The organism is Rhodoplanes sp. (genome assembly GCF_013377085.1).
GTDB lineage: Bacteria > Pseudomonadota > Alphaproteobacteria > Rhizobiales > Xanthobacteraceae > Rhodoplanes.
Window position 1 is genome coordinate 1 of record NZ_JACAAX010000032.1, and the last position, 55,470, is coordinate 55,470.

The 55,470-nt window shown below is 68.7% G+C and carries 50 protein-coding genes and 1 pseudogene; 27 read left to right on the forward strand and 24 right to left on the reverse strand.

Features of this window, described 5'->3' with window-relative positions; genetic code table 11:
• Nucleotides 1-50: 50 nt before the first annotated feature.
• From HXX10_RS20160 to HXX10_RS20170, 3 genes are all read right to left on the reverse strand, one after another.
• Nucleotides 51-1,760: a methyl-accepting chemotaxis protein gene (locus HXX10_RS20160; RefSeq protein WP_296524641.1), complete on the reverse strand. Its 1,710-nt coding sequence runs from the start codon at nt 1,758-1,760 to the stop codon at nt 51-53.
• Nucleotides 1,761-1,869: 109 nt separating this feature from the next.
• Nucleotides 1,870-2,334 carry a cache domain-containing protein gene (locus tag HXX10_RS20165; protein WP_296524642.1) on the reverse strand — a complete coding sequence of 155 codons (465 nt, stop codon included), beginning with the start codon at nt 2,332-2,334 and terminating at the stop codon, nt 1,870-1,872.
• A gap of 413 nt (nt 2,335-2,747) precedes the next feature.
• Entirely contained in the window at nt 2,748-3,854 is a 1,107-nt protein-coding gene (locus HXX10_RS20170; RefSeq protein ID WP_296524643.1) for a polysaccharide deacetylase family protein, read from the reverse strand.
• Nucleotides 3,855-4,127: 273 nt separating this feature from the next.
• On the opposite strand from HXX10_RS20170, the gene HXX10_RS20175 reads away from it, so the two are divergent.
• On the forward strand, nt 4,128-4,940 hold the full coding sequence (locus HXX10_RS20175) for an enoyl-CoA hydratase-related protein (RefSeq protein ID WP_296524644.1): 813 nt from the start codon (nt 4,128-4,130) through the stop codon (nt 4,938-4,940).
• On the opposite strand, the gene HXX10_RS20180 is transcribed toward HXX10_RS20175, so the two are convergent.
• On the reverse strand, nt 4,931-5,944 hold the full coding sequence (locus HXX10_RS20180) for a P1 family peptidase (protein ID WP_296524645.1): 1,014 nt from the start codon (nt 5,942-5,944) through the stop codon (nt 4,931-4,933). The two genes, HXX10_RS20175 and HXX10_RS20180, sit on opposite strands and share 10 nt — an antisense overlap.
• Nucleotides 5,941-6,555, reverse strand: a complete 615-nt coding sequence (locus HXX10_RS20185; protein WP_296524646.1) for a hypothetical protein — start codon at nt 6,553-6,555, stop codon at nt 5,941-5,943. The genes HXX10_RS20180 and HXX10_RS20185 overlap by 4 nt, the downstream gene beginning before the upstream one ends.
• 174 nt (nt 6,556-6,729) lie before the next feature.
• Here HXX10_RS20185 and HXX10_RS20190 point away from each other — a divergent pair, with 174 nt between their 5' ends.
• The 4 genes from HXX10_RS20190 to HXX10_RS20205 all read left to right on the forward strand — a co-directional run bounded on the left by HXX10_RS20190 (nt 6,730) and on the right by HXX10_RS20205 (nt 9,122).
• Nucleotides 6,730-7,458: a cytochrome c biogenesis CcdA family protein gene (locus HXX10_RS20190; protein WP_296524647.1), complete on the forward strand. Its 729-nt coding sequence runs from the start codon at nt 6,730-6,732 to the stop codon at nt 7,456-7,458.
• A 984-nt stretch (nt 7,459-8,442) separates the two neighbouring features.
• Nucleotides 8,443-8,589, forward strand: coding sequence for a light-harvesting antenna LH1, beta subunit (gene pufB, locus HXX10_RS20195; RefSeq protein ID WP_111420673.1), 147 nt, complete (start codon nt 8,443-8,445; stop codon nt 8,587-8,589).
• A 15-nt stretch (nt 8,590-8,604) separates the two neighbouring features.
• Nucleotides 8,605-8,784 (forward strand): light-harvesting antenna LH1, alpha subunit, encoded by a 180-nt coding sequence (gene pufA, locus HXX10_RS20200; RefSeq protein ID WP_111420664.1) that lies wholly within the window; start codon nt 8,605-8,607, stop codon nt 8,782-8,784.
• Nucleotides 8,785-8,906: 122 nt separating this feature from the next.
• Nucleotides 8,907-9,122 (forward strand): hypothetical protein, encoded by a 216-nt coding sequence (locus HXX10_RS20205; protein WP_296524648.1) that lies wholly within the window; start codon nt 8,907-8,909, stop codon nt 9,120-9,122.
• A 140-nt stretch (nt 9,123-9,262) separates the two neighbouring features.
• Here HXX10_RS20205 and HXX10_RS20210 read toward each other — a convergent pair whose 3' ends face one another.
• The 6 genes from HXX10_RS20210 to HXX10_RS20235 form a co-directional block, all read right to left on the reverse strand.
• Nucleotides 9,263-10,429, reverse strand: a complete 1,167-nt coding sequence (locus HXX10_RS20210; protein WP_296524649.1) for a branched-chain amino acid ABC transporter substrate-binding protein — start codon at nt 10,427-10,429, stop codon at nt 9,263-9,265.
• Nucleotides 10,430-10,589: 160 nt separating this feature from the next.
• Entirely contained in the window at nt 10,590-10,919 is a 330-nt protein-coding gene (locus tag HXX10_RS20215) for a DUF6867 family protein (RefSeq protein ID WP_296524734.1), read from the reverse strand.
• Nucleotides 10,920-11,075: 156 nt separating this feature from the next.
• Nucleotides 11,076-11,822 carry an ABC transporter ATP-binding protein gene (locus HXX10_RS20220; RefSeq protein ID WP_296524650.1) on the reverse strand — a complete coding sequence of 249 codons (747 nt, stop codon included), beginning with the start codon at nt 11,820-11,822 and terminating at the stop codon, nt 11,076-11,078.
• Nucleotides 11,823-12,011: 189 nt separating this feature from the next.
• A complete protein-coding gene (locus HXX10_RS20225) occupies nt 12,012-12,917 on the reverse strand; it encodes an ABC transporter ATP-binding protein (RefSeq protein ID WP_296524651.1) in 906 nt (301 codons plus the stop codon).
• Nucleotides 12,917-14,287 carry a high-affinity branched-chain amino acid ABC transporter permease LivM gene (gene livM / locus HXX10_RS20230; RefSeq protein ID WP_296524652.1) on the reverse strand — a complete coding sequence of 457 codons (1,371 nt, stop codon included), beginning with the start codon at nt 14,285-14,287 and terminating at the stop codon, nt 12,917-12,919. Before livM ends, HXX10_RS20225 begins: the two co-directional genes overlap by 1 nt.
• A gap of 148 nt (nt 14,288-14,435) precedes the next feature.
• Nucleotides 14,436-15,353: a branched-chain amino acid ABC transporter permease LivH gene (locus HXX10_RS20235; RefSeq protein WP_296524653.1), complete on the reverse strand. Its 918-nt coding sequence runs from the start codon at nt 15,351-15,353 to the stop codon at nt 14,436-14,438.
• Nucleotides 15,354-15,942: 589 nt separating this feature from the next.
• Between HXX10_RS20235 and HXX10_RS20240 the strand changes: the two genes are divergently transcribed.
• A complete protein-coding gene (locus HXX10_RS20240; RefSeq protein WP_296524654.1) occupies nt 15,943-16,194 on the forward strand; it encodes a hypothetical protein in 252 nt (83 codons plus the stop codon).
• 145 nt (nt 16,195-16,339) lie between these two features.
• Nucleotides 16,340-17,248 (forward strand): helix-turn-helix domain-containing protein, encoded by a 909-nt coding sequence (locus tag HXX10_RS20245; protein WP_296524655.1) that lies wholly within the window; start codon nt 16,340-16,342, stop codon nt 17,246-17,248.
• A 71-nt stretch (nt 17,249-17,319) separates the two neighbouring features.
• Here HXX10_RS20245 and HXX10_RS20250 read toward each other — a convergent pair whose 3' ends face one another.
• The 4 genes from HXX10_RS20250 to HXX10_RS20265 form a co-directional block, all read right to left on the reverse strand.
• The gene (locus HXX10_RS20250) at nt 17,320-17,598 is read right to left on the reverse strand and encodes a hypothetical protein (protein ID WP_296524656.1); all 279 of its coding nucleotides are present in this window, start codon (nt 17,596-17,598) and stop codon (nt 17,320-17,322) included.
• 142 nt (nt 17,599-17,740) lie between these two features.
• Nucleotides 17,741-18,214, reverse strand: coding sequence for a BLUF domain-containing protein (locus HXX10_RS20255; RefSeq protein ID WP_296524657.1), 474 nt, complete (start codon nt 18,212-18,214; stop codon nt 17,741-17,743).
• A gap of 179 nt (nt 18,215-18,393) precedes the next feature.
• Nucleotides 18,394-19,173 carry a 3-oxoadipate enol-lactonase gene (gene pcaD / locus HXX10_RS20260; RefSeq protein WP_296524658.1) on the reverse strand — a complete coding sequence of 260 codons (780 nt, stop codon included), beginning with the start codon at nt 19,171-19,173 and terminating at the stop codon, nt 18,394-18,396.
• A 38-nt stretch (nt 19,174-19,211) separates the two neighbouring features.
• On the reverse strand, nt 19,212-19,661 hold the full coding sequence (locus HXX10_RS20265; protein ID WP_296524659.1) for a carbon monoxide dehydrogenase subunit G: 450 nt from the start codon (nt 19,659-19,661) through the stop codon (nt 19,212-19,214).
• Between the two features lie 301 nt (nt 19,662-19,962).
• Here HXX10_RS20265 and HXX10_RS20270 point away from each other — a divergent pair, with 301 nt between their 5' ends.
• Nucleotides 19,963-20,208, forward strand: coding sequence for a hypothetical protein (locus HXX10_RS20270; protein WP_296524660.1), 246 nt, complete (start codon nt 19,963-19,965; stop codon nt 20,206-20,208).
• Between the two features lie 229 nt (nt 20,209-20,437).
• Nucleotides 20,438-21,703, forward strand: coding sequence for an alpha/beta hydrolase (locus HXX10_RS20275; RefSeq protein WP_296524661.1), 1,266 nt, complete (start codon nt 20,438-20,440; stop codon nt 21,701-21,703).
• A 142-nt stretch (nt 21,704-21,845) separates the two neighbouring features.
• Here HXX10_RS20275 and HXX10_RS20280 read toward each other — a convergent pair whose 3' ends face one another.
• On the reverse strand, nt 21,846-22,790 hold the full coding sequence (locus HXX10_RS20280; RefSeq protein ID WP_296524662.1) for an MBL fold metallo-hydrolase: 945 nt from the start codon (nt 22,788-22,790) through the stop codon (nt 21,846-21,848).
• 230 nt (nt 22,791-23,020) lie between these two features.
• On the opposite strand from HXX10_RS20280, the gene HXX10_RS20285 reads away from it, so the two are divergent.
• From HXX10_RS20285 to HXX10_RS20330, 10 genes are all read left to right on the forward strand, one after another.
• Complete coding sequence (locus HXX10_RS20285; RefSeq protein ID WP_296524663.1) at nt 23,021-24,451, forward strand: amidase; 1,431 nt, start codon at nt 23,021-23,023, stop codon at nt 24,449-24,451.
• Entirely contained in the window at nt 24,452-25,657 is a 1,206-nt protein-coding gene (locus HXX10_RS20290; protein WP_296524664.1) for an amidase, read from the forward strand.
• Nucleotides 25,658-25,688: 31 nt separating this feature from the next.
• A complete protein-coding gene (locus HXX10_RS20295) occupies nt 25,689-26,582 on the forward strand; it encodes a LysR family transcriptional regulator (RefSeq protein WP_296524665.1) in 894 nt (297 codons plus the stop codon).
• Nucleotides 26,583-26,860: 278 nt separating this feature from the next.
• Nucleotides 26,861-29,122: a hydantoinase/oxoprolinase family protein gene (locus HXX10_RS20300; RefSeq protein ID WP_296524666.1), complete on the forward strand. Its 2,262-nt coding sequence runs from the start codon at nt 26,861-26,863 to the stop codon at nt 29,120-29,122.
• Complete coding sequence (locus HXX10_RS20305) at nt 29,122-31,008, forward strand: hydantoinase B/oxoprolinase family protein (RefSeq protein WP_296524667.1); 1,887 nt, start codon at nt 29,122-29,124, stop codon at nt 31,006-31,008. The genes HXX10_RS20300 and HXX10_RS20305 overlap by 1 nt, the downstream gene beginning before the upstream one ends.
• 18 nt (nt 31,009-31,026) lie before the next feature.
• A complete protein-coding gene (locus HXX10_RS20310; protein WP_296524668.1) occupies nt 31,027-32,121 on the forward strand; it encodes a ring-opening amidohydrolase in 1,095 nt (364 codons plus the stop codon).
• A gap of 123 nt (nt 32,122-32,244) precedes the next feature.
• Nucleotides 32,245-33,222 (forward strand): ABC transporter substrate-binding protein, encoded by a 978-nt coding sequence (locus HXX10_RS20315; protein ID WP_296524670.1) that lies wholly within the window; start codon nt 32,245-32,247, stop codon nt 33,220-33,222.
• A 43-nt stretch (nt 33,223-33,265) separates the two neighbouring features.
• Complete coding sequence (locus HXX10_RS20320) at nt 33,266-34,072, forward strand: ABC transporter ATP-binding protein (protein WP_296524735.1); 807 nt, start codon at nt 33,266-33,268, stop codon at nt 34,070-34,072.
• Nucleotides 34,069-34,830: an ABC transporter permease gene (locus tag HXX10_RS20325; protein ID WP_296524672.1), complete on the forward strand. Its 762-nt coding sequence runs from the start codon at nt 34,069-34,071 to the stop codon at nt 34,828-34,830. The genes HXX10_RS20320 and HXX10_RS20325 overlap by 4 nt, the downstream gene beginning before the upstream one ends.
• Before the next feature lie 319 nt (nt 34,831-35,149).
• On the forward strand, nt 35,150-36,373 hold the full coding sequence (locus HXX10_RS20330) for a Xaa-Pro peptidase family protein (RefSeq protein WP_296524673.1): 1,224 nt from the start codon (nt 35,150-35,152) through the stop codon (nt 36,371-36,373).
• A 189-nt stretch (nt 36,374-36,562) separates the two neighbouring features.
• On the opposite strand, the gene HXX10_RS20335 is transcribed toward HXX10_RS20330, so the two are convergent.
• The 6 genes and pseudogenes from HXX10_RS20335 to HXX10_RS20360 form a co-directional block, all read right to left on the reverse strand.
• The gene (locus HXX10_RS20335; RefSeq protein ID WP_296524674.1) at nt 36,563-37,912 is read right to left on the reverse strand and encodes an esterase-like activity of phytase family protein; all 1,350 of its coding nucleotides are present in this window, start codon (nt 37,910-37,912) and stop codon (nt 36,563-36,565) included.
• 209 nt (nt 37,913-38,121) lie between these two features.
• Entirely contained in the window at nt 38,122-39,573 is a 1,452-nt protein-coding gene (locus HXX10_RS20340) for an aldehyde dehydrogenase (protein WP_296524737.1), read from the reverse strand.
• Between the two features lie 288 nt (nt 39,574-39,861).
• Nucleotides 39,862-40,338 (reverse strand): annotated as a pseudogene (locus HXX10_RS20345) (ABC transporter ATP-binding protein); the annotation flags it as partial.
• Complete coding sequence (locus tag HXX10_RS20350; RefSeq protein ID WP_296524676.1) at nt 40,325-42,106, reverse strand: branched-chain amino acid ABC transporter ATP-binding protein/permease; 1,782 nt, start codon at nt 42,104-42,106, stop codon at nt 40,325-40,327. The gene HXX10_RS20350 and the pseudogene HXX10_RS20345, both read right to left, overlap by 14 nt.
• On the reverse strand, nt 42,103-42,978 hold the full coding sequence (locus tag HXX10_RS20355) for a branched-chain amino acid ABC transporter permease (protein ID WP_296524739.1): 876 nt from the start codon (nt 42,976-42,978) through the stop codon (nt 42,103-42,105). Before HXX10_RS20355 ends, HXX10_RS20350 begins: the two co-directional genes overlap by 4 nt.
• A 129-nt stretch (nt 42,979-43,107) precedes the next feature.
• Complete coding sequence (locus tag HXX10_RS20360) at nt 43,108-44,316, reverse strand: amino acid ABC transporter substrate-binding protein (RefSeq protein WP_296524678.1); 1,209 nt, start codon at nt 44,314-44,316, stop codon at nt 43,108-43,110.
• Nucleotides 44,317-44,643: 327 nt separating this feature from the next.
• Between HXX10_RS20360 and HXX10_RS20365 the strand changes: the two genes are divergently transcribed.
• Nucleotides 44,644-45,591: a helix-turn-helix domain-containing protein gene (locus HXX10_RS20365; protein ID WP_296524680.1), complete on the forward strand. Its 948-nt coding sequence runs from the start codon at nt 44,644-44,646 to the stop codon at nt 45,589-45,591.
• Between the two features lie 17 nt (nt 45,592-45,608).
• On the opposite strand, the gene HXX10_RS20370 is transcribed toward HXX10_RS20365, so the two are convergent.
• Both HXX10_RS20370 and HXX10_RS20375 read right to left on the reverse strand, forming a co-directional pair.
• Nucleotides 45,609-45,980 (reverse strand): Crp/Fnr family transcriptional regulator, encoded by a 372-nt coding sequence (locus tag HXX10_RS20370; RefSeq protein WP_296524681.1) that lies wholly within the window; start codon nt 45,978-45,980, stop codon nt 45,609-45,611.
• Nucleotides 45,981-46,176: 196 nt separating this feature from the next.
• Nucleotides 46,177-47,103: a LysR family transcriptional regulator gene (locus tag HXX10_RS20375; RefSeq protein WP_296524682.1), complete on the reverse strand. Its 927-nt coding sequence runs from the start codon at nt 47,101-47,103 to the stop codon at nt 46,177-46,179.
• 108 nt (nt 47,104-47,211) lie between these two features.
• Here HXX10_RS20375 and HXX10_RS20380 point away from each other — a divergent pair, with 108 nt between their 5' ends.
• The 7 genes from HXX10_RS20380 (at nt 47,212) to HXX10_RS20410 (ending at nt 55,451) form a co-directional block, all read left to right on the forward strand.
• Entirely contained in the window at nt 47,212-48,708 is a 1,497-nt protein-coding gene (locus HXX10_RS20380) for a form I ribulose bisphosphate carboxylase large subunit (RefSeq protein ID WP_296524684.1), read from the forward strand.
• Between the two features lie 154 nt (nt 48,709-48,862).
• Complete coding sequence (locus HXX10_RS20385; protein ID WP_296524686.1) at nt 48,863-49,252, forward strand: ribulose bisphosphate carboxylase small subunit; 390 nt, start codon at nt 48,863-48,865, stop codon at nt 49,250-49,252.
• A gap of 133 nt (nt 49,253-49,385) precedes the next feature.
• Nucleotides 49,386-50,315 (forward strand): CbbX protein, encoded by a 930-nt coding sequence (gene cbbX, locus HXX10_RS20390; RefSeq protein ID WP_296524688.1) that lies wholly within the window; start codon nt 49,386-49,388, stop codon nt 50,313-50,315.
• 68 nt (nt 50,316-50,383) lie between these two features.
• Entirely contained in the window at nt 50,384-51,427 is a 1,044-nt protein-coding gene (locus tag HXX10_RS20395; protein ID WP_296524689.1) for a class 1 fructose-bisphosphatase, read from the forward strand.
• 164 nt (nt 51,428-51,591) lie between these two features.
• Nucleotides 51,592-52,470: a phosphoribulokinase gene (locus HXX10_RS20400; RefSeq protein WP_296524690.1), complete on the forward strand. Its 879-nt coding sequence runs from the start codon at nt 51,592-51,594 to the stop codon at nt 52,468-52,470.
• Between the two features lie 159 nt (nt 52,471-52,629).
• Nucleotides 52,630-54,648 carry a transketolase gene (gene tkt, locus HXX10_RS20405; RefSeq protein WP_296524741.1) on the forward strand — a complete coding sequence of 673 codons (2,019 nt, stop codon included), beginning with the start codon at nt 52,630-52,632 and terminating at the stop codon, nt 54,646-54,648.
• Between the two features lie 125 nt (nt 54,649-54,773).
• Entirely contained in the window at nt 54,774-55,451 is a 678-nt protein-coding gene (locus HXX10_RS20410) for an HAD family hydrolase (protein WP_296524692.1), read from the forward strand.
• The last annotated feature ends 19 nt before the right edge of the window (nt 55,452-55,470 follow it).

Sequence of the window (55,470 nt, forward strand, 5' to 3'; positions counted from 1 at the left end):
GACGGAATCACAGCCCCCCGAAATCACTCACTCAATTTTCGGTCAGGCTCTCAGGCCGCTCTCACATCGGTCAGGAACTGGTTCATCCTGACGCTCAGCCGCTCGGCCTGCTGCGCCAGCTCGGCCGCGGCGCCCAGCACCTGGCCGGCCGCCGAGCCGGTCTCGACGGCCGACTCCTTCACGCCCGCGATGTTATGGGTGACGCTCTCGGTGCCGGTCGCGGCCTGCTCGGCGCTCATCGCGATCTGCTCGGTCGCCGCGCCCTGCTGATGGATCGCCGACGCGATCGCCGTTGAGATCTCCTTGATCTCGGAGATGATGCGGCCGAAACCCTGCACGGCGTCGACGACCTCACGGGTCGAGGACTGGATGTCGCCGATCTGGGTGGCGATCTCGGCGGTCGCCTTGGCGGTCTGGTTGGCGAGCGACTTGACCTCGGTGGCCACCACGCCGAAGCCCTTGCCGGCCTCGCCGGCGCGGGCCGCCTCGATGGTCGCGTTAAGGGCGAGCAGGTTGGTCTGCCCGGCGATCTCCTGGATCAGGTCGACGACATCGCCGATCCGCTGCGCCCCGGTGGCGAGCTTCCTGACCACGCTGTCGGTCCGTTCGTTCTCGGTCACGGCCGTATCGGCGATCCGGGCGGATTGCGCCACCTGATTGCCGATTTCCGAGATCGAGGCGGAGAGCTGCTGGGCCGCGGCCGCGACGGTCTGGACGCCGGCGCTCGCCTGCTCGGCGGCGGCCGACACCGCGATCGACTGACGATCGGCCTGGGACGCCAGCGTGTTCATCGATTGCGCGGTGGATTCCATCTCGGCGGCGGCCGCCGACACGGCGCTGACCAGATGGCCGGCCTCGGTGTCGAATTTCCCGGTGAGGAGCTCCAGCCGCTGGGCGCGCTGCTCGCGGGCCTTGCGCTCGTCGTCCTGCGCATGGGCGAGCCGCTCGGCCTCGATCATGTTGGTCTTGAACACCGCGACGGCCGCCGCCATGCGGCCGATCTCGTCGCCCCGATCGGTGCCCGGAATCACAACCGACTTGTCGCCGCCCGCGAGGGCCGTCATCGCCTGGGTCATCCCGGTGATCGGCCGCGAGATCATCCGCGCCACGACGACCGTCACGCCGGCCGCGAGAACCAGGGCCGTGCCGAGCAGCACGAGCAGCAGCAGGCTGGCCCGCCGCTCTGTCTCGAACGCCGCCGCGCTCGTCTCCTGGACCTGCCGGGCCTGCAGGGCGCGCATCGCATCGAGCCGCGATGCCATCTCCTCGAACGGTTTTTCCGCCGCGAGAATGAAGATGAAGGCGGTGGTCGAATCCGACTCGGCCATATCGAGCACGTTGACGGCGGCTTCCGTATACTTGTCGACGGCGGTCTGTACGGCGGCGATCTGGGCGGTCTCGGCGGCACTAGCGGTCCATCGCGTCGTGAACTCGCCGCCGATCTTCTTGGCCTCGGCCAGGAAGGTGCGGGCTTTCTTGGTGCTCTCCTCGAACTTCTGCTTGTCGTCGCTGTTGGCGGCCCAGTTGACGCTCCGGTACAACTCGACATGCGCCAGTACGGCGGCGTCCGACAGTCGATCGATCGCCGCTGCCTTCGGCATCGCGTCCTTCACGATGGCGGTGAGCGCCGCGCCCTGCTGAGAGGAGGCCCAGTGCGCGCCGCCCGCGATCGCCAGCATGAACGCGATGACGAGAACCGGGGCGACAAAGACCTTGATGGACAGCGGGGCATTGCGGAAACGACCGACGACGTCGACCATGGGAGACTCGCTTGCGCGCTCTGGTTTTCGCGGGGGACTTCACCAGGGTTGAAAGGGGGCTGGTCCGGACGGGGCCGGGCGGGTCACGCCCGGCCCGCGCGATCGGCCTTTAGTTGTAGACGCCAGCGCCGATGACGACGTCGCCGACCTTGACGATGTAGCTGCGCTTTGACGCGATCTTCTTGGTGGCGGGGTTCGGCCACTTGTAGTCGACCCAGGCGGTGTCGCCCTTGGCGATCGCGGCCGCCATCTCCTGATTGAAGGCCTTGCCCTCGGCGTCCTTCATGTCGATCTGCGGCTTGCCGATCAGGCCCTTGTTGGCGCCATGCGCCAGCATGGTGAGCTTGCCGTCGGCGGCGTCCATGGCGAACACATAGAGGTCGCCCTCGACGAACTCGCCCTTGGGATCGCTGAACACGGCCAGCGCCTTCTCCTTGCCGGCGGTCTTGTAATAGGCGACGGCCTTCTCGACGAAGGCCTTGGCCTGTTCGGGCGTCGAACCCTCCGCCCGCGGGGAGGACGTGAAGACGAGCAGCCCGGCAAGGGCGACGAGCACGGTCAGGAAGCGGTGCATGGACAGGTCTCCAGAATGGCGTGGAATGCAGAAGGCCGCGGGACCGGACACCGGGTCCGCGCGCGGAACTAGACACGCTGGGAGCATCTGCCCGGAGCTGCTAAAGATGTATTTAAAGGCTCCTTTAGAAATGAATTTCAGGTATAAATACATAGAGATGATCGCGGAGAACGTACACGTCACCTAATAAATATTTATAGTATTCAGCAATTACAGACTAATACATTGCGTTGTTCGATATGGCAGGGCCGCGGCGCCGGCGACGCTGGAGGCCGCTCCGTCTTTCGAGACGTCGCGATGGCCGCCTCCCCGCGATCCGCGCCTCGGTGGCCGGTGGAGCCGTGCCGAAAGCGAAAGCCCCGCCGTGGCGGGGCTTTCGAGCTGGAGGCTGACCTCGTGTCGAACCCCGGGGCTCACTCGACGGTGCGCACCACGCTGTTGATCGGGCGGCCAGCGCCGGCGGTCGGCAACTTCTCGGTCTTGGCGACCATGGCGTCGTATTGGGGCTGCGAGTCGAGCCCGGTGCGGGCGACCATGTGGACGACCTTGTAGCCGCCCTGCTTGAGCTCGGCGAGGAGCTGCGGCACGGCCAGCGAGGTGCCGTGCTGGAAGTCGTGCATCAGGACGATTCCCTTGCCGTACTTCTTCAGCTTTTCCATCACCTTTGCAACGATCTGCTCGGGCTTCCGGATCTTGAAGTCGAAGGAGTCGAGATCGGTCGAGAAGATCGCGATGTTGCGGTCGCCCAGATAGGCGACGGCCTCGGCCGGATGCTTGAGCTGCGGGAAGCGGAAGAATGGCACGATCGGATGGCCGATGGCGGCCTTCACGGCGCTGATGCCCTTCTCGATCTCTTCCTTCTGCTCGTCGGGCTTCTTCTTCGACAGGTCGACGTGAGACCAAGTGTGCGAGCCGACCGAGTGGCCGCCCTCGTAAACCTGCCGGAGGATGTCCGGATAGTAGGTCGCGTGCTTGCCGATCGAGAAGAACACCGCCTTCACGCATTCCTGCTCGAGCGCCTTGAGCACGGCCGGCGTGTTGCCGAGCCAGGGCCCGTCGTCGAAGGTCAGCACCACCTCGCCGGGCTTGAGGAAGTCGAACTGCTTGAAGTGCTCGAAGCCGAAGCCGGGGCCGCCCGTGGTGTCGATCTCGACCACACGCGACACGCCGAGCGCGTTCGGATTGGTGCAGGCCGGACCCTTGGCCACGCTGGCGGGCGGCATCGGCGGGCCGGACGGCGCGGGTGCCGCGGCCGGCGCGGGTGCCGGAGCGCTGGCCCGGGGCATGCCACCGGCCTGTGCGACGACGATCGCGTCGGAGACCGGCGAAGCCGGCCGCACCACCTGCCGCGGTTCGGCCGTGGCGGTCGTGGTGGGTGCAGGAGCGGCCGCCGGCGGCGGCGCCGCAGCCTGCGACGAGGCCCCGGCCGGCCAGGGCAAGCCCTTTTGGGCGAAGACGATTCCGATCGAGCCGACGACCCCCAACACGACGAGACCGGCAGCTACTGTACGTGCGCGCATGGTCTGTTTCCCTCTAGCTCGCTCGCCGATAGCCGGATCGAACTGTTACGCGTTCCGTCGCTGCGCGACTCAGTCGGTCGAGTGCCACCTACGGTTCATCGTAGTCGAATTCGTTTACCAAATTCACTCCAATGCAGGCAAAAGCACGGCCTGGGCAGCGAGTTTTCGTTGCCTGCGGGGGATCTGCAACACTGGTCCGGCCCGGCGCTCGGCGCGGCGCCGGGCGCCGAGGCGGGAGCCCTCGGAGCACGTTCAGTCTTCAAGGAGAGCGGCATGCCGGACTACGAGGACATCACCCTGACCATCCGCAACGGAGTGGCCCGCATCGCGATCGAGCGGCCCGACAAGTACAACGCCTTCCGGGCCGAGACCTGCGAGGAGCTGATCGCCGCGTTCACGGCGGCCGGGTGGGACCGCGCCGTCGGGGTGATCGTGCTCACCGGTGCCGGCGACAAGGCGTTCTGCACGGGCGGCGACCAGTCGTCGCACGCGGGCGGCTATGGCGGGCGCGGCACCATCGGACTGCCGCTCGAGGAGCTGCATACCGTCATCCGCGACGTGCCGAAGCCGGTGATCGCCCGGGTCAACGGCTTCGCCATCGGCGGCGGCAATGTGCTGGTGACCTGCTGCGATCTCGCCATCGCCTCGGACCGCGCCGTGTTCGGGCAGGTCGGCCCAAAGGTCGGCTCGGTCGACCCCGGCTTCGGCACGGCGTTCCTGGCCCGGGTGGTCGGCGAGAAGAAGGCGCGAGAAATCTGGTTCCTGTGCCGCCGCTACACGGCCGAGCAGGCGCTCGGCATGGGGCTCGTCAACGCCGTGGTGCCGCATGCCGAGCTCGACGCCGAGGTCGATCGCTGGTGCGCCGAGATCCTGGCGCTCAGTCCGACCGCGCTGGCGCTGGCCAAGCGGGCCTTCAATGCCGACACCGAATCGATCCGCGGAATCTCGGCGCTCGGCATGCAGGCCGTCGGGCTGTTCTACGAGACCGCCGAGGCCAAGGAGGGCGTCGCCGCCTTCCGCGACAAGCGCAAGCCGCGGTTCCGTCCGGAGGACCCGGCAGACCCGGTGTCCGACGGTCAGGCGTAGCGGTCGCGCCAGGACGGCAGCGCCCCCGAGAAGGGCAGGGCGGTCGCCTCGTGGACGCCGCGCGCGATGGCGCGGGCGACCACATGGGCCGCAACGGCGCCGAGCCGGGTCAGGCCCATCACCGGGTCGCCGATGATTCGCTGGCCGGTCGCGACCGCGAACACGATGTCGCCGTCGAGCGGCGTGTGGACCGGGTAGAGGGCGCGGGCGAGGCCGTCCTGCGCCATGGTGGCGAGGCGCTTGGCGTGGGTGCGGCCGAGTGCGGCGTCGGTCGCCACCACGACCAGCGTCGTGCTGGTGCGGTGCATGCCCTTGGTGTTGGTGAGCAGTGCATCCCCTGGCATCTTGCCTGGGAAGCCCTGGCCGCCGAACTCGCCGTTCTGCTCGAACGGCCCGGCCCAGAAACACGGCCCGTCGCCCACCGTGGCGCTGCCGGCCGCATTGACGGCGGCGAGCGCCGCGACCGTGAGGCCGTCCTCGGTGACGGCCGAGGCCGAGCCGAGCCCGCCCTTGAGATTGACCGTGGTGGCGCCGAGCCCTGCCCCGACGCTGCCGAGCGCGAAGTCGCCCGGCTTGGCGGCGGCCGCCGCCGCGTAGCCGAGCTCGCGATAGGGCGGGAAGCGGTCCCACGTCTTGTCGCCGCCGTTGAGTAGGTCGAACAGGATCGCACCCGGCACGATCGGCACCCGCACGTCGCGCACCGCGAAGCCGCGGTCCTGCTCGCGCAGATAGGCCTGCACGCCGGCGCAGGCGTCGAGCCCGAAGGCGGAGCCGCCGGCGAGCGCGATGGCGTCGACCTTCTCGACCGTGCGGCCGGTGTCGAGCAGGTCGGTCTCGCGCGTGCCCGGGCCGCCCCCGCGCACGTCGCAGGCGGCGATCACGGCCTCGTCGAACAGGATGCAGGTGACGCCCGAGGCGAGCCGCGCGTCCGCGGCGTGGCCGACCGAAATGCCGGGAATGTCGGTGAGGAGGTTGCGTCGCGTCGTCGTCGGGGTCGTCGTCATGGCGGACATTCCGGAAGCGTGAAGCCGTCGCGCCGCAGAATGCGGACGAGGTGAGGGGTCGCGTCCACCGCCGTCTCGAACCGGCAGAAGGCGGTGCGGACATCGTCGGGAAACGCGTTCGGCGGGCCGACCAGCACGGTGCGGCGCTCGGACGGCGGACGGTCCTGCTCGCCGCGGAAGCGCTCCGCGATGGCGAGCTCGTTGCGGGTGCCGGCCGAGCCGGGCAGCGCCACCAGGGCGTCGGCCGAGAAGACGTTGACGTGGTTGCGCGAGGGATGGTCGAGCCAATCCTCGACCCGCGGCGGCAGCGCCGTGAACACCGCGATCTCGACATGGGTGTTCGGATAGAGCGTGCCGTCGGGCGTGTGGTTCGGCGTGTCGATCGCGCCGTTCGCATCGCGCGGCACCATGCCGAGCGACAGGCCGCGCCGTCCCGGCGTCGCCACGAACGCCTCGGCCGCGGCCTCCATGACGCCGAAGCCGGCACCGGTCAGGAGATGGGCGCCGAGCCGCGCCACCATGCCGCCGACCGACCGCGCCAGCGCCGCCCGTTCCGGCGGAAGAGGCGAGCCGCTGCCGAGCACGGCGACGACGGGAAGCTTGTGGCGCATGACGTGGCCGCAATCAGCAATCAATTATGTATCACCGGATACGGATTCGTCTGACCCGTCAACCGGACCGCGCAAGCCCCGGGTGATCGGGCCGGCGGGCTGCGGCGTCGAAGTCGGCTTGCGCGGCTGGGCGGCCGAGCGCATCTAGGGGCTTCCTCGATCCCTGAAGGCGCCATGACCGACGTTTCGTTCCTGTGGGCGCTGATCGCCGGCGTGGTCAGCTTCCTGAGCCCTTGCGTGCTGCCGCTCGTGCCGCCCTATCTGGTGTATCTGGCCGGCGCCTCGATCGAGCGGGTCGCCGGGGAGGGCGCGCGCCGCGACCGCAAGGCGACCGTCTTCGCAGCGCTTCTCTTCGTCGCCGGCTTCTCCACCGTGTTCGTCGCGCTCGGCGCCAGTGCCAGCGCCATCGGGGCGCTGCTGCGGGCCTATGCGGACGTGCTGTCGATCGTCGCCGGCATCCTCATCATCGGCATGGGTCTGCACTTCCTCGGCCTCACCCGGGTCGGCGCGCTGATGCGCGAGAAGCGCCTGCCGATGCCACGCCCGGTCGGCCTGTGGGGCGCCTATGTGATGGGGCTCGCCTTCGCGTTCGGCTGGACGCCCTGCATCGGCCCGATCCTCGCGACGATCCTGGCGGTCGCCGCCGCCAAGGAGACGGTGGTCAAGGGGGCGGTGCTGCTCGCCGTCTATTCGGCCGGGCTCGGCCTGCCGTTCCTGGCGGCGGCCTTCGCGGTCGAGCCCTTTGCCGCCTTCCTGGGCCGCTTCAAGCGGCATCTCGGCCTGGTCGAGAAGGGCATGGGGGCGCTCCTCGTGCTCACCGGCCTCGCCTTCCTGTTCGGCCTCGTCAACCAGGTGAGCTTCCTGCTGCTCGAGTGGTTTCCGGTGCTCGGGACCATCGGCTGAGCGGGAGACTCGTTGTGCGCCGCCGATCTGCGGAGCGGTCTCGGCCGTGCTGACAACCGCCGCGTGACCGCGATTCGCCTGCCAGCCGGTCCGTCACGCTAGCCCGCCCGGATAGGTGGTGCGGGCGCGCCGCCACGCCTCCATCGGTTCGATGATCACGCAGGCGCGCGGTTTTGCCGCGGATTAGTCCGGCCGCGCATGTCTGCTTGTCCATAGTGCCGAGAGCCATGCCCGCTAGCCGCGGGAAGTTACGTATTGGTCCTCGTTGACACCCCCAGATGTAAAGGTAGCATTACACTCGACATCAAGACAAAAGACGTGAGGCGGCTGACAGCAGACTGAAGCGACCGGATCCACAGGAGCTCGACCGGAACTTGTTGCGAAGCGGAAGGCCGTCGCGAGGCGTGTCGACCAATTTGCGGGCGTTCAATCTCCGGCATGGGCAGGGCCCATCCCTCGGTGTCCCTCGGTTGGTTTCCCATCGGACCGGTTTCTCGAGCCATCGATCGCGCCGGTGACCTCACCGGCGACGGCCCGGCAGGCGACGGAGGGACATTGCGGAAGCCGCAAGTCCAGCATGGCGCGCCGGAAAAGGTTGGAGCCGCGGATCGGCCTGGGTGATGGGCCGTCGCCGCGCAGACAGAAACGAAAGAGTCCGTCGCCGACCGGTTGAGTGCGGCGGGTAAACACAGCGGGCGCCCGGGTGTGGCGGATGCGGCATGCGACAGGCCGGCCAACCGGTCGTCGATAGGGACTCTGATGAAAGGCTTCAAGTTCAACGAGGACGTCGTCGGCTGGGCCAGGCCATTGGCGCGTTGGCTCAACGATGTCGACTGGAAGGCGAGCTGGCGCTCGTTCTCGATCGAGTATTCCCCCGATGCTATCGGGCGGAAAGACGGTCGTGGCGATTTCCGCCACGGCAAAACCCGAGCCGCGGGGCGTTTGCAGCGACGTCCCAAGGCTACCTCAATGGAGGGTATACAGATGGCTGAACCAAATCGGAGCCTGTCCGGCTTGACCGAGGAGGAGGCGCTCGAGTTCCACGCCCAGTTCAAGACCACCTTCACGGCGTTCATGGTGATCTGCGTCCTCGCCCACGTTCTCGTGTGGGCCTGGAAGCCCTGGTACTGAGCGGAGGATTTGAGCATGTCGAACCCGCAAGACGACTACAAGATCTGGCTGGTCCTCAATCCGTCGACCTGGCTGCCCGTGATCTGGATCGCCGCCCTCGTCGTCGCGATCGCGATCCATGCGTTCGTGCTGAACAATCCGCGGTACAACTACATGGACATCAAGACCGCGGCCGAGAAGGTGCAGACGAAGTAGCCTGCGCAACTTCGGCGCTTCTCCTCTTTTCGAGGAGCGCGCGCAGGCGGGCGGTCGAGGCCTCGTGCCTCTGTTCGCCCGCATCGTCGGGAGGGCTTTTTGCCGTCACGACGAGATGACGCGTGACGCATCTGTTTCACGCGTCGTCCCTGCGCCGCCAAGCCGGCTTCGGCCGGACCTGGAAGCACCGGCTGATTGGTGGGGATATAAGTTTCATGTTTTTCACGGGTGCCGAAGCACGCTTCGGCACCCGTATATTTTTTTGGCGAGCCGTATTTGGGCGTGCCGAGGCGTGCGGCATGTCGCTCACGAAGCTCGCACCGAGCGGTGGTCAGTGAGCGGTCGTGCGCGGGCGGCCTGCACCCGTAGAGGCCTTAAAATTAAAGAGATACCGTGAGGCCCGGCTGTGCCGGGCCCTCGGGAGGTGTGCCGCGGCCGGCCGGCCGCGGCACTCTGCTGCGAAGCTACGGCTTTGCGGTCACTCGCCGTCCTCGAAATAGGACAGCTTGCCGTCCGGTCCCTTCTTCCAGGTGTAGAGGACGTAGCGGTCCTTCTTCTTGCCGTCGACCAGATAGCCGTCGTTGGAGACGTCGCCCTTCTTGTCGAGCGAGAGCGTGCCGAGCACGGTGTCGAACGGCTTGCCGGTGGCGATCACGGCCGCGACCTTCTTGGGGTCGGTCGACTTCGCCTCCTCGATGGCGGCCTTGATGATCTGCACGGCGGCGTAGCTGTACAGCGTGTAGGCCTGCGGCTCGAACCCGCGCTTGCGGAACACCGCGACGATGTCCTTGTTCTTCGGGTTGGTGCGCGGATCGGGCGAGAAGGTCATCAGGGTGCCGTCGGCACCGGGGCCGGCGATCGAGGCGAACTCGTCGTCGGCCATGCCGTCGCCGCCCATCATCGGCGCCCGCAAACCCTGGTCGCGCATCTGCCGCAGGATCAGGCCGCCGGTGTCGTGCAGGCCGCCCCAGTAGACGAGGTCCGGATTGGCCGCCTTGAGCTTGGAGACCAGCGCCGTGAAATCCTTGTCGTCCTTGTTGACGCCTTCGTAGAGCACCTCCTTGATGCCCTTGGCGTTGATCACCTTGCGGGTCTCGTCGGCGAGGCCCTGGCCGTAGGTGGTCTTGTCGTGCACCACGGCGATGCGCTTGCCCTTGAACTTCTCGGCGATGATGGCGCCGGCCATGCCGCCCTGCTGGTCGTCGCGGCCGCACACCCGGAAGATGTTCCACATGCCGCGTTCGGTGATCTTCGGATTGGTGGCCGCCGGCGTGATCTCCAGCATGCCGTTGTCCTGGTAGACCTCCGAGGCCGGCATGGTGACGCCGGAGTTGAAGTGGCCGACCACGAACTTGACGCCGTCTGCCGCGAACTTGTTGGCGACCGAGACGCCGTCCTTCGGGTCGCCGCGGTCGTCGCCGGCGAACAGCTCGAGCTTTTGGCCGAGAATGCCACCCGCCGCGTTGATGTCCTCGACGGCCTGCTCGACGCCCTGCTTGAGCTGCGCCCCGAAGGCGGCGCTGCCGCCCGTGATCGGGCCGCCGACGCCGATCTTGATCTGCGCCTGCGCGGGTCCGGCCGCGAGCGCCGCGCCGAGCGCCAATCCGAGGCCGAGCGCGAGGACCTGAGTCCTGCCGTGGATCATCGATCTTCCTCCTGCAACGTCGTGGCGCGACTGCGCCGTCCCGTTTCCGTATCGAGGCCCGGATGGTGCCGGACCGGCTGGCGAAAGTCATCCGGTATCGCGGTTGCGAAAGGCGGTCCCGGCCGCGGCGCGGTGCCGCGCCGGCCGAGCGCCGCCGCCCTCACGGCGCTCCACCCGGGGCGATCAGAAAGCCGTACTGGCGCGCCATCTGGCGCTGCCGCGTGGTGCGGAAACCGAGGAGCCCGACGGTGATCAGGATCGCGGTGTCGACCGCATAATACCAGGGCGACAGCAGGGTGCCTTCGAACAGCGCGAAGTGCACGAAGCGCACCGCCAGCCCGAGCACCAGCATGTAGAGCACGACCGTCCACCGCGGCCGCCAGGTCCGCGCGATGGCGCGGCCGGACACCCAGGCGCCGGCGCCGCCGAGCAACGCCGTCACCAGCAGGAACACGCCGAAGGACTCTTCCTGATAGAGCAGGCCCTGCATGTCAGTGTCCCGGTTCATTGCTGGTCATTCCGGGACGCGAACCGAAGGTTCGCGGACCCGGAATCCAGCCACGACTGCGGCATTCTTGGTTGGAGTCCGGGTTCGCCGCTGCGCGGCGCCCCGGAATGACGGTGAAACCATCACGCTCGTCACGGCTCAGTGCCCCGTCGCGGCGGGCTCTCGCCGCCCGCCCTCGAGATAGGCGGCCCGCACCTCCGGCCGCTCCAGGAGGTCGCGCCCCCGGCCCGTCATCGTGATGGTGCCGTTGACCATCACATAGGCGCGGTGTGCGAGCTTGAGGGCGTGGAAGGCATTCTGCTCGACCAGGAACACGGTGAGGCCGCGGCTACGGTTCAGCTCGCGGACGATGTCGAAGATCTGCTGGGCGATAAGCGGCGCGAGGCCGAGCGAAGGCTCGTCGAGCAGCAGCAGGCGCGGCCGGCTCATCAGGGCGCGGGCGATCGCCAGCATCTGCTGCTCGCCGCCCGAGAGCGTGCCGCCGCGCTGGGCGAGCCGTTCGGCGAGCCGCGGGAAGAAGGCGAGCACCCGGTCGAGCTCGGCCGGGTCGGCGTCGCGGCCGGCCGCCACCATGCCCATCTGCAGGTTCTCCAGCACGGTCATGCGGGCGAAGATACGCCGCCCCTCGGGCGACTGGGCGATGCGCAGGCGGGCGATCTCGTGGGTGGCGAGCTCGGTGATGTCGCGCCCGTCGAACAGGATGCGGCCCTCGCGGGCGCGCGGATTGCCGCAGATGGTCATCATCAGGGTCGACTTGCCGGCCCCGTTGGCGCCGATCAGCGTGACGATCTCGCCCTCGTGCACCTCGAGGTCGACGCCGCGCAGCGCCAAGATGCTCCCGTAATAGGTCTTGACGCCGCGCACGGCGAGCAGCGGCTCAGCCATGGGGTGGCTCCGGATGGCTCTTCACCCTCTCTTGGAGGGGGAGGGTCGACGCGCGAAGCGCGTCGGGGTGGGGTGACAGCGGCGTTGATGCGCGGGGCTTCACCCCACCCCGACCGCGTGCTGCGCACGCGCTCGACCCTCCCCCTCCAGGGGAGGGTGAAATACGGGGCTTCGCCTCGCTCATCCCCCTCACAGCCCGACCTCCGCCTCGGCGGCCTCGACCTCGTCGTCGGCGACGCCCAGATAGGCGGCGATCACCTTCTGGTCGTTGCGCACCGCGACCGGCGATCCGTCGGCGATCTTGACGCCGTAGTCGAGGACGATCACGTGGTCGGAGATTTCCATCACGACCGACATGTCGTGCTCGATCAGCAGCACCGAGGTGTCGTGCCGGTCGCGGATCGACAGGATCAGCTCGTTGAGCGCGGCGCTCTCGCGCGGGTTGAGGCCGGCGGCCGGCTCGTCGAGACAGAGCAGCACCGGATCCGTGCACATCGAGCGGGCAATCTCGAGCCGCCGCTGCGCGCCGTAGGGGAGCGCGCCGGCCGGCTCGTCGGCGCGATCGATCAGGCCGGTGAGGTCGAGCCAATGGCGCGCCTTTTCCAACGCGGCCCGCTCGGCCCGGGCGTAGCCGCCGAGCCCGAGAATGCCGAACAGCGAGAAGCCCGACGCGCGCATCAGCGGCGCGTGCTGGGCGACGAGAAGATTCTCCAGCACGGTCATGCCGGAGAACAGGCGGATATTCTGGAACGTGCGGGCGACCTTGGCCTGGCGGGAGACCAGGTAGTCCGGCATGCGCTCCAAGAGGAACAGAGCGCCGGTCGAGTGCACCACCTTGCGGTCGCCGCGCCGGGTGAGCGGCTCGAGCTCGTCCCACATCCGCGCCTCGCCGTGCACCACGGCGATGCGGCCCTCGGTCGGCTTGTAGAAGCCGGTGATGCAGTTGAACACCGTGGTCTTGCCGGCGCCGTTCGGACCGATCAGGGCCGTGATCTCGCCGCGCCGCGCCGTGAAGCCGAGGTCGTTGACGGCGACGAGCCCGCCGAACCGCATCGTCAGGTGCTCGACCTCGAGCAGAGCGGGCGCCGCCTTCATCAGCCGTGCCCCTCCTTGACCAGCTTGCCGGAGACGGCCTTGCGCTCCTTGAGGAACACGGACGGATCGCGGGTGGAGATCAGGCCGCGCGGCTTCCAGATCATGATCAGCACCATGGCGAAGCCGAACAGCAGCATGCGGTACTGGGTCGGGTCGAACTCGCGGCCGAACACGGACTTGAGGAAGTCGAGCTCGCGCAACAACTCGGTTCCGCCGATCATGGCCACCGCCGCGATGGCGACTCCGACCTGGCTGCCCATGCCGCCCAGCACGACGATGGCCAGGATGGTCGCCGACTCCATGAAGGTGAAGGACTCGGGCGAGATGAACCCCTGCCGGGCGGCGAAGAACGAGCCGGCGAAGCCGCCGAACATGGCGCCGATGGCGAAGGCGGTCAGCTTGGTCGCCGTCGTGTCGATGCCGAGCGACCGGCAGGCGATCTCGTCCTCGCGCAGCGCCTCCCAGGCGCGGCCGATCGGCAGGCGGCGCAGCCGCACCGTGACGAAGGCGGTGAGAAGGGCCAGCGCCAGGATGATGTAGTAGAGGAAGATGCCGCGATAGAGCGGGCTGAACTCGAGCCCGAAGGTCGCCGCGAAGCCGGTGTCGGACGCGTTGAACGGGATGCCGAAGAAGGTCGGGCGCGGGATGCCGCTGATGCCCGCATAGCCGTTGGTCACCGGCACCCAGTTGATCAGCACCAGGCGGATGATCTCGCCGAAGGCGAGCGTGACGATGGCCAGATAGTCGCCGCGCAGCCGCAGCACCGGGAAGCCGAGGATGATGCCCCACAGCGCCGCCAGCATGCCGGCGAGCGGCAGCAGCGTGAAGAACGAGAAGCCGAACTCTTTCGCGAGCAGCGCGTACGAGTAGGCGCCGACCGCGTAGAAGGCGACATAGCCGAGATCGAGCAGGCCGGCGAGCCCGACCACGATGTTCAGTCCGAAGCCGAGCATCACGTAGATCAGGATCTGGATGCCGAAATTGTCGATCCACTTGATCGAGCCCTGGAAGCCGACCAGCCAGAGCGACAGCATCGGGAACGCGATCACGAAGGCGATGGCGACCGGGACGAAGCCGCGGCCGAACGCGATGCGCAGCCGCTCGGCGGTGGCGTTGCGGCGCGGCGCCCGGCGGGCGCGGCGCTCGTGCCAGGGGGCCAGCACCAGCGAGTTGAGCAGGCTGATGCCGACCACGACGGCGACGAGCGAGAACAGCAGCGGCCAGCGGGTTTCGAGCCGCAGCTCGCCGCGGATGTCCTGCACGGCCTGCAGGCCGATCAGCGGGATGAACACGCCGAACGCGATCGCCGCCCAGATGGCGGCGTCCTTGGCGGCCTGCCGGGCCGTGGCGCTGGCGCCGGCGGGGCTCATGCGCGGCCTCGATACTCGGCGTCATCGCCGGGCTCGACCCGGCGATCCATCGGCTGACGAACAAAGGTCTCTTTGCGAAGGAGATGGATGCGCGGGTCGAGCCCGCGCATGACGCTTCGACGAGATCGGAGCTGCTCCGCCCGCATCGTCAGACCTTCTCCACCTCGGGTCGGCCGAGCAGGCCCTGCGGCAGGAAGATCAGCGTGATGGCGAGGATCGAGAAGGCGGCGACGTCCTTGTAGTCGATCGAGAAATAGGCCGACCACAGGGTCTCGACGAGGCCGATCAGGAGGCCACCGATGACGGCGCCGGGCAGCGAGCCGATGCCGCCCAGCACGGCCGCCGTGAACGCCTTGACGCCGGGCGTGAAACCGTCGGCGAAGCTGATCACGCCGTAATACATCAGGTACATGGTGCCGGCGACGGCGGCCAGCGCCGCACCGAGCACGAAGGTGATCGACACGGTGCGGTCGACGTCGACGCCGAGCAGCGCCGCCATCTTCTGATCCTGCTCGCAGGCGCGCTGGGCGCGGCCGAGCGCGGTGCGGCTGACCAGCCACCAGAAACAGGCGAGCAGCACGGCCGTGACGGCCCACACCAGGAGCTGCTTGTAGGAGAGCGTGACCTGGTAGCCGCCACCGTCCATCAGCACGAACTCGCCGCTGAGCAGCGGCGGGATCGACTTGTTGCGCGGCCCCTGGGCGACCTGCACGAAGTTCATCAGGAAGATCGACATGCCGATCGCCGAGATCAGCGGGGCGAGGCGGAACGAGCCGCGCAGCGGCCGGTAGGCGAGCCGCTCGATCGCCCAGTTGAGCAGCGCCGTGAGGGCCATGGCGACGACCAGCACGATCAGCAGCGCGAACGCCACCGAGCCGATCCCGACCCACGAGGTCAGCACCAGGAAGGCGATCAGGGCGATAAAGGCCGACACCATGAAGACGTCGCCATGGGCGAAGTTCACCATGCCGATGATGCCGAACACCATGGTGTAGCCGATGGCGATCAGGCCGTAGATCGAGCCGAGCGTGAGCCCGTTGATCAACTGCTGGATGAAAACGTCCATGCGTCCGCCGTGCCTTCGCTGTCCCCGTCGCAATGTCGGCCGGCTCGATCGCGGGAGACCCCCGTCCGGCCGCCGCCGCGATCGCTCGACTCCCTTCTAACAGGGGCCTCCGGGCCCGGCAACGCTCGATCGTGCCGCAGGAATTTTCCCCCGGCGGGGTGTCGCGGCAGTAGCCGGAGCAGGGCCGGGACGGTGTGTTCTGATCATCGGGATCGACCTCTCGTCGCTCGTGCCCAGGGTCGTTCCGACCCCTGTCGTGGCGAGGACGATGCAAGGACGGTGCCTGCCGGCGGCACCAGGATCGCAGCCGCTACGTCGGCAGCCGGGTTGCGCGTCGCGGCCGTGCGGGTGGCGTCGGCCTGCACGCCGAAGTATTGGTTGGCGAGAATATGGGCGCGGTATGATGATGCGATATTCGGCGCCGCCGAAATTTACGCTGCTAAAGTCGTGAACGCCAGTATCGTCCTTCGATTACGTTTTCAGGCCAAGCTCAGTTCCGCTCACGAACAGTTTACACGCTGGGTTGTCTTGATGTCGGCGCAATTCGACGTCCAACTCCGTGTCGGGCTGGACAACGGAAGGACGCCTCATGAGCCAGGACACCAGGACCCCCAACCAGAACCCGCAGCACGGCCAGAAGCAGCAAGGCCAGCAGCAGCAGGGCCAGCACAACAAGGACCAGCAGCAACAAGGCCAGCACAACAAGGACCCGCAGCACCAGGGCCAGCAGCAACAGGGCGAGCGACGGTCCGACCAGCAGCGCCAGCAGTCGCAGCAGCCTGATCAGGGCGGCCAGCACGCCGGCGGGCATGGCGGCCAGCACGGCAGCGGCCAGCGCTGAGCCGCTCGGCTCTTCCGGGCCTCCGCTGCGTTGCAGCGGAGTGTCCCGGGCCGGCGCCGTCCCGCGCCGCACCTTTGTCGTGCGGTTTCGGTTGATAACCCGGCGGGGCATTCCGATCAGGCCGTTCCTGTCCTAAGCTTTCGCCATGACGGCACGATCGACGAGCCTCGCCCCGGTCCTTCCGCTGTTCCACCTCTACGGCGATCCGCCGGAGGACCAGGCGTTCGACTTCATTCATGTGGAGACGATCGCGTCGCGCTCGACCCGGCATGCCTGGACGATCCGGGCCCATCGCCACCGCAATCTGTTCCAGCTCCTGCTGATCACGGCCGGCGGCGGCGAGATGAGCCACGAGGCGGCGACGCAGCCGTTCGCGGCGCCGTGCGCCATCCTGGTGCCGGCGACCGTCGCGCACGGCTTCCGTTTCCGGGCGCACGAGACCGAGGGCTGGATCGCCACCTTCACGGAGGATGTCGCGCAGGGGCTCGGCGATCGCTCCGGCGAGGCGCTGGCGCGGCTGCGGGCGCTGGCCGCCGATCCGGTCGTGCCGATCGCGAGCAGCAGCGACGCGGCCCGACTCGCCGCGCTGTTCGGCGATCTCAACGAGGAGCATTTCCTCGCCCGCGACGGCTATCGCTTGGCGATGCGGGCGTGCCTGGCGCTGATCGCCATCGGGGTCGGGCGCCTGGCCGCCGGACGGGTGCGCAGCGGCGCCGTGATGCTGGGCTCGGCGGAGCCGGTGGTCGAGGCGCTGCGGCGGCTGGTCGAGGAGCATTTCCGCGTCGAGCGGCAGCTCGCCTTCTACGCCGACAAGCTCACCATGACGGCCGACCGGCTCAACGATCACATCAAGCGCGCGACCGGCGTGACGGCCGGCCATCTGATTCGCCAGCGGATCATCACCGAGGCCAAGCGCCAGCTCGTGTTCACCAGCCAGCCGATCCACGAGATCGGCTACGATCTGACCTTCTCGGACCCGTCGCACTTCACCCGCTTCTTCCGCAAGCAGACCGGCATGACGCCGCAGGCTTTTCGCGAGCAGGGTGGCGGGTGAGGGCGGCCGTCTCGATTGCGTCGCGCGCCGGCAGCGCCGGCGCCGCCGGCGCGGCAAGCGGGGATTGCGCGCTATCGGCTGGGTTTTGACGATGACGACGACGGCGGCGGACGCACCGTCGCCCACGGGTCGTTCACCTTCTGCGCCTGATTCGGGATCTTCTTGATGGCGCTCTGATAGGCCTCGTCTACGGCCTTGCGCCGCTCCAGCTCTTCCGATGTCAGCCTCTTCTCGGGCCCGCCGGCGGTCGGCAGGCTCATCTTGGGCGTGTCGGACTGGGCAAGGGCGGGGCCGGTCACCACGGCCAGCGCGACCGTCGCGCCGATGCACATCTTCGTCAGCGGTTTCACGTCAGCACCTCGATTGGTCTCGAGGGCTTGTTAGAGGGTATTTTTGGCTCGGGTTTGTTCGGAACGTTGCCGATTGTTTCCGCCACGCCGGCGCCGGCCGGCCGCCGCCGGCCGGGAGGCCGGAGCGGCGGCGGCTGCGGGCCTACGCGTTCGCGAAGGCGTGGCTGCGGGCCGGCGGCTCCGGCGTACGGCTCATATAGGCCGTCACCACGGCCTCGGTGAGATCGACCAGCCGGCGCGGGGTCATGCGGGTCGGATCGAACTCGCCGTCCTCGCACCAGCGGCGGACCAGATCGCTCATGTCTGGCTCGATCGCGGCGCCCGCCATCCACCAGTACGGAAAGCGGCGCTCGTCCACGACGGTCTGGTCGGCCAGCACGATGTCGGAATGGCGCGGGTCGGCGGCGATGCGCTCGTAGGCCGCCGTGACGGGGCCGGTGCGCCCCTCCAGCACCTGCACGAACCAGCGCTCGTCGACCATCATGGCGCCGGTGATCCCGTGCATGCGGTTGTTGGCGATCGAGGCCGAGAGAATGTCCGCCATCTGATCCGCGACCGTGTCGGGGTCGCTGCCGAGGCGATTGCGGCTGTAATATACCAAACGAAGGAAGCTCATGATCGTCTCCACGGATTGTGGCGGCGACCAGGTCGGTCTTCGCCCTCGGCGAAGCGTTATCACAAGCCGGACGCGAAGTCCCGCGGCGGTGCACCATGATGCACGGCGGAATGCGCTGCAGTGCACCCGCCGATGCGGCGCGTCATCACTGCGATGAGGTCCAGCGCGATGTCACGTCATCACGACGTGAGGAAGCCGAGCACCTCGGTGTTGAAGTCGACGGCCTGCTCGATGTTGGAGACGTGCGCCGCCTCGAGGATCGTCAGTTGCGCGCCCGACACGTGGCGGCGGATGAACTCGGCCGCCTCGATCGGCGTCGAGGCGTCGTAGCGGCCGGCGATGATCAGGGTCGGCACTGCGATCTTGTCGAGCAGGTCGCGCTGGTCCATGTCGCGCACCGCCTCGCCGCAGGCGATGTAGCCGTCGAGCGGCGTCGCCAGGAACGCCGTGCGCACCTTCGCCACGGCCTCCGGATCGCGTTCGCGAAAATCGTCGGTGAACCAGATGCTCATCACCTTGTCGACGATCGCTTCGAGTCCGCCGGCCCGGATGGTGGCGATGCGGTCGTTCCACGGCTGCTTGTCGGGAAACCAGCTCGACGTGTTGGCGAGCACCAGCTTGCCGAGACGATCCGGCGCATTGGCGCCGAGCCACTGGCCGACCATGCCGCCCATCGACAGGCCGACCCAGTGCGCCTTGGCGAGATTCAATCCGTCGAGGATCGCCAGCGCGTCGCGGCCGAGCTGCGCGATCGTGTAGGGGCCGGGTGTGACGCCGGAACGGCCGTGGCCGCGGCGATCGTAGCGCACCACCCGGAACAGGCGCGTGAAGGCCGCGACCTGCGGGTCCCACATCGTGAGATCCGCGCCGAGCGAGTTCGAGAACACCACGGCCGGCGCATCGGCCGGTCCCTCGACCTCCACATGGAGGGCGCAGCCCTCCGATTCGATCACCGGCATTCCCATATCCCCCGTGCCTTGCCGCCCGCGCGCGTCCGTCAGGACGCCGACACGGCGGCCGCGAATTTGGTGAAGAACTCGTCGGCCATCTTCTTCGAGGCGCCGGCGACCAGCCGCTGGCCGAGCTGGGCGAGCTTGCCGCCGATCTGTGCTTCGACGTTGTAGGACAAGAGCGTGCCGCCGTCCTTTTCGGCGAGCGCCACCGAGGCACCGCCCTTGGCGAATCCGGCGACGCCGCCTTCGCCCTCGCCGGAGATGCGGTAGCCGTTCGGCGGGTCGAGGTCGGTCAGCTTCACCTTGCCCTTCCAGCGCGCCTTGACGGGGCCGATCTTGGTCACCGCAATGGCCTGGAACTCGCTGTCCGACAATCGGTCGAGCATCTCGCATCCCGGGATGCAGACGCGCAGAACCTCGGGATCGTTGAGCTTCGTCCAGACCGTCTCGCGGGGCGCAGGCAACTGCACCTCGCCGGACATCGTCATCGCCATCGGGACTCTCCATCGTCTTCGGGGGTGCGCAACCGACTCGCAAACGTGAGGACTCGCGCCCTCGCGCCCGGACTCCTGTGCGCCGCGCCATCATAGGGCGTGAGCCGGCGGAGAAAAGGGCCTTGGGCCGGGGCGGGGGTTTCCGACCGCGGAGGCCCGCAGGCCACCGCGGGCGCCGGTTTCCGCTTCGCCGGGACATGTACTACCATCGCCGCCGTGACGGGCCGTTGCCTTTCCGGTCGAACCGCCGGCGCGTCGCCAACAACAACCATGGGTCGGAATGCCGCAACGGAGGACGACCATGACACGTCTAGCCTGGATCACCATGGGGCTCGCCCTGCCGCTCGCCCTCGGCGTCTCGCTCGTCGACACGCGCCCGGCGCTCGCCCAGGGCGGCGTCGTCTGCCAGTACGGGCCCGCCTCGTACCGGCGCTGCTGCACCCAGTCCTATGCCAGCAAGCCTGGGCTGGGCTCGCGCGCCCGGGCGAACGACATCGACGCGTGCATGAACAAGGGCAAGAGCAGCAAATCGAGCAAGCCGTCCTGAACCGAGCGGTCGGCCGGGTGGCGCGTTTTCCGCTCATTCCCGCGAAAGCGGGAATCCAGTCCCTTGCTCCTGGGCGCTGGGTCCCCGCTTTCGCGGGGATGAGCGGGTGCGGATATGTCGGCCGATGATCTCACCGGTCGTCCTGTCCTGCCGGTTGATCTTCCGGTCGTCGCTCCGTTAGGCTTCGGCTCCCTCCGCCTCGCCCTTCCGCACGCCGCAAGGACCCTGCATGAGCCAGTCGAGCGACTTCGTTCCCGCGCCCGTTCCGGATGCGCGCGGGGAGCCCCATATGCGCCGCTTCGACGAGCAGCGCTGGGTGATCGACAACATCATCCGGGCGAACGGCATCGACTGGGACCAGCCGCGCTCGGTCTATCTCGCCGCGCCCTGCGGGCCGGAGGCGAATGCCGATTTCGCCGTCATCCGCGAGCGCGTCAAGAAGATGGGCGACATCGGTCCGGCCTTCGAGGCGGTGGCGCGCCGGCGCGAGGCCAAGGCGCAGGCCGCCGAGGCCGACGGGCACTTGGTCACGGCGCGCGACAACTGGTACATGGCGGCCGTGCAGTGGGCCGCGGCGCAATGGCCCTACGACCGGAACGACGCCAAGAACCTCGACTGCAATGCGCGCAAGCGCGCCTGCTTCACCAAATATGCCGCGCTCGCCGATCACCACGTCGAGCCGGTGTGGATCCCGTTCGAGGGCAGGGCGCTGCCGGCCTGGTTCCACCTGCCGCCAGGCTATCGCGGCGGTCGCGTGCCGGTGGTGATCAACGTGCCCGGCATGGACAGCTTCAAGGAAGCCGCGGTGGCGCTCGCCAACGACCGCTTCCTGGCGCGCGGCATGGCCGTGCTGGCGATCGACGGCCCGGGCCAGTACGAGGCGCCGATCGTCGGCGTGTATTTCTCCACCGACCGCTGGGCGGCCGCCGGTCGCCCGATCGTCGACTGGCTGGTGGCACGGCCCGAGATCGACGCCGAGCGCATCGGCCTGGTCGGCACCAGCTTCGGCTCGTACTTCGGCACGATCCTCACGGCTCATGAATCGCGGATAAAGGCGTGCGCCGTGATGTCGGTGTGCCACGAGCCGGGCGGCGAGACGATCTTCCAGCAGGCGTCGCCGACCTTCAAGAAGCGCTTCATGTACATGTCGGGCATCACCGGCGAGGCGGAGTTCGACGCGTTCCGCAAGACCATCACCTGGGAAGGGCATGCCGAGCGCATCACGGCGCCGTATCTGTGCGTCGCCGGCGAGTGCGAGGAGCTGAGCCCGCTCGAGCATTCCGAGCGGCTGCTGGCCGCACTGCGCGGACCAAAACAGTTCGTCGTCTATCAGGAGTCGCGCCACTCGGTCGGCAACGTCGCCTCGACCAATCTCGGCCCGTTCCCGCCGAGCATGATCGCCGACTGGTTGCTCGACCGCCTCGCCGGCAAGCCGATGATGAGCGAGCGCTGGTTCGTGCGCTCGACCGGGCAGGTCGAGAAGACGCCGATGTGAGGAGAGATCCGGAGCGATCTCATCTCCGTCATTCCGGACGAGTCGCGCAGCGACGCTGTCCGGAATCCATAACCCCGGTCTGTGTGAATGGATTCCGGGCTCGCGGGCTGACGCCCGCGCCCCGAAATGACAGCAGCGGATATCACCCTCGCCGCCTGCCGCGCAGATGGCGGTAGGCGCTGCGGACATTGGCGCCGATCCATTCCGGATAGCGCGGCATCGTCTCATAGCGGGGCAAGCGGACGTCGCGCGCCGCCGTGTCCTCGGAGGCGCCGGAGCCGATCGCTGTCGCCACGGCGTCGCGCAGGGCTGTGAGGAGATCGCGGAATTTTCCGAGCTCGCGCAGGCTGGCGGGCGGACCGTGGCCCGGAATGACGGTGTCGATCTCGAAGGTGAGCACCGTGTCGAGCACCCGGATCCAGCCGTCGAGATCGCAGTCGCCGATCCACGGAAAGCGGCCGTGCACGAACAGGTCGCCGAGGAACAAGACCTTGGCGCGCTCGAGATGGACGACGACGTCGCCGTCGCAATGGGCGGGTCCGAAATAGCCGAGCCGCACCACCTCGTCGGCGAGATGGAAGGCGAAGCGGTCGCTGAACGTGTGGGTCGGCGGCACGATGGTGATGCGCTCGTAGCCTGGCTCCGACAGGCGGTGGTCGGCTTCCGCCCGCGCTGCCGCATCGTTCGCGACCAGATCCGAAAAATTCTCGCCGTAGCACAGCGCCGACTTGGTCGGCAGGTCGGTCACGGTCCAGCCCCGGCCGCCATTGGCGCCGAGCAGCGTCGCGAAGGCCTCGGCGGTGCGCTCGTGGGCGATGATCGGCACCTCGCCGGCGAACACCGCATTTCCGGCGACGTGGTCGAGATGATAGTGCGTGTTGACGACGGCCCGCACCGGCTTGCCGAGCTGGTCGGCGAGCGCCGCCCGAAAGCTGCGGGCGAGACTTTCGTTCTGCTGGGTGTCGATCACCAGCAGCGAGTCGCCGGTGTCGACCGCGCCGGCGTTGGAGTCTCCGTCTGCTCCGATCCACGCATAGGCGCCGGCGCCGACGGGGTGGAGCTGTGCGGCTGGCGAAGATTTCGTCATCAAAAATGAGTCCGGATCGTAAGGTCACCGTCGCGTGGCGGCGGGCAGGCGCCGGACGACGAATTCGAAGTGTATGATCGGTCGGGGCGAGTTGTCCAAATGCTTCGCGTCGCCGGACGGTAGGCCGGGCCGCGCACCGCACGGGATCGCGTGCACGGTTTTTGCATGCAGCGAGGCTCGCTGCTAAGCAGGGTCGAGGAGGCCGCCCGGCCTCGCTGCCGAAGGTTGTCATGAACTCGTCTGTCACGTCTGCCGAGGATCTCGCCCGGCTCGATGCCGTCGCGCTCGCTGCGGCGATCCGCTCCCGCCAGGTCTCGCCCCGCGAGGTCGTCGAAGCCGTCATCGACCGCATCGAGCGGCGCGACGGCCCCGTCAACTCGATCTGCACCATCGCCCGTGAGCAGGCCCGCCAAGCCGCCTTGGCGGCCGAGGCCGCCGTCATGCAGGGGGCGCCGCTCGGGCCGCTGCACGGCGTCCCGGTCGGCATCAAGGACGTGACGCCGACGGCCGGCATCCGCACCACCTTCGGGTCGAAACTCTACGAGACCAACATCCCGGCGGCCGACGCCGAGGTGGTGCGGCGCCTCAAGGCCGCCGGCGCCATCGTGGTCGCCAAGACCAACACGCCGGAGTTCGCGGCCGGCGCCAACACGTTCAACGAGCTGTTCGGCGTCACCCGCAATCCCTGGGATACGCGGCTGTCGGCCGGCGGATCGACCGGCGGCGGCGCCGCCGCGCTCGCGGCCGGGCTGTTGCCGCTCGCCGAGGGCACCGATTTCGGCGGCTCGCTGCGCGTGCCCGCGTCGTTCTGTGGGGTGGTGGGCTTGCGCCCGACTCCAGGCTTGACGCCGATGCGGCCGGGCGTGCTGCCGTGGGACTCGCTGCGGGTATCCGGGCCGATGGCGCGCACCGCCGAGGACGTCGCCCTGATGATGGGAGCGATCGCCGGACCCAGCGCCGAATCTCCGATCTCGCTGCCGGTGTCGATGGACGGGCTGCTCGACCAGGTGCGCCGCTTCTCCGTCAAGGGCCTCAAGGTCGGCTATGTCGACGACGTCAGCGGCGTCGGCATCGAGGGCGGCATCGCCTCGCTGTGCCGCCGCGCCGCCCATGCCCTCGCCGACGCCGGCGCCATCGTCGAGGAGACGGTGCTCGACCTCACCGACGGCACCGAGGCCTTCCCGGTGCTGCGCGGCGCGGCCGTGCTGCTGACCCACCGCTCGCGGATGAATCAGATCGAGCAGATGGGCAAGAACCTCGCCGGCAACATCCGCTACGGCCAGTCGCTCACCCTCGCCCAGGTGGTCGAGGCGGAGGCCGCGCGGGCGCGCCTGTGGGAGCGCACCTGCGCGTTCTTCTCGCGCTTCGACGTGCTGCTCACGCCCTGCGTCCCGGTGCCGCCGTTCCCGGTCGAGCAGAACCACCCGACCCACATCGGCGGCCGGCCGATGAAGAGCTATATCGACTGGATCGCTCCGACCTATGTGCTGACGCTGGTCGGCGTGCCGACCGCCTCGGTGCCGGCCGGGCTCGACGGCAACGGCCTGCCGGTCGGCGTCCAGGTCGCCGCGCCGCGCCTCGCCGAGGCGACCGTGCTGGGCGTCGCCCGCACCCTGCAACAGCTCGTTCCCGTCCCGACGATCGCTCCAGGATTCCGCTGAATGACCGCCCCAAAGCGCCTCGCCGATCCGCACAACGCCTTCTGCCACGACGTCGACGTCCACATCGACGGCAAGCCCGGCGGCCCTCTGTCCGGCCTCGCCTTCGGGGCCAAGGATCTGTTCCACGTGAAGGGCCACCGCACCGGCGGCGGCAATTTCGACTGGCGCGACACGCATCCGCCCGCGGACGAGACCGCCTGGGCCATCGAGGCGCTGCTCGCCGCCGGCGCCACCCTGGTCGGCAAGACCATCACGGACGAGATTTCCCGCGGCATCTTCGGGGAGAGCGCGTTCTACGGCACGCCGACCAATGCGCGTGCGCCCGGCCGCATTCCGGGCGGCTCGTCGAGCGGCTCGGCCGCCGCGGTCGCCGGCGGCACCGTGCCGTTCGCGCTCGGCACCGACACGGCCGGCTCGGTGCGGGTGCCGTCGTCGTTCTGCGGCCTCTATGGCATCCGCACCACCCACGGCCGTGTGCCGTTCCAGGGCGTGCTGCCGCAGGCGCCGAGCTTTGACACGGTCGGCTGGATGGCCGACGACGCCGAGGTCTTCGCCAAGGTCAGCGCCGTGCTGCTGGAGAGCGAGATCGAGCCCGTGCGGCCGGGCCGCATCTTCCTCGCCGAGGACGCACTCGCCGTCGCCGAGCCGGCGGTCGCCGCCGCCGTCGAGGCGGCCGTTGCGCGGGCCTTCGCGCAGGGGACCGTCATCGAGCGCGTCCGCCTGTCGCCGACCGGCCTCGCCGACTGGTCGTCGCACCAGGCCGCTCTCCAGGGCCGCGAGGCCTGGACCACCTTCGGCGACTGGATCGACAGCACCAATCCGCGCTTCAGCTTCGAGGTCGCCGACAATTTTTTGCGCGGCACCCGGGCCGGTCCCGACGAGCTCGCCGCGGCCCGCGACGTGCGCGAGCAGGTGCGCGAGCGCGTCCACACGCTGCTCGCCGACGGCAGCGTCATCGCGGTGCCGACGACGCCGTTCGCCGCGCCGCTTGCCGGCCAGAAGCGCTCGACCATGTGGGGCCTGCGCACCGGCATCATCGCGCTGACCGCGATCTCCGGCATGGCCGGCACGCCGCAGGTGACGATGCCGTTCGCGTCCGTCGACGGGCTGCCGGTCGGCGTGTCGCTGATCGGTCCGCCCGGCGCCGACGAGTGGCTGATCGGCGCCGCCCTCGACGCCGCCCGCCGGGGCGTTGTTCGCGCCTGAGCATGGTTCGCGGTCGACGGAGGGGCCGGCCATGGAACTCCGCCAGATCCGCTACGCCCTCAGCGTCGCCAAGGAGCGCAGCTTTACGCGCGCCGCCGAGCGCCTGAACGTGTCGCAGTCGGCCGTCAGCGAGCAGGTGCGGATGCTCGAGGCGAGCATCGGCTTCTCGCTGTTCCGTCGCACGCCGCGCGGCATCGAGGTCACCGAGCCGGGCCGCACTTTCTTCTACGAGGCCGAGCGCGTCGTCGGCGACTTCACCAGCCTGTGGGACATCGCCCGTAGGCTCAAGCGCGCCCCCTCCGAGACGCTGACGCTCGCCATGGGCTCCGGCATGGCCCAGATCGTCATTCCAAAGCTCTTTCGCGAGGTGCCGGACACGCTGCGCACCGTGCGGCTGGAAATCCTCACGGCGCCGACCAAGACCATCTTCGCCCATCTCGCCGAGGAGAAGATCGACGCCGGGCTGGCGATCGAGTCGGACCCCGAGCACGTGCCGGCCGGCATCGTGTTCGAGCCGCTCGCCGAGGCCGAGCTGGCGCTGATCGCACATCCCTCGCATGTCCTGGCGCGCAGTCCGCAGGCCGTCGATATCGGCCGCCTGGTGCTGGAGCCGATCGTGATGAGCGAGCTGTCGGTCGGCTACGGTCGCGTCGTCCACGAGATGTTCGCCGAGCTCGGCATCCGCCCCAACATCCTGGCGGTCGCCGACAACATCGAGACCATCAAGGTGATCGTGCAGTCGGGGCGCGGTATCGCCATCGTGCCGCGTGCCTGCGTCGACAACGAGGTCGCGCTCGGCGTGCTGCGGGCGCTGCCGATCGTGCCGCAGCGCAACATCCGCATGCACCTCTACCGGCGCCGCCAGGCGATGTCGCGCCGCAAGGAGAGCCACCTCGCCGTGGTGCGGGCCGCCCTGGTGGCGTGATTGCCTCCGTCATTCCGGGGCGCCGCGGAGCGGCGAACCCGTAATCCAGCGACAAACACCGAATGTGACGCTGGATTCCGGGTCCGGCGCGTTGCGCCGTCCCGGAATGACCGGTGGAAGCGGTTGCGCTGCAACCGCAACTCTGCATCTCCGAGCCATCGGATTTTCCGATAATGGGTTCGCCAATCCCGTTTGGACATGGGCTTTGCGCCTCCGCATAGTTTCGCTGTCGGACTTCGCGCCCGCTTTCGGGTGCGCGAGACAGGAGACGGCACAGGATGGCGCAAGGCGCGACGCACCCTCGGCTGCGGATCGGCATCGACACCGGCGGCACCTTCACGGACATCGTCGCGGTCGATGCGGCCTCGGGCGCCATGCGGGTCACCAAGGTCGCCTCGACGCCGCACAATCCGGCCATCGGCCTGGTGCGCGGCGTCACGGCGATCCTGAAGGACGCCGGCGGCACGGTCGCCGATGTGGCGGGACTCGCGCACGGCACCACGGTCGCCACCAATGCGCTGCTGCAGGGCGCGATCGACTCGCTCGGCCTGATCGTCACCGAGGGTTTTCGCCACGTGCTGGAGATCGCCCGGCAGTCGGTGCCGGACGGCTACGGCAACTCGTATTTCTGGGTGAAGCCGGACCGCCTGGTGCCGCTGCATCGGGTGCACGAGATCGGCGGCCGGCTGAACGTGCGCGGCGAGGAGCTGCGGCCGCTCGACCAGGAGAGCGTGCGGGCCGCCGCGCGCGCCTTCAAGCAGCAGGGCGTGCGTGCGATCGGCATCTGCCTGATCCACGCCTATGCCAATCCCGACCACGAGCGCCGCGCCGCCGCGATCGTGGCGGAGGAATATCCCGAGGCCGTGTTGTCGCTGTCCTGCGAGGTGCTGCCCGAGTATCGCGAATACGAACGCACCGTCACGACCCTGGTCGATGCGTTCGTCAAGCCGCATGTCGGCCGCTATCTGCGCCGCATCGCCGACGAGCTGGGCTCGGAGTTGCGGGAAAAGCCGTTCCTGGTGATGCAGTCCAGCGGTGGCGTCGCCAGCGCCGAGCAGGTGATGAAGAAGCCGATCACCACGGCGCTCTCGGGACCTGCGGCCGGCGCGCTCGGCAGCGCCGTCATCGCCGAGATCGCCGGCTTCCCGGATCTGGTGACGCTCGACGCCGGCGGCACCTCGACGGATCTGTGCCTGATCGAAGGCGGCCGGCCGACCGTCACCAATGGCGGCTCCGTCGGCCCGTTCCCGGTGCGGGTGCCGATGATCGACATCAAGACCATCGGCACGGGCGGCGGCTCGATCGCCTGGATTTCGCGCGAAGGGCACCTGAAGGTCGGGCCGAAGAGTGCCGGCGCCGATCCGGGGCCCATGTGCTACCCCAACGGTGGCGACGAGCCGACCATCACGGACGCCAATCTGGTGCTCGGCCGCATTCCGCCGGCGCTGATCGGCGGCGGCATCGCGCTCGACCGCGAGCGGGCGCGCGCCGGGCTCGCGGCGCTCGCTGCGAAATTGCCCGGCGAGATGAGCCCGGAACGACTGGCCGAGGGCATCATAGAAATCGCCAACTGGAACCAGGCCAACGCCATCCGCCAGATGACGGTGCAGCGCGGCATCGATCCGCGCGACTTTGCCCTTCTGTCGTTCGGCGGCTCCGGGCCGGCGCAGTCGCCCGCCGTGATGGCACTGGTCGGCATGAAGGCCTGCATCGTGCCGCCCAATCCCGGCAACCTCTCGGCCTTCGGGCTCCTGGCGGTCGATTGGCGCACCGACCACATCGTCACCAAGGTGATGCACGAGAGCGCCATCGACCTTGCGGCGGTCGCCGCCATCTATCGCGGCCTCGAGGCCGATGCCAGCAGCACGCTGGAGCGCGACGGCATCGCACCCGAGCGGGTGCGTCTGGTGCGCGAGGCGGATCTCCGCTACGCGGGCCAGTCCATGGAGGTGCGGGTCGTGGCGCCCGCCGGGCTGGTCGACGAGGCATTCCTGTCCGGCCTGATCGAGGCGTTCCACGCGGCTCACCTGAGAACGTTCGGCTACGACTATGCAGGCCGCCAGAAGGTCGAGCTGGTCAACTTCACGGTCTCCGGCTTCGGCGTGATCGAGCGGCCGGCGATGCCGCGGCTCGCACCGCGTAGCGGCGCCCCGGTGATGCCGGCGCGGCGCCCGGTCTGGTTCGGCGGCGCCTTCGTCGACACGCCGGTGCTGCAGCGCGCGACGCTGTCGGCCGGCGAGACCATCTTCGGCCCGCTGGTGGTGGAAGAGTTCGGCTCCACCACGGTGGTGTTTCCGGGGCAGACTCTCGAGGTCGACCCGCACGGGATTCTGATCATTCACAACACGGATGCTGCTCCTTCGGCACGGCGCGCGCCTTCGTCGCTCCCTCCCCCCTTGTGGGGGAGGGACGGGGAGGGGGGTGAGCCGCAGGCACGGAGCGACGTCGCTACCCCCCTCCCTGACCCTCCCCCACAAGGGGGGAGGGAACAGTCTGCGGTGCGTGGAGAACGGACCGGATATCAGGATCTGGGGCTGTGATGGACATGGCTGTGACATCCGGCATCGTCGACGCTCCGGCGTCTATGAAGCCCGTCGACCCGATCATTCTGCAGATCGTCGAGGGCACGCTCAACTCGATCGAGGCCGAGATCGAGTATGCGATCGAGCGCACGGCGCGCTCGCCGATGATCCGCGAGGCGCACGACTACCGGGTCGGCCTGTTCGACCGCCGCTGCCGCAAGCTCACCGGGCGTTCCTACTCGGCGATGCCGAACGCCGTGGTGCGCGATTTCCCCATCGAAACGATGCGGCCCGGCGACGTCTATCTGATGAACGACACCTATCTGACCGAGGGCTCGATCGGCCATCTGCCGGATCTGTGCTCGACCGTTCCGGTGTTCCACGACGGCGAGGTGGTCGCTTTCATCCAGGCCTTCGGCCATCACGACGACATCGGTGGCCGGGTGCCCGGCTCGATGCCCGGCACGGCGACCTCGGTGTTCGAGGAAGGCCTCGCGGTTCCGCCGATCAAATTCTACTCGGACGGCGTGCGTAACGAAGCGGCCTTCACCATCATCAAGCGCAACACCCGCGTGCCCGAGATGCTGGCGGCCGATCTCGACTCGGAGATGCAGGCCTGTCTGATGGGCGCGCGCCGTATGGCCGAGCTGTTCGCGCGCTTCGGCAAGGCGACCGTCGAGGCGTGCTTCCAGGCCATCCTGGAAAAATGCCGCGACGTCTTCGCCGGCGAGCTTTTGGCCAAGATCGCCGACGGCGAATATTCCTGGGAAGACTATGTCGAGCACGACGGCCTGACCGACCCGAAGCTGCACAAGCTCGCGCTGAAGATGACCAAGCGCGGCCGAAAGATCACGCTCGACTTCACCGGCACGGATCCGCAGTCCACCGGGCCGATCAACTGGCCGGCCGACTATGCCGGCGGCGCCTTCCTGATCAAGTGGATCGCCCCGATCCTGCGCAATCTCGCCGACACGCCGGAGCGCGCGGCCGAGATCGACGTCAACGAGGGTGTCTGCGAGGTGTTCGACGTGGTGTTCCCGCCGAAGGGAACGCTGATCACGCCGGAATGGCCGGCGCCCACCAATGCGCGCAGCTTCGTGCTGCTGCGCTGCCTGTGCCTGCTCGCCGGCGTGGTGGCGCAGGCCGTCGACGGCCGCATCCCGGCCGACCAGGAGACCATCCGCTACACCGGCTTCTTCGGCATCGACCGCGACGGCAAGCCGTTCCTGTCGCGCGAGGTTCTGGGCGGGGGCTCAGGCGGGCGTTTCTACGCCGACGGCAACGACGCCATCCACATCGTGCCGGACTCGCGCAACCAGCCGGCCGAGTTCACCGAGACGCGGTTTCCGCTCCTGGTCGAGAAGCTGGCGCTGCGCACCGACTCAGGCGGCGCGGGCTATCGCCGCGGCGGGCTCGGCTACGAGAAGCATTACCGCGCGCTGGTCGATTGCCGCACCATCGTGACGGCCGACCGTGTCCGCCTCGGCTGCTACGGCGTCAAGGGCGGCAAGGCCGGCCAGCCGTTCTGCGTCACGGTCGACCTCGAAGGAGAAGCGCGAAAACTCGGCGGGCTGGTCGACGGCGAGCCGGTCAAGGCCGGGCAGGTGGTCCGGGTCGTCACCACGGGGGGCGGCGGCTGGGGTGATCCCTTGACGCGAGAGCCGGAGCTGGTCGCGGGCGACGTCACCGAAGGCAAGGTCTCGGCGGGCGCGGCGCGCGACGACTACGGCGTGGTGCTGATCACGTCGGCGGAGGGCGAGGCGGCGGTGGATGCCGCGGCGACTTCCGCACTGCGGGATGAAATCAGGTTGCGGCGATCCTCGCCGCTGCCGATGATCGATCGTGGCCCGGGCTTCGAGGCGATGCTGCGGGGCGACTGCGAGCCGTGGACACGCACGGGCTGAAAAAGGGGAGTGCCACGCATGGCCATCGACGTCGCCAAGATCGAAATCAAGAGCGTGCAGGATGCCTCCGGGCTCGACGCCTGCATCGACAGCGGGCGGTTCTCGGCCGACCAGGTGGTCGCCGTGATCGGCAAGACCGAGGGCAATGGCGGCGTCAACGATTTTACGCGCCTTCTGTCCGACCAAGCGTTCCGCCGCGTGCTGATCAGGAAGGGCACGCGCGGCGAGGCGGCGGTGGCCGGCATCCCGATGGTGTGGTCGGGCGGCTGCGACGGCGTCATCACGCCGCACGCGACCGTCTTCGCCCGCACGCCGGAGACCGGCCCGGCCTCCGAGGCGCGGCTCGTCATCGGCACGGCGCTGAGCGAGGAGCTTTTGCCGGAGGACATCGGCCGCCCTGCCATGGTCCAGAAGGTTGCGGCCGCCGTGAAGGCGGCGATGCGCGATGCCGGCATCGACGACCCCAAGGACGTGCATTACGTCCAGACCAAGACGCCGCTCCTCACCATCGACTCGGTGCGCGATGCGGAGCATCGCGGCCAGACCGTCGCCTGCGAGGTGCACGATTCGATGGGCGTCTCCAACGGCACCACGGCGCTCGGCATCGCTGTCGCGCTCGGCGAGGTCGAGATGCCGGAGGCGGAGGAGATCTGCCGCAATCTCGATCTCTACTCGTCGGTCGCCTCCTGCTCGTCGGGTGTCGAGCTGACGCGGGCCCAGATCGTCCTGCTCGGCAACAAGGCCGGTGCCGGCGGGCGCTATCGCATCGGCCATGCGGTGATGAAGGACGCGCTCGACATCGACGGCATCTACGACGCCATCCGCTATGCCGGGCTCGCGCTGCCGGAGCGAGCGCGCGCCGCCGATCTCGACGGCCGGCTGGTCAACGTCTTCATCAAATGCGAGGCCGACAAGCGAGCGCTGCTGCGCGGCCGCCGCCAGATCATGCTCGACGACTCCGACGTGCATCACCACCGTCATTCCAAAGGCGCGGTGGGCGGTGTCGCGGCAGCGGCGATCGGCGATCCCTGCGTTTTCGTCTCGGTCGATGCGATGCATCAGGGGCCGCATGGCGGCGGCCCGGTGATCGCCATCGTCGACGCCGGGGCATAGGCCGAACGGCCCGTGCCGTGGGGGCGCGAAACGCGGCTCACGGCACGGGACTTGCAAGGTTTTCGATGGTTCTCACGGCGCGCGGCCGTGTCGTCCGGAACCGGTCAGAACGGAGGAGAGAGCATGCGGTCGGTGGTGTCGATGATGCGCGGTGTTCTGGCCGCAGCGGGCTTTTTGGCCGCGACGATGTCGCCGGCGGGCGCACAGGACAAGGTGACGGTCGGCGTGTTCCCGGTCGCCTCGTCGCTGCCCTATTTCGTCGCGGTCGAGAAGGGATATTTCAAGGAGCAGAACATCGCTCCCGAGATGGTGCGCCTGATCGGCGGCCCGCCCAATGTCGCGGCGCTGATCGGCAACCAGATCGATGCAGCCGCCGTGCTGGTGACGATCGAGGGCATGAACGCCGACATCAAGAAGCCCGGCGTCGCCATGTACATCTCGCTCAACAGCCAGAACAAGACCTATCAGATGGAGCAGTTCGTGGTCCGCAAGGGACTCACCGCCTCGACGCTCGCCGATCTGAAAGGCAAGAAGATCATGTCGGCGCCGGGGCCGGCCAACGTGACGATGGCCAAGGCGGCGCTCGCCGCCGTCGGGCTGAAGGAGGGCGACTACACGCTCGACCAGCTCGACATGGCCCAGCACGTCAACGCCATCACGGCCGGCACCTTCGACGCCGCCTTCACGCTGGAGCCGCAGGCCTCCACCATGCGCAAGCTCGGCGTCGCCTCGACGCTCGAGGCCGGCCTGATTGCCAAGTACGTGCTCGGCGATCCGGAGGCCAACGCCTTCGTGGCCGGTTGCGTCGTCTCCAGCGACTTCGTCAAGAACCGGCCGGACGTCGCCAAGCGGTTCACGGCCGCCTGGGCGCAGGCCGTCGCCTTCATCAACGCCAAGCCGGACGAGGCGCGGAAGTTCCTCGCCAAGAACACCCTGACGCCCGACGACGTGGTCGACACCGTGCCGCTGGTCAAGTTCGTGATGACCAAGGATCTCACCGCCAAGGACAAGGCCGACTTCCAGCGCTTCATCGACTTCTCGGTGTCGACCGGGACGCTGAGCGAGAAGGTCGACGTCACCAAGTATCTGCAGAGCTTCTGATCCACCACTCCTTCCGATCCACCGGCCGGACCGCGGGTTGACCATGTTCCAATCGCCGTCGATGTCGCACGATCCACCGGTTCATCACCGGACCGTGCCGCACGTGACGGTGCGAGGCCTGTCCAAGCGGTTCGGCGGTGCGGTGATCTACCAGGACTTCGACCTCGACATCCCGCGCGGCGAGCTGATCTCGGTGTTCGGCCCCAACGGCTGCGGCAAGAGCACGCTGATTAACATGATCGCCGGGCTGATCCCGATGGATGCGGGGCGCGTGCTGTTCGACGGGCAGACCATCGACGAGATCACGTTCGGCTATGTGTTCCAGAACTATCGCGAGGCGATGTTCCCCTGGATGCGGGCGTTCGATAACATCGAATATCCGCTCAAGCTCCGCCGCGTTCCCAGGGCCGAGCGGCGGGCCCGGGTGGAGCGGCTGGTCGAGCATCTCGGCGTCAAGATCGATCTCAATCGCTATCCCTACCAGCTCTCCGGTGGTCAGCAGCAGCTCATCTCGATCATGCGGGCGCTGGTGGTCGAGCCGGAGATCCTGTTTCTCGACGAGCCGTTCTCGGCGCTCGACTACGAGATGACGCTGTTCATGCGCGAGCAGCTCCAGCGCATCTTCGCCGAGACCAGGACCACCACGGTGCTGGTCTCGCATGATCTCGAAGAGGCGGTTTATCTCGCCGACCGCATCCTGCTCCTGTCGCGCGGGCCGGCCCGGGTCGCCGACTTCCCGGTCTATGCGGCGCCGCGGCCCCGGACCGACGAGACCCTGTCGGAGGCGAGCTTCGTGCGCATGAAGGCGCACTGCCTCGAGATCTTCCAGCGCGAGGTGCGACGCACATGAAGATGCCCAGCTTCGAGCCGCTGCGGCCGATCATCGGGGTGATCGCGCTTGTCCTCCTGTGGTACTGGGTGGTGTGGATGCGGCTGGTCGACCCGGTGCTGCTGCCGCCGCCGGTGGACACCTTCAAGGCCATGTGGACCGGCATGACGGGCGGCAAGCTCGGTCTCGATTTCGTGCGCACCGTGGAGCGCACCGTCTACGCGACCGCGATCGCCGCCGTGATCGCCATCCCGCTCGGCATCGTGCTCGGCTCGGCCGAGAAGATGTACCGCTCGCTCGAGTTCGTCATCGACTTCTTCCGCTCGACCCCGGCCTCGGCGCTGTTCCCGCTGTTTCTGGTGCTGTTCGGGGTCGGCAACAAGACCAAGATCTCGGTCGCGGCCTTCGGGGCCGCGCTGGTGATTCTGTTCAACGTCGCCTACGGCGTCATGAACGCGCGAAAGACGCGCCTGCTCGCCGCCAAGGTGATGGGGGCGTCGAGGCTGCGCATCCTGTTCGACGTGATGCTGCGCGAATCCCTGCCGCAGACCTTTGTGGGCCTGCGCAACGGGGTGTCGCTCGCCCTCGTCATCGTCGTCGTCGCCGAGATGTTCATCGGCTCGACCGACGGCCTCGGTAACCGGGTGTTCGAGGCGCAACAGATGTTCGAGATGCCGGACATGTATGCGGCGATCTTCGCGGCCGGGGCGCTCGGCTACGGGCTCAACCTGTTGTTCCTGACGATGGAACGCCGCTTCGTCCACTGGTCCGGGAAGTAGCCCAACCTCCGAGCCGTCATGCCCGCGCCGGTCGCGGGCGATCAAGGCCGCCGACCATTCCGCTCGTCCCCGCGAAGGCGGGGACCCAGAAGGAAGAAAAGCCGAGATTCCCGCTTGCGCGGGAATGAGCGGAGGATGTGGGTCCTCCTGGACCGCTCCCCGTTTCCGGCGCGCCAGCGTTGCAAGCCTGCGTGTTCCCGCATCGTGCTCCTGGTGTAGTCTCCTGCGCTCACCGGTTTCGCGGACCTGGGACGTCCTCCGTCCCGAGCGGCTCTTCCCGCCCGCGACCGCCAGAACAATGCACGAGGAGACAGTCCGCATGGATCGGTATGCGCGCGGCCCCTTCAATGTCGGTTACGAGCAGCGGCTCGACGTCGCCGCGCTCCGCAGCAAGCGGGTCGCCAAGGCGCAGGAGCAGCGCCGCAAGGCCGGGCTCGACGCGCTCCTGGTGTGGAAGGACGAGAACTGCCGCTACCTGACGGATCTGCGGCCGCAACTCATCACCGGCAAGACGACGGCGCTCAACGGGGCGTTGCTGGTGGAGGGGAGGGCGCCCATCCTGTTCTGCTCGGGCGGCGAGCGCAACCGGGTCGACCTCACCATGCCGTGGATCGAGGAGGCACACACCATCCCGATCATCGAGGAGGTCGCCCTCGTCGACGGCATGGTCAAGGACATCCTCGGGCCGGTGCTGCAGGCGTACAGGCTGACCGACGCCAAGCTCGGCCTCGACGAATCGAACACCGTGTTCGTCAAGGCGTTGGCCCGTCACTTCCCGAAGCTGCAGATCGAGGACGGCGACACGCCGATGCTCGCCGCCCGCCGGCACAAGCTGCCCGAGGAGATCGTGCTGCTGGAGGAGGCGACCGCGATCGCCGACGCCGTCACGGCCTCGGCCACCGCGGCGATCGCCGAGGGCGTGCGCGAATGCGACGTCGCCGGCGAGGCGATGCGCACGCTGTTCCGGCTCGGCGGCGAGTACTCGCACGTGATGACGCCGTTCGTCGCCTCCGGCGAGCACATGGCGCCGCCCAACCGCATCTGCAGCGACAAGCTGATCCGCCACGGCGACATCGTCTTCATCGACATCGGCGCGGCCTTCGGCGGCTATTTCGGCGACATGGCGCGCGCCGTGATCTGCGGCAAGCCGTCCGACCAGCAGCGCAAGATCTTCACCGCGGTCTACGAGGGCCTGATCGACGGCATCGCCGAGATGCGGCCCGGTCGCACCAACAAGGATTGTGCCGACGCGATCGTGCGCGCCGCCGGAAAGTACGGCCTCGACGGCCGTTTCCTGTCGCTGTTCATCGCCCACGGGGTCGGCATCGGCGCCAACGAGCCGCCTTATATCGGCGAGACGCTGCCAGGCGCGCCGACCTACGAGTTCGAGCCCGGCATGGTGTTCGCGGTCGAGCCGCTGATCTGGGTGCCGGGCGTGCGCGGCGGCGGCGGCGTGCGGCTCGAGGACATGGTGCTGGTCACCGAGGGCGCCCCGCATGTCATGTCGCGCGCGCCCTACGACGAGAAGCTGCTGCTGGGGTAGGGTTCGCGGGGTGGTTTTCGTTCGATGCGGTTCCGCCTGCCGCAGCCGGCTCTCTCCCCCCTTGTGGGGGAGAGGTGGAGAGGGGGGTGAGCCACTCGACGAATCGCCGGCGGTGTACCCCCCTCCCTGTCCCTCCCCCGCAAGGGGGGAGGGAACGCCGGCGCCGCGACGCCTTGGTCGTGGCCAGCCTCACTTCGCCTTCAGCAACTCCTCGACCTTCAGCAGCACGAATTCGTTGTCGTCCGCCTTGTTGGGCTCGCGGCTGGACGAGAACGGCAGGTTGTTGTCGTTGCCGACGACGATATGGGTCTCGTCGACCCGGTCGACGTTCTCGATGGTGAAGAACGGGAACGTCAGCACGCCGGCGGTGAGCGGCTTCTTCGCCTTCTTGTCCGGGTCCTGGATCTTCATGAGATCGATGTAGCCGATCTTGCGCACCGGCTTGCCCACCGTCGCGTCGGAGAGCTCGATCTTGTAGACGCGCTTGAATTTCGCCGGCTGGGCGAAGCAATTATCGGTCGGCTGGCCGGCCGCGCAGGCCTTGTCGGCCGTGCCCTCGAGGTCGTCGCGCTCGATGATCAGGCCCGACGTCGCGTCGACCATGTTGAAGTCGCCGATGGCGTTGCCGTTCTGCTCGAACGGGTAGTACCAGAAGCGCCCGGTGAACTTTTCCGCCGCGACGTCGAACTCGAGGATGCGCGAGGCCGCCTTGCCGTCGAGGTTCTCGAATTCCTTCTTGTCGGCATCCCACAGGGCGCCCTCCAGGAGGCCGTACAGGAACTTGCCGTCCTTGGAGGCGGCGAAGCCCTCGTAGCCTTTTGAGCGGCGGGCGTTGAAGGCGGCGGTCTGGCCGGGCACGCCCGGCGAGGCGACGGCGAAGTGGTCGGGCGAGCGCACCGGCTTGCCGTCGGCGACGGTCTCGAACACGCCCAAGACCTTGCCGGTGCGATCGGCCTTGATGAGGTAGGGGCCGAACTCGTCGCCGATCCAGATCACGTCGCCGATCGGCTGGAAGCCTTCGGGGTCGAAGTCCGCGCCGGTGAGATAGCGCTTCTCGGTGCCCTCGTGGACGATGCGGAACGGCACCTTCTTGTCGGGATCGTGCAGGAAGATCGTCTCCAGCCGCTCGAACGTGCCGGCCGCCCAGTCGACCTTGTAGCGGTTGAGGAACAGCATGGCGTCCGGCGAGTTCGCCTTGGCACCGAAGCCGTTGTCGGTCAGCACCAGATAGGTGCCGTCGGGCATCACCTTGACGCCGGACTGGCCCTGGATCGGCTGGCCCTTGAAGGGCAGCGCGATGCCGGTCGGCCGCCCGTTGGACTTGCCCATCACACTCCCGATCGCGTCGACGCGGGTGCCCGTGGTGAACTTGCCGGAGACCTTGAGGTCCGCCGGTGCGTCGGCCGGAGCGTCGACGAAGGTCGCGGCCGGGAACACGGCATGGCCGGCCAGCACGGCCGGGTATTCCTGCTGGGCGAAGGCGGGGGTCGAAAGCGCGAGCGCCAGCGCGGCGCCGGCGAGCGAGAGGTGGCGGGTCATGGGGTCTCCTTGAAAAGGATGCCCCGCGCTTTTCGGACCCGCTCGCTACGCTGTCTTGACGGTGGGATGACGGTTCGGTGACGGCGGTGCCGCTGGATCGGGAGAGCCGCCCAGACCTCCGCTCATTCCCGCGCAAGCGGGAATCCAGCGTCAAAATCTCCTGGGTTCCCGCTTTCGCGGGGACGAGCGGAGTGCCTGGTCCGAATTGCTCAGAACGGATAGTGCCGCGGCGTCGTCGCGATGGTGATCCAGCGCAGCTCGGTGAACTCGGCCACCGCGGCGCGGCCGCCGAAGCGGCCGTAGCCACTGGCCTTGACGCCGCCGAACGGCATCTGCGCCTCGTCGTGCACGGTCGGGCCGTTGATGTGGCAGATGCCTGACTCGATCCGCTTCGCCACCGCCATGGCGCGCGGCACGTCGCGGCCGAACACCGCGGCCGAGAGGCCGTACTCGGTGTCGTTGGCGACCCGCACGGCCTCGTCGATGCTGCCGACCCGCACGATGGCGACCACCGGGCCGAACGATTCCTCGCCGTAGAGCCGCATCGCCGGGGTGACGTGGTCCAGCACCGTGGCGTTCATGATGGTGCCGTCGATCTTGCCGCCGGCGAGCAGCACGGCGCCCTTGGCGACGGCGTCCTGCACCAGTGCGCCTATCCGCTCGGCCGCCTCGCGGCTGATCAGCGAGCCGAGCACGACGTGCCCGGTGCGCGGATCGCCGGCCGGCAGCGACGCCGCCTTCTCGGCGAGCTTCTGCACGAAGGCGTCGGCGACCTCGTTCATCACCACGATGCGCTCGGTCGCCATGCAGATCTGGCCCTGGTTGGCGAAGGCCCCGAAGGCGGCGCCGGCGACCGCGGCGTTGAGGTCGGCGTCGTCGAGCACGACGCAGGGCGCCTTGCCGCCGAGCTCGAGCAGCACCGGCTTGAGGTGCTTCGCGGCGATCTCGGCGACGATGCGGCCGACCCGGGTGGAGCCGGTGAAGTTGACGCGCCGCACTGCCGGATGGGCGATCAGCGCCTCGACCACGGCGGGCGCGTCCTCGGGCGCATTGGTGACGACGTTGAGGACGCCGGGCGGCAGGCCGGCGTCGTGCAAGACCTCGCCGATCAGCCGGTGCGTTGCCGGGCAGATCTCGGAGGCCTTCAGAACCACGGTGTTGCCGCAGGCGAGCGGCATCGCCACGGCCCGCACGCCGAGAATGACGGGAGCGTTCCACGGCGCGATGCCGAGCACCACGCCGACCGGCTGGCGGTGCCCGAAGGCGACCAGGCCCGGCACGTCGGAGGGGATCACCTCGCCGGCGATCTGGGTGGTCATGGCGCCGGCCTCGCGCAGCATGCCGGCGGCGAGATGAACGTTGAAATGCGCCCAGCCGGCAGCGGCGCCGATCTCGGCCGTCATCGCCGCGACGAAGTCGGCGGCGCGGGCTTCGAGCTTGTCGGCGGCGGCGAGCAGCACGGCGCGGCGGGCATTGGGCCCGAGCTCCGACCAGGCCGGGAACGCGGCCGCTGCGGCGTCGGCGGCGGACAGCGAGTCGGCGACCGTCGCGGCCGGTGCCCGGCTCGCCGGCTCGCCGGTGATCGGGTTGCAGCGCTCGAACGTCCGGCCGGCGGAGGCGGCGGTGTCCTTGTCGTTGATCATCATTGTGACATCGAGCATCGTGGACCTCTCGGGCTGGGGGTCGTTTGGTGACTCGGCGGAGGACGTAGCAGGCGCGGGCAGGCCGAGATAGGCACGGCGAACGGCTGGATTTTCGCGCAATGCTGCGGCGGTTCCGTCCAGGGTGACGCGACCGGTCTCGACCACGTAGCCGCGGTCGGCGATGGCGAGGCTGGCGGTGGCGTTCTGCTCCACCAGCAGGATGCCGATGCCGTCCGCCCGGATGCGGGCGAGCGCCGCGAACAGCTCGCCGCAGACTCTCGGGGACAGGCCGAGTGACGGCTCGTCCAGCAGCAGGAGTCTCGGGGCCGACATCAGGGCGCGGCCGATCGCCAGCATCTGCTGCTCGCCGCCGCTCATGGTGCGGGCGGTCTGGCCGAGGCGCTCGCGCAGCCGAGGGAACAGGGCGAAGACCCGGTCGAGATTGGCGCGTTCGTCCTGGCGGGCCCGAGCCGGATAGGCGCCGAGTTGCAGGTTCTCGCGCACCGTGAGCTCGCCGAAGATGCCGCGACCCTCCGGCACCAACGCGATTCCGGCCTCGACGATCGCATGCGCCGGCAGGCCGGTGATGTCCTGCCCGTCCAGCGCGATGCGGCCGCCGGGATGCGCCGCCAACAGGCCGCCGACGGTCTTGAGCAGCGTCGACTTGCCGGCCCCGTTGGCGCCGAGCACGACGACGATCTCGCCCGGCGTGGCCCGGAGCCGCACGTCGTCGAGGGCGCGGTGGCGGCCATAGGAGACCGAGAGCCGGTCAATCTCCAGCATCGGCGCCTCCGAGATAGGCCCGCACCACCTCCGGGTCGGCGAGTACGTCGGCCGTGACACCGTCGGCGATCTTTCGCCCGGTGTTCATGACGATGCAGCGGTCGCAGAGCGAGCGGATCGCGTCCATCACATGCTCGACCATCACGATGGTCAGTCCGTCGCGGTTGAGCGAGGCGATCAGCGCGATGCCGTCCAGCAGCTCGGTCGGGTTCAGCCCGGCCAGCCATTCGTCGAGCAGCAGAAGTTGCGGGTCGAGCGCCAGCGCGCGGGCGAGCTCGAGCCGCTTGCTGTCGATGTAGGTGAGATTTTGGGCCGTCACGTCGTCGCGGCCGCCGAGGCCGACGCGGGTGAGCAGCGCCGCGGCCTGGTGGCGCGCCTTCTCGCCCCACAGCGGGTGCGCCCGGAAGGCCACCGCCGCCATCACGTTCTCGGCGCAGGAGAGGTCGTCCAGCACGCGCACGAGCTGGAACGTGCGGGCGATGCCGCGATGGACGATGCGGTCGCTCCGCAGGCCCGTGATGGGTGCGCCGGCGAAGCGGATCTCGCCGCTGCGTGGCGTGATGAGGCCGGAGATCAGGTTGAGCGCCGTGGTCTTGCCGGAGCCGTTGGGGCCGATCAGGCCGACGATGCTGCCCCGCGGCACCGAGAATGTGAGCCCGTCGACGGCCCGTACGCCGCCGAAGGATTTGCCGAGGTCGATGATGTCGAGGAGGGGCGTCTCCTTCTTCACCTCCCCCTGGAGCGGAGAGGTCGCCGAGCGGAGCTCGGCGGGAGGGGGTGACAGCGGCTCCGGCATGCGGGGCTTCACCCCACCCCGCTGGCCTGCGGCCAGCGACCCTCCCCCTCCAGGGGAGGGTGACGTAGTGCCATGCCGGATGAGCCCCGCCACGCCGCGCGGCAGCCCGTAGACCACGACGATGAACACCAGCCCGAGCAGAATGGAAAAGTGGTTCGGAAAATGGGCGCCGATCAGATCGAACAGCAGCACCAGCGGCACGGCGCCGAGCAGCGGCCCGTACAGCACCCCGGCGCCGCCCAGCAGCGCCATCACCACCACCTGGAACGACACCAGCGGATTGAAAGCGATGGCCGGATCGATATAGGTCCAGCGCGGCGCCATCACGGCGCCCGTCACGGTGATGAACACCGACGAGACGGCAAACAGGGTGAGCTTGGCTCGCGTCGTGTCGATGCCGCAGTGGCGCGCCACCGTCTCGTCCTCGCCGATCACCTGCAGCGCCAGCCCGAGCCGCGAGCGGCGGATGAGCCAACCCACCAGAAACACCAGCACCGCAAGGGCAAAGAGCTGCCAGAAGATGCCGGCCTGGGTGACGTCGAGAAAGACATAGCGGCCGACCGAGCGGGTGACGTTGACCTCGTACCAGGTGACGAGCTGGCGGATCAGCTCGGCGAGACCGAAGCTGAACACGACGAAATAGATGCCGGAGAGGCGCAGCGTCGACAGCCCGACCACCAGTGCCACCACGAGGCCGACCAGCGCCGCGACCAGCAGCACCACGGGCCAGGGCAGCACCTCGCCCAGCACCGCCACCGTGTAGGCGCCGATGCCGAAGAAGGCGACGGTGGCGAGCGAGACATAGCCGGTCGGGCCGGAGAACAGCGCCCAGGCGGTGGCGAGCACCACATAGCTCAAAACCGCGATGGCCAGCGCGACGTGGTAGTCGGAGCCGAAGGCGGCGACCGCCGCCAGCACGGCGAGCGTGGCGCCGACCAGAAAGCCGGACCAGAGGCGGGCGAGCGTGCTCATCGGGCGGGCCTGCCGAACAGGCCGGTCGGCCGCACGAGCAGCACCGTGAGGAACAGCGCGTAGGTCGCCGCGAGCGTCAGCCCTGGATCGACGAGTCGCGCCACCGCGGTCTCGATCAGCCCGAGCAGCAGCCCGGCGGCGAGCGCCCCCAAAAGGTTGCCGACCCCGCCCATGATGACGACGATCAGCGCCTTCATGGTGAAGAGCACGCCCATGCCGGCGCTGAAGGTGAGGAACATGCTGACCAGCACGCCGCCGGCCGCGCACAAGGCGCCACCGGTCGCGAAGGCGAGGCCGGCGACCGCCGTCACGTCGATGGCGACCAGGCGCGCCGCATCGGGGTCGACCGCGACGGCGCGGATCGCCGTGCCGGTGCGGGTTCTCGTGAGGGCGAGATAGAGCCCGACCGCCAGCACGGCGGCGAAGCCCAGCGCCACCAGCCGGTTCACCGCGACGGTGGCGCCGAACAGCGAGATCGGCGCGGACAGGTAGGAATAGCCGTAATATTGGCCGCCGAAGATCACGAAGGCGATCCCCTGCAGCACGAACAGGAGCCCGAAGGTGGCGAGGATCGAGTCGGTCTCGAGCGCGGCGCGGTTGCGGGCGCGCCGCACCAGCGGCACCAGCATGACGCGGTAGATCACCCAGTTTGCCGCGAAGGCGAGCGGCAGCACGATCACCAGGCCGACCAGCGGCACGACCGCGGCGCCGGTGAACAGCACGTACGCCATGAAGGCTGCCGCGACCAGCACCTCGCCATAGGCGAGATCGAGGATGCGGGCGACGCCGTATTGCAGCGTGAGCCCCGTGGCGGTCAGCGCATACATGCCGCCGAGGATCAGGCCGGACAGAAGGATGTCGACGAGAAGCAGCACCAACGACACTCCGTCATTCCGGGGCGCCGCGCAGCGGCGAGCCCGGAATCCATAACCCCGGTCCGTGTATATGGATTCCGGGCTCGCGGGCCTGCGGCCCGCGCCCCGGAATGACCAAGCGGGGGTCTACGGCCCCCAGGCCGGCTTCGGCACCACGGGCGCGCGGGCGCCGTCCTTGGTGGACGGAGCGACGCCGTAGAACTCGCCGCTCTGCCACTGGCCGACGGCCCAGACGTCTTTCAGAAGGCCGCCCTCGAGCTTCACCTTGCCGATGATGGTGTCGAAGGTGCCGCTCTGCAGCTCCTTGACGACGGCGGCGCGGTCGAGGCCGACCCGCTCGATCGCCTGCTGCAGCGCCTGCAGGCTGGCGAAGGTGACCGGGTTCGCCCAGCGGTCCGGCTCGCGGCCGACGCCCGCCTTGTGGCGCGCCAGGTAGTCCTTCAGCAGCGGCGAATCCGCGTTCCAGCCGCCGATCCCCATGACGCCCTCGGCATTGGCGCCGAAGCGCTGCTTGAACAGCGGGAACGCCGTCCCGACGCCGGTGAAGAACACCTTCGGATTGAAGCCCAGCACCTTCGCCGCGTCGGTCACGGCCAGCGTGTCGGGCGGATAGCTGAACGAGACGAACACGTCGGGGTTCGCGGCCATGGCGTCCTTCAGCATCGGCTGCATGTCCTGCGAGCCGGCCGGATAGGACTTGTCGTAAGCGAGCTTGAAGCCGGCCTTGGCGAAGGCGTCGCGGGCCGCCGTGGTGAGCTCGATGCCGAACTGGTCGGAGACGCCGATCATCGCCACGGTCGGGCCGATCTTGCCGTCGGCGCGCAGCTTGCTCAGCACCGCCACCATCTCGACCGAGATGTCGGCGGGCAGGCCGAGCCAGAACGAGGCGTTGGGCCAGCGCTTGGCCAGCTCGGGCGCCCGGTTGGTGTTGGTGGTGACGGCGAGGTGCGGATAGCCGAGCCGGTTGAGGATCGGCCCGACCGCGAGATTGAGGCCGGTGCTCCATGGCGGCAGGATGAAGTCGACCTTGTCCTGGCTGGCCAGCCGCTCGATCGCCTTGATGGCTTCCTCGGAATTGCTGCGGTCGTCGTACTCGACGACCTCGATCGGCACGCGCTTGTCGCCGATCTTGATGCCGCCGGCGGCATTCACCTCCTTCACCCACAGCTCGTAGACCGGCAGCGTGGTGATGCTGGCGCCGCCCGTGAACGGGCCGGTCTTGGAGATGGCGTAGCCGATCTTGATCTTGTCCGGTGCGGACTGGGCGATGGCGGCGCCGGAGAGCGCCCAAAAACCCGCAGCAGCGATGGCGATCGCCGCAGACACGCGTCGCATGGTCTCCTCCCTTGGTTGGCGGCCCGACTGACGCGGGCCTGCAGCGATCGGGCAGCATCGCGGCCGCCGAGTGCGGGAGGAGACATCCAGGGGCTGCAGGCGGCGCGTGGTGCCGACGCAGCGCAGCCCGCGCCGACCCCGTGCCTGAGGCCGGCGCAACCGCCTCCCTGGATGTCCCGTCCCGCCCGGCGCCACTTGTTGTTTGGGGGTGCAGCGTCCGGTGAGAGAGCTTGACCCGAATGTGCGGCCCGGTTGAATATCGTTTTTTGGGCCTTTATTGACGAAATTCCGCGAGAGCATGCGGTCGATGATCAGAATTTGCACATTATGCCGATGACTGGGAGGAGGGCGGACCCGGCAGGCGCTGGGACGTCGCTGCTCTCCGGCAGCCTGGCCCGCCACAAGATCCAGCTCCAGGCGATCCGCTCTGCCCTGACGGGGCGGGACTGGACGCTGGAGCGCGGGCCGGACGGCCGGCTCAGCCACGCCATGCTGGTGACGGCCGGATCGGGGCATCTGGTCGGGACCGATCCGCTCTTCGGATTCTCAGGGCCGGCGCTCGTCTGGGTGCCGCCGGGCAGCGCCGAGCGTCTGCACATGAAGGCCGGCGCCACCGGCTGGCTGCTCGCCATCGCCGACGATCTGCTCGCCAGCACCATGAGCGGCAACGCCGAGTCGATCGCCTTGTCGGCGATCGCCGGACGGCTGCTCGCCGTGCCGCTCGCCTCGGCCGGGGCGCTCGCCGATCTCGCCCACTCGTTCGCCGCGATCGAGCGCGAGCTTTCCGCCGCCGCCCGCGGCTCGTGGACGGCCGTGACGGCGCATGTGGCGCTGGTGATGGTCGGCCTGTGGCGGGCCTCGGGTATCGAGGCGGTGGCGGGTCGCTCGGGTGGGCCGGCGTCGTCCATCCTCCAGCGCTTCCGCCATCTGGTCGAGCTGCACTACCGTGACCACTGGCGGATCCCGCGCTACGCCGGGGCGCTCGCCGTCTCCACCGACCGGCTGCACGCGATCTGCCTGCGCGAACTCGCCCGCTCGCCGCTGACGCTGGTGCACGAGCGCCTGGTGCGCGAGGCGATGCTGCTGCTGGAACGCTCGATGCTGACGGTCGAGCAGATCTCGGCCCATCTGGGCTTCAAGGACCCGGCGCACTTCAACCGGTTCTTCAAGACCAATGCCGGCGTGCCGCCGGGCGCCTTCCGGCGCGAGACGGCGCGCTCGGCCGCCCATCGCAGCCTCGTGCAGACGCACCACTCCTATGCCGACTGGCCGTGAGGAGATTGCCGCGGCGATCAGCCGATGCGATTGTACAGCCGCAGCCGGTGGACCAGCACCCGCATCACCGACAGCGCAAAGAAGGGGGTTTCGGAGACAAGAAAGAGGAACTGCTTCTCGGAGACGGGGATCAGGGTCACGTCCGTCGCCGCCACCGCGGTGGCGCTGCGCGGCGATTTGTCGATCAGGGCCATCTCGCCGAACAGCTCGTTCTCGCCGAGCTCGGCGATCAGGTGGCTCTCGGATCGGATCGTGACCGTGCCACTCTTGATCAGGAACAGCTCCTGCGCCGGCTCTCCCTCCCGGAAGATCACGTCGCCGGCCTTGAAAATTCGTTCCGGCACCTCGCGGCGGGACAGCACCCCGAAATTGAATTCTCCTGCCACCATTGCGAGTCCCTTTCCTGCCAGGCCGAATCTCAGGGACGCTCGGCTGTGGATGTGACGGTGGTATGACAGGTGTTTCGTCCGCGGGCGTTTGGTCCGGCTGCCGGATGGGCCGGATCAGGATGCTTTACGCGCGTTGCTTCCTGATTGCGCTTGGATGCCAAGCATCCGCTTCGCTGTCGGAACCCGCACGCTGGTTTCACTTCCGCCGCGGCGTCGGCATCTTCGGCAAAAACGAGCCGCCGTCGGCGACCAGAAAATCACGCAGTGCGCGGGCGGCCGGCATCAGCCGCCGCGCCGCGAGCCGCACCACATACCAGGCGCGCTCGAGCGGCAGGCCGCTGACGTCGAGCACAACCAGGCGGCCGTCGGCCAGCTCCGCCGCGATCGTGTGGGCCGAGATGAAGGCGAGCCCGAGCCCGGCCATGACGGCCTGCTTGATCGTCTCGTTGGAGCCGATCTCCATGCCGATGATCGGTTGCACCCCGGCATGGGCGAAGAACCCCTCCATCAGGGTCCTGGTGCCGGAGCCGATCTCGCGCACCAGGAAGGTCTCGCCGGCCAGCACGGCCGGGGCGAGGTGCCGCTTCTTCGCCAGCGGGTGATCGGGCGGGGCCACGATCACGTGCGGATGCGGGCCGATGCGGTCGCTCTCGATCTCGCAGGTCTCGGGCGGCCGGCCCATCACGCAGACGTCGAACAGCCCGGCCTCGAACTGCGCCACCACCTCGCGCCGATTGCCGACCACGAGCTGCAGCTCGACCTTCGGATGCTGGCGGGCGAAGGCGGCCAGCATGCGCGGTGCGAAATACTTCGCGGTCGACACCACGCCCACCGTGACGCGGCCCGCATCGAGCGACTTCAGCGCGACCAGCGCCTCCAGGCACTCGGTCAGCACCGCGTCGACCTTGCGGGCCGCCAGCAGCACCTCCTGGCCGGCCGCCGTGGGGGTCAGCCCGCGGCCGTCGCGGTCGAACAGCGGCAGGCCGACCTCGTCCTCCAACTGGCGCATCTGCATGGTCACGGCCGGCGGGGTGACGTGGTTCGCCTCGGCGGCCGCCGTGAAGCTGCCGAGCCGGGCGGCGCTCTCGACGAGGCGCAGATGCTTCAGCGTGATGTTGCGCATGGGTCCGATGCCGCTTCAGGGAAACTGAAAATTCGGTTCAGGACATTCAAATTTACTGATGAATTCGAAAAGCGCAATGTCTGCGGCGAGGACACCGAGGAGCATTTCATGACCAGCGTCACTTCGCTCGCCCCGCCCGCCAGCGGCTCTGCGCCGCAAGGCGCCATCACGGACGTCAAGAAGCGTTACGCCGCCGGCGTGCTGAAATACGCGCAGATGGGCTATTGGGACGGCGACTACGAGCCGAAGGAGACCGATCTCCTGGCGGTGTTCCGCATCACCCCGCAGGAGGGCGTCGACCCGGTCGAGGCGGCTGCGGCGGTGGCGGGCGAAAGCTCGACCGCGACCTGGACCGTGGTGTGGACGGATCGGCTCACCGCCTGCGACAGCTACCGCGGCAAGGCGTATCGGGTCGAGCCGGTGCCGGGCCAGCCGGGGCAGTATTTCGTCTACATCGCCTACGACCTGATCCTGTTCGAGGAAGGCTCCATCGCCAACCTGACGGCGTCGATCATCGGCAACGTTTTCTCGTTCAAGCCGCTCAAGGCGGCGCGGCTGGAGGACATGCGGCTGCCGGTCGCCTATGTGAAGACCTTCAAGGGCCCGCCGACCGGCATCGTGGTCGAGCGCGAGCGGCTCGGTTGCTTCGGCCGTCCGCTTTTGGGCGCCACCATCAAGCCGAAGCTCGGCCTTTCGGGGAAGAACTACGGCCGCGTCGTCTACGAGGGGCTGCGCGGTGGCCTCGACTTCACCAAGGACGACGAGAACATCAACTCGCAACCGTTCATGCATTGGCGCGACCGCTTCCTCTACTGCATGGAGGGCGTCAACCTGGCGATGGCGCGCACCGGCGAGGTGAAGGGCCACTATCTCAACGTCACGGCCGGGACGATGGAGGAGATGTATCGCCGCGCCGAGTTCGCCAAGGAGCTCGGGTCTGTCATCGTGATGGTCGATCTCGTCATCGGCTGGACCGCGATCCAGTCGATGGCCGAGTGGGCGCGGGCGAACGACATGATCCTGCACATGCACCGCGCCGGCCACGGCACCTATACGCGGCAGAAGAGCCACGGCGTGTCGTTCCGCGTCATCGCCAAGTGGCTGCGGCTGGCCGGCGTCGACCACCTGCATGCCGGCACGGCGGTCGGCAAGCTCGAGGGCGATCCGATGACGGTGCAGGGCTATTACAACATCTGTCGCGAGCGGGTGAACCAGCAGGATCTGCCGCGCGGCCTGTTCTTCGAGCAGGACTGGGCCGACATCCGCCGTGTCATGCCGGTCGCCTCGGGCGGCATCCATGCCGGCCAGATGCACCAGCTCATCGATCTGTTCGGCGACGACGTCGTGCTGCAGTTCGGTGGCGGCACCATCGGCCATCCGATGGGCATCGAGGCGGGCGCCATCGCCAACCGGGTCGCGCTCGAGACCATGGTGCTGGCCCGCAACGAGGGGCGCGACATCCTCTCCGAGGGGCCGGAGATTCTGCAGGCTGCGGCGAAGTGGTGCAAGCCGCTGGAGGCGGCGCTGCACACCTGGGGCTCGGTGACGTTCGACTACACCTCGACCGACACCTCCGACTTCGTCCCGACCGCCTCGGTGGCGTGATCTGTTTGGTCATTCCGGGACGGCGCGAAGCGCCGGACCCGGACTCCAGAGGCGAGTACTGCATTCCCGGCTGGATTCCGGGTTCGCGCCTGCGGCGCGCCCCGGAATGACGGCGAGACACACATTCGTCGCCGACGCGACAAGGAGACGTCACATGCCACGCATCACCCAGGGCGCCTTCTCGTTCCTGCCCGATCTGTCAGACGACCAGATATCGGCGCAGATCCAGTACGCTCTCGACCAGGGCTGGGCCGTGAGCCTGGAGCACACCGACGACCCGCACCCGCGCAACACCTATTGGGACATGTGGGGCACGCCGATGTTCGACCTGAAAGACGCCGCCGGCGTGATGGGCGAGCTGAAGGCCTGCCGGACCGCCAACCCGGAAAGCTACATCCGGCTCTCGGCGTTCGACTCGACGCGCGGCTGGGAGACGGTGCGGCTCGCCTTCATGGTGCACCGGCCCGAGCAGGAGGCGAAGTTTCGCCTGGAGCGAACCGAGGGACCGGGGCGGGTGCAGCATTATTCGGTGGTGCGGGCGTGAGAAAGAACTGGTCATTCCGGGGCGCCGCGCAGCGGCGAACCCGGAATCCAGCGGCGACCCTCGTGCTTGTGGTTGGATTCCGGGTTCGCGCCGTCGGCGCGCCCCGGAATGACGAACGAAAGCGGAGACGGTCATGACCATCGGCACGATCGAGACGGGGCAGGCGGTGCCGGTCGCTACGCCGACGAGCGATCCGACCGACGGCCGCATCGACCTCAAGGCGCTCTATCACGAGACCCAGATCGACGCGGTGCTCGCCGAACTCGACGCGGCGCTGATCGGCCTCAAGCCGGTCAAGCGGCGGATCCGTGAGATCGCCGCCTATCTGCTGGTCGACAAGGCGCGCCGGCTGCACGGGCTGTCGGCGAAGCCGCCGACCCTGCACATGGCCTTCACGGGCAATCCGGGCACCGGCAAGACCACGGTGGCGCTGCGCATGGCGTCGATCCTGCACCGGCTCGGTTATGTGAGAAAGGGCCACCTCGTGTCGGTGACACGCGACGACCTGGTCGGCCAGTATATCGGCCACACGGCGCCGAAGACCAAGGAGGTGTTGAAGCGCGCCATGGGCGGGGTGCTGTTCATCGACGAGGCCTATTACCTTTACCGGCCCGAGAACGAGAAGGACTACGGCCAGGAGGCGATCGAGATTCTTCTCCAGGTGATGGAGAACCAGCGCGACGATCTGGTCGTGATCCTGGCCGGCTACGGCGACCGCATGGAGACGTTCTTCTCGGCCAATCCGGGGTTTCGCTCGCGCATCACCCACCACATCGACTTTCCCGACTACGAGGACGCCGAGCTGGTCGCCATTGCCGAGTCGTTGGCGGCGGCCGAGGGCTATTGCTTCGACGACGGCGCGCGCGCCGCGCTGGCCGAGTACGTCACGGCGCGCCGGCGGCGGCCGTCTTTCGCCAATGCGCGCTCGATGCGAAACGCCTTCGACCGGGCGCGGCTGCGCCAGGCCATGCGGCTGTTCGAGGCGGACAGCCCGGTCGACCACGAGGCGCTGCGCACCATCACGGCGGCGGAAATCCGCGCCAGCCGGGTTTTTTCGGACTGACTTTTTGGCCGGCGCCGCGACAATGGCGGCCGGTGGCTCGCTGCAAGGCGACGGGACGGGGACTGACCATGTCGGACACACTCGACGCGTATCTGAGGCGCTGGGCCGGAACGGACCCGATCCGCGAGGCCGTGCGGGCCACCGTGATGGCGCTGGCCGGCGCCACCGCGACGATATCCGGGATCGTCGCCGACGGCCCGCTGGTCGGCGAGCTGTCCGCCATCCGCGGCCTCGGCGCCGACGGCTACGACGAGCAGAAGGAGCTCGACGTCCGCGCCGACAATATTTTGCGGGGCTCGCTCGACGGGGCACCGGTCGCGGCCTACGCCTCGGAAGAGGCGGAGCTGCCGGTTGCCGTCACGCCCGGTGCGCCGCTCCTGGTGGCGATCGATCCGCTCGACGGCTCGTCCAACATCGACACCGACGTGACCATCGGCACCATCTTTTCCGTTCTGCCGGCCCGGGACGGCGTCGATCCGGTGTCGGAGGCGGCGTTCTTCCAGGCGGGCCGGGCCCAGCTCGCGGCCGGCTACGTCGTGTACGGGCCGCACACCGCACTGGTGCTGAGCATCGGGGAGGGTACGGCGCATTTCGTGCTCGACCGCGCGGCTGGCGCCTATCGCCTGGTGGCGGAGCGCGTCACCATCCAGGCCGCGGCCAAGGAGTTCGCCATCAACATGTCGAACCACCGGCACTGGGACGACCGGCTGCGCCTCTATGTCGACGACCTGCTGCAGGGCAAGGACGGCCCGCGCGAGGCCGACTACAACATGCGCTGGATCGCCTCAATGGTGGCGGAGGCGCATCGCATCATCATCCGGGGCGGCATCTATCTGTATCCGGCCGACACCCGCGCCGGCTACACGCAGGGCCGGCTGCGCCTGATCTACGAGGCGAGCCCGATCGCGCTCCTGATGGAGCAGGCGGGTGCCGCGGCGACGGACGGACGCACGCCCATCCTGGATCTCGTCCCGGAAAAACTGCACCAGCGCGTGCCGCTGGTGTTCGGATCGCGCGAGAAGGTCGAGCGGGTGTCGAACTATCTCACCGGCCCGGGCGAGATCGCCGAGCGCTCGCCGCTGTTCGGCAAACGGGGGCTGCTCACGGCGTAGAGGGCACGCACCAGATTTCTACCGTCCTTTTCCGGTCATTCCGGGACGGCGCGGCGCGCCGGACCCGGAATCCAGCCACCAAACGCGGCGATTGCCGCTGGAGTCCGGGTTCGCCGCTGCGCGGCGCCCCGGAATGACATCAGCGAAACTGCAGGTTTGAAAAGATGTCCGTCAAGCATCCCATCGTCTCGGTCACCGGCTCCTCGGGAGCCGGAACCACCACGGTCAAGCACACCTTCGACCAGATTTTCCGCCGTGAGGGCATCACGGCGGTGTCGATCGAGGGCGACGCCTTCCATCGCTACGAACGCGCCACGATGAAGGCGGAGATCGCCAAGCGGGCGGCCGAAGGCGACCAGACCTTCAGCCACTTCAACATCGAGGCCAACGAGCTCGAGGCGCTCGAAGCGATCTTTCGCGAGTACGGCCTTACGGGTAAGGGGCGGACCCGCCACTACGTGCACAGCGCCGAGGAGGCAGAGCGGTTCGGCGTGCCGGTCGGCACCTTCACCGAATGGGCGCCGTTCACCGACACGTCGGATCTGCTGTTCTACGAAGGCCTGCACGGCGCGGTCGCCACCGACACGGTCAACGTCGCCCAGTATGCCGACCTGAAAATCGGTGTCGTGCCGGTGATCAATCTCGAATGGATCCAGAAGATCCATCGCGACCGCGCGGCCCGCGGCTACTCCACTGAGGCCGTCACCGACACGATCCTGCGTCGCATGCACGCCTACGTGCACGTGATCTGCCCGCAGTTCACCGAGACCGACATCAACTTCCAGCGGGTCCCGACCGTCGACACCTCGAATCCGCTGACCGCCCGCTGGATCCCGACGCCGGACGAGTCGATGGTGGTGATCCGCTTCAGGAACCCGCGCGGCATCGACTTCGCCTATCTGCGCACCATGATCGACGGCAGCTTCATGAGCCGCGCCAACTCGATCGTGATTCCGGGCGGTAAGCTCGATCTCGCCATGCAGCTCATCCTGACGCCGATCATCCTCAAGCTGGTCGAGCGCAAGCGCCGCGCCCTGGCGTGAGGGAGGGCTGGTCATTCCGGGGCGCGCCGAAGGCGCGAACCCGGAATCCAGCAGCGAGCTCCGAATGTGCGGTTGGATTCCGGGTCCGGCGCTTCCGCGCCGTCCCGGAATGACGACCGAAGGAACAAGCGAACAGCACGGGGAGACACCACCATGACCATGCCGGCGACGATCGAGCGCCAGGATGTCGACCACGGGCTGTCCTGGCCCGTCACGGCGGCGCTGCGGGCGCTGGCGATGGATGCCGTCGAGGCGGCGAAGTCGGGCCACCCCGGCGCGCCGATGGGCATGGCCGAGATCGCCGCCGTGTTGTGGCGCGGCGTGCTGCGCCATGATCCGGCCGACCCGCATTGGCCCGACCGCGACCGCTTCGTGCTGTCGAACGGCCACGCCTCGATGCTGCTCTACGGGCTGTTGCATCTCACCGGCTACGACCTTTCCATCGCGGAGCTCGAGCGCTTCCGCCAACTCCATTCCAAGACGCCGGGCCATCCCGAATACAAGATGACGCCCGGCGTCGAGACGACGACCGGGCCGCTCGGCCAGGGGTTTGCCAATGCGGTCGGCATGGCGCTGGCGGAAAAGACTCTCGCGGCGCAGTTCAACCGGCCGGGCCATACCATCATCGACCACCGCACCTTCGTGGTCATGGGCGACGGCTGCCTGATGGAGGGCATCAGCCACGAGGCGGCCTCGCTCGCCGGCCGGCTCGGCCTCGGCAAGCTGGTCGCCATCTGGGACGACAACGGCATCTCGATCGACGGTAAAGTCGGCGAGTGGTTTTCCGACGACACGCCGGCGCGTTTTCGCGCCTACGGCTGGCACGTGGTCGAGGCGGTCGATGGCCATGATCCGGCCGCCGTGGCGGCCGCGCTGGCGCGGGCGCTCGCCGAGACCGAAAAGCCGTCGTTGATCTGCGCCCGCACCACCATCGGCCGCGGCGCACCGTCCAAGCAGGGCCACCAGGACACGCATGGCGCGCCGCTCGGCGCCGACGAGATCGCCCGTACCCGGGCCGCCATGGACTGGCCGCATGCGCCTTTCCATGTGCCGGCCGAGGTCTATGCCGAATGGGACGGAAGCGCGCGCGGCAAGGCGTGGTCGGGCGAGTGGCAGGCGCGCTTCTCCGCCTATGCGTCCGCGTATCCGGAGCTTGCCGCCGAGTTCACCCGCAGGCTCGCCGGCGACCTGCCGGCCGGATTCGCCGAGGCGGCTGCGGCGGCGCTGGGGGCCGAGACGGCGGCCGGCAGCGTCGCCACCCGCAAAGCCGGCCAGATCGCGTTGACCGCGTTCGCCAAGGCTCTGCCCGAACTTTTGGGTGGCTCGGCCGATCTCGCGCACTCGAACCTGACGATTCATCCGGGCAGCAAGCCCGTCACCCGTGACCCGGCCGGCAATCAGGTCTTCTTCGGTGTGCGCGAGTTCGGCATGTCGGCGATCGCCAACGGGCTGGCGCTGCACGGCGGGTTCATCCCCTATGTGGCGACCTTCCTGGTGTTCTCCGACTACGCCCGCAATGCGGTGCGGATGTCGGCCCTGATGGGGCTGCGGGTCGTCTACGTGTTCACGCACGACTCCATCGCGGTTGGTGAGGACGGGCCGACCCACCAGCCGATCGAGCATGTCGAAAGCCTGCGGCTGATCCCCAATCTCGACGTCTGGCGACCGGCCGACGCGGCCGAGACGGCGGTGGCGTGGCAGGCGGCGCTGGCGCGCCGTGATGGGCCGTCCGCCCTGATCCTCACCCGCCAAGCGCTGCCGCCGCAGCTTTCCGACGGCCTCGACACGCTGGCGGCCACGGGCGCCCGCGTGCTGGTCGACGCGCCGAACGCCTGCGCCACCCTGGTCGCGACCGGCTCGGAGCTGCGGCTCGCCATCGAGGCGGCCGCCCGTCTCGCGGCCGAGGGGCGCGGCGTGCGGGTCGTCTCGATGCCCTGCGTCGAGCGCTTCGAGGCGCTGTCGGCAGAGGCGCGGGCCGCCCTGGTGCCGGCCGACCGGCCGGTCGTCGTCGTCGAGGCCGGCGCGACCCGCGGCTGGCGCGGCCTCGCCGGGCCGCGCGGCCGGGTCATCGGCATCGACCGCTTCGGCGAATCGGCGCCCGAGCGGGACCTCCTGGGCCTGTTCGGCTTCACGGCCGACGCGGTCGCCGAGGCCGTGCGGGTCACGTCGGCGGCCTGACCGGCCGCCGACGCGTGGGCCGGCGTACCGCCACGACTCCGTCACGCGGGCTTGCCATGCAGGGTCGCGGAGCAGAGGCTCCGCGACCGCCGTCGCATGGCGGTCCTCGGCAACGGAGACACCGAATGGAACGTCGCCAGACCGCCTTCCTGTTCGACCTCGACGGCACCCTCGTCGACAGCGTCTATCAGCACGTGCTGGCCTGGCACGAGGCGCTGGAGTCCGAGGGCATCACGTTGTCGGTGTGGCGCATCCACCGAAAGATCGGCATGAGCGGCGGCCTGTTCACCAACATGCTGCTGCGCGAGACCGGGCTGGTGCTCGATCCCGGGCGCAGCGAGCGGCTGCTGCGTGCGCACGCGGAGTGCTACGGCCGGCGCTCGCAACAGATCCGGCCGCTGCCGGGCGCAAAAGAGCTGCTCGCCTATCTGACCGAGGCCGGCATCCCGTGGGCGATCGCCACCTCGGGCCGCATGGCGACCGCCAAGCCGACCCTCGACACGCTCGGCGTCGATCCGGCCAAGAACCCGATCGTCACCCGCGACCAGGTGAAATACGCCAAGCCAGATCCTGATCTCTTCCTCGCCGCGGCGGAGCGGCTCGGCGTCGACATCGAGGAGTCCTTCGTGGTCGGCGACAGCGTATGGGACATGCTGGCGGCACAGCGCGCCCGCGCGCTCGGCGTCGGGCTTCTGTCGGGTGGCTACGGCGAGGCGGAGCTGGAGCGGGCCGGCGCCTACCGGGTCTACGAGGATCCGGCCGAGATGCTGCGCCACATCGACGAGGTCGGCGGCCGCCGCTGACCGGACGACCGGCGGCGCG

Bases quoted from the DNA above. Each gene is read 5' to 3' on its own strand.
- HXX10_RS20160 (WP_296524641.1), bottom strand. From the start codon at position 1,760: ATGGTCGACGTCGTCGGTCGTTTCCGCAATGCCCCGCTGTCCATCAAG.
- HXX10_RS20165 (WP_296524642.1), bottom strand. From the start codon at position 2,334: ATGCACCGCTTCCTGACCGTGCTCGTCGCCCTTGCCGGGCTGCTCGTC.
- HXX10_RS20170 (WP_296524643.1), bottom strand. From the start codon at position 3,854: ATGCGCGCACGTACAGTAGCTGCCGGTCTCGTCGTGTTGGGGGTCGTC.
- HXX10_RS20175 (WP_296524644.1), top strand. From the start codon at position 4,128: ATGCCGGACTACGAGGACATCACCCTGACCATCCGCAACGGAGTGGCC.
- HXX10_RS20180 (WP_296524645.1), bottom strand. From the start codon at position 5,944: ATGACGACGACCCCGACGACGACGCGACGCAACCTCCTCACCGACATT.
- HXX10_RS20185 (WP_296524646.1), bottom strand. From the start codon at position 6,555: ATGCGCCACAAGCTTCCCGTCGTCGCCGTGCTCGGCAGCGGCTCGCCT.
- HXX10_RS20190 (WP_296524647.1), top strand. From the start codon at position 6,730: ATGACCGACGTTTCGTTCCTGTGGGCGCTGATCGCCGGCGTGGTCAGC.
- pufB (WP_111420673.1), top strand. From the start codon at position 8,443: ATGGCTGAACCAAATCGGAGCCTGTCCGGCTTGACCGAGGAGGAGGCG.
- pufA (WP_111420664.1), top strand. From the start codon at position 8,605: ATGTCGAACCCGCAAGACGACTACAAGATCTGGCTGGTCCTCAATCCG.
- HXX10_RS20210 (WP_296524649.1), bottom strand. From the start codon at position 10,429: ATGATCCACGGCAGGACTCAGGTCCTCGCGCTCGGCCTCGGATTGGCG.
- HXX10_RS20215 (WP_296524734.1), bottom strand. From the start codon at position 10,919: ATGCAGGGCCTGCTCTATCAGGAAGAGTCCTTCGGCGTGTTCCTGCTG.
- HXX10_RS20220 (WP_296524650.1), bottom strand. From the start codon at position 11,822: ATGGCTGAGCCGCTGCTCGCCGTGCGCGGCGTCAAGACCTATTACGGG.
- HXX10_RS20225 (WP_296524651.1), bottom strand. From the start codon at position 12,917: ATGAAGGCGGCGCCCGCTCTGCTCGAGGTCGAGCACCTGACGATGCGG.
- livM (WP_296524652.1), bottom strand. From the start codon at position 14,287: ATGAGCCCCGCCGGCGCCAGCGCCACGGCCCGGCAGGCCGCCAAGGAC.
- HXX10_RS20235 (WP_296524653.1), bottom strand. From the start codon at position 15,353: ATGGACGTTTTCATCCAGCAGTTGATCAACGGGCTCACGCTCGGCTCG.
- HXX10_RS20240 (WP_296524654.1), top strand. From the start codon at position 15,943: ATGAGCCAGGACACCAGGACCCCCAACCAGAACCCGCAGCACGGCCAG.
- HXX10_RS20245 (WP_296524655.1), top strand. From the start codon at position 16,340: ATGACGGCACGATCGACGAGCCTCGCCCCGGTCCTTCCGCTGTTCCAC.
- HXX10_RS20255 (WP_296524657.1), bottom strand. From the start codon at position 18,214: ATGAGCTTCCTTCGTTTGGTATATTACAGCCGCAATCGCCTCGGCAGC.
- pcaD (WP_296524658.1), bottom strand. From the start codon at position 19,173: ATGCCGGTGATCGAATCGGAGGGCTGCGCCCTCCATGTGGAGGTCGAG.
- HXX10_RS20265 (WP_296524659.1), bottom strand. From the start codon at position 19,661: ATGGCGATGACGATGTCCGGCGAGGTGCAGTTGCCTGCGCCCCGCGAG.
- HXX10_RS20270 (WP_296524660.1), top strand. From the start codon at position 19,963: ATGACACGTCTAGCCTGGATCACCATGGGGCTCGCCCTGCCGCTCGCC.
- HXX10_RS20275 (WP_296524661.1), top strand. From the start codon at position 20,438: ATGAGCCAGTCGAGCGACTTCGTTCCCGCGCCCGTTCCGGATGCGCGC.
- HXX10_RS20280 (WP_296524662.1), bottom strand. From the start codon at position 22,790: ATGACGAAATCTTCGCCAGCCGCACAGCTCCACCCCGTCGGCGCCGGC.
- HXX10_RS20285 (WP_296524663.1), top strand. From the start codon at position 23,021: ATGAACTCGTCTGTCACGTCTGCCGAGGATCTCGCCCGGCTCGATGCC.
- HXX10_RS20290 (WP_296524664.1), top strand. From the start codon at position 24,452: ATGACCGCCCCAAAGCGCCTCGCCGATCCGCACAACGCCTTCTGCCAC.
- HXX10_RS20295 (WP_296524665.1), top strand. From the start codon at position 25,689: ATGGAACTCCGCCAGATCCGCTACGCCCTCAGCGTCGCCAAGGAGCGC.
- HXX10_RS20300 (WP_296524666.1), top strand. From the start codon at position 26,861: ATGGCGCAAGGCGCGACGCACCCTCGGCTGCGGATCGGCATCGACACC.
- HXX10_RS20305 (WP_296524667.1), top strand. From the start codon at position 29,122: ATGGACATGGCTGTGACATCCGGCATCGTCGACGCTCCGGCGTCTATG.
- HXX10_RS20310 (WP_296524668.1), top strand. From the start codon at position 31,027: ATGGCCATCGACGTCGCCAAGATCGAAATCAAGAGCGTGCAGGATGCC.
- HXX10_RS20315 (WP_296524670.1), top strand. From the start codon at position 32,245: ATGCGGTCGGTGGTGTCGATGATGCGCGGTGTTCTGGCCGCAGCGGGC.
- HXX10_RS20320 (WP_296524735.1), top strand. From the start codon at position 33,266: ATGTTCCAATCGCCGTCGATGTCGCACGATCCACCGGTTCATCACCGG.
- HXX10_RS20325 (WP_296524672.1), top strand. From the start codon at position 34,069: ATGAAGATGCCCAGCTTCGAGCCGCTGCGGCCGATCATCGGGGTGATC.
- HXX10_RS20330 (WP_296524673.1), top strand. From the start codon at position 35,150: ATGGATCGGTATGCGCGCGGCCCCTTCAATGTCGGTTACGAGCAGCGG.
- HXX10_RS20335 (WP_296524674.1), bottom strand. From the start codon at position 37,912: ATGACCCGCCACCTCTCGCTCGCCGGCGCCGCGCTGGCGCTCGCGCTT.
- HXX10_RS20340 (WP_296524737.1), bottom strand. From the start codon at position 39,573: ATGCTCGATGTCACAATGATGATCAACGACAAGGACACCGCCGCCTCC.
- HXX10_RS20350 (WP_296524676.1), bottom strand. From the start codon at position 42,106: ATGAGCACGCTCGCCCGCCTCTGGTCCGGCTTTCTGGTCGGCGCCACG.
- HXX10_RS20360 (WP_296524678.1), bottom strand. From the start codon at position 44,316: ATGCGACGCGTGTCTGCGGCGATCGCCATCGCTGCTGCGGGTTTTTGG.
- HXX10_RS20365 (WP_296524680.1), top strand. From the start codon at position 44,644: ATGCCGATGACTGGGAGGAGGGCGGACCCGGCAGGCGCTGGGACGTCG.
- HXX10_RS20370 (WP_296524681.1), bottom strand. From the start codon at position 45,980: ATGGTGGCAGGAGAATTCAATTTCGGGGTGCTGTCCCGCCGCGAGGTG.
- HXX10_RS20375 (WP_296524682.1), bottom strand. From the start codon at position 47,103: ATGCGCAACATCACGCTGAAGCATCTGCGCCTCGTCGAGAGCGCCGCC.
- HXX10_RS20380 (WP_296524684.1), top strand. From the start codon at position 47,212: ATGACCAGCGTCACTTCGCTCGCCCCGCCCGCCAGCGGCTCTGCGCCG.
- HXX10_RS20385 (WP_296524686.1), top strand. From the start codon at position 48,863: ATGCCACGCATCACCCAGGGCGCCTTCTCGTTCCTGCCCGATCTGTCA.
- cbbX (WP_296524688.1), top strand. From the start codon at position 49,386: ATGACCATCGGCACGATCGAGACGGGGCAGGCGGTGCCGGTCGCTACG.
- HXX10_RS20395 (WP_296524689.1), top strand. From the start codon at position 50,384: ATGTCGGACACACTCGACGCGTATCTGAGGCGCTGGGCCGGAACGGAC.
- HXX10_RS20400 (WP_296524690.1), top strand. From the start codon at position 51,592: ATGTCCGTCAAGCATCCCATCGTCTCGGTCACCGGCTCCTCGGGAGCC.
- tkt (WP_296524741.1), top strand. From the start codon at position 52,630: ATGCCGGCGACGATCGAGCGCCAGGATGTCGACCACGGGCTGTCCTGG.
- HXX10_RS20410 (WP_296524692.1), top strand. From the start codon at position 54,774: ATGGAACGTCGCCAGACCGCCTTCCTGTTCGACCTCGACGGCACCCTC.